Raw genomic sequence first — 54,486 nt, forward strand, 5'->3', positions numbered from 1 at the left:
GTGATGCCGCCGTCACCGAAGATGACGCCCTGCACGAGGAGCACCAGCGTCAGGACAAAGACGCCTGCATACGGTGACCCGAGGACGATTGCCGCGAGCGCTGCGCCGACCATGTGGCCGCTCGTTCCCCAGGGAATGGGGATGTTCAACGCCTGAATGGCGAAGATGCCTGCCGCAAGCACGGCAACCAGCGGCACCTTCTCCTCTCCCATCGAACGTCGCGCCCACCGGAGGGCGAGAGCAATGAAGATAAGGGCAATGACCCAGTAGACCAGGGCCTGTCCCATCGGTATAAGCGCGTCAGGAATATGCATGTCGCACCCTGACGAACTGTAATACGTTTTGATATAAAGTTATTACTAAACGTGACGGGGATATCAGCCGGTAAGAATCTGACGTACTCCTGATGCGAAAAGTATGCCCATTGCCCTGGCTAATGCGGGTTTCAGGGCGAGTTTGCGGAGCAATGCACCCGGCCGATCCATATCGCCGTGCTCCACAATCGTCGCGATGAGGTCTTCGTCATTAAGGGCCCGGCAGAGGCGGTCGATCTCTTCCGGCGTCATCCTCTGCCTCATCCTAAGCGCCTTCATCCCGATATCAAGCTCTCTTCCGAAATCCTTCTTCCAGCGTCGTTCATAATCCCGGAGGCTTTCGTCGTCGAACGTCATGCGGGCCACGCAGGCCGCTGCGACTGCGGCAGCGTGCTTTGCCGACCGGACGCCGGTATAGACCCCGCCTCCCGACGTGGGTTTCGCAAACCCCGCCGCATCGCCGACGAAGAGCGCACGGTGGCCATAGGTCTGTGGCATGACCCCGAGCGGGATGACTCCGCTTACGAGGTGGAGGATATTATCCCCGTATCGGGCGATGAACCGATCGAAGTGGTCCTTTGCCTGCTCCCGTGCGCAGAGCCCGACGCGTGCCCGGGTCTCCGACACCGGGATCACCCACCCGAAGAAGTCAGGGGAGGCGTTGGGGTGCAGTTCCACATAGCGCGGGTCCATCTCATGCGGCACCTCCGCCTGCACCCCGGCGAGGTAGGTCTCCGCTCGCTGCAGACCGAGCATTCGGGCGATGGAACTGCGCGGGCCGTCGGCGGCGATCAGGAGGCGGAAGGGAATCTCCTCGCGCCCGCAAACCCCGCGGGCGAGAAGCGTGGTGCCCCGGATGCCGCAGGCGCTGGTCTTCAAGCAAAACTCCGCTCCCGCGTTCGCTGCATTCTCCGCCATCTCCCGATCGAGGAGACACCGATCCACGACGTACGCCTTCGTGACCCCCGCGTCGAAGAGGAGTTCCCCGCCAAGACCGGAGAACATCCGGGCGCCGGTCACCTCGTTCAAGACCGACCTCTTCGAGACGTCGCACTCCGCAAACGCGGACGCGGAGAGGAGGCCCGCGCACTGAACGGGGTACCCGATCGTTCCATGCTCCTCGATGCAGAGCGTTGAAAGCCCCTCCTCAGCACAGGCCCGCGCGGCAGCACTCCCGGCGGGGCCTGCGCCAACCACAACTACATCCCAGATCAGATTACCATGCCTCGCAGACGTGGGTTTCCGGCGACCGGGTGCGTGTGTTCAGGCCGGCACCTGGTTCCTGACAATAATAGACCTATGGAGGCATAAAATGGGGTGGATGAGAGGTACTTATAGTCGTACGGCCGGTCTTCGGATTGGACAGATAAGGCATCCATTGGACTTCCAACAACAGCCATCTCATGAGGTTTTGTTCTTCAGAGTGTTGACTCACACTTGAGTTTGCTTGTTTTGTCTGTTCCTAATTGTGCAACCTGTCGGGTCTAGTTCAAAAATTTGAGGGATAGGTAGTTCCAGAGCATATTTGCTTTAAATCAGAACGGTGAATGCGCCCACAAAACCCCTTGCACTGGACCGTGGGGGAATCGCCATGGGGGGTGGGGCTGACGGGGAGTGCGACGGTCCGAAGGACCGGAGCTCGAGCACCGGTAGGTGCGAGGGGGGCACGCCCCCCTCCCCTGTCCCCACCCCCCAGATACGATGCCCCATGGAAAGCCGTGCACACACTCTTAAGAACAAAACCTCATGGATGGGCTCCGGTTTTTAGACCAGATCCAATATGCAACACACCCCGGGACAGAGCAGGAACACCCGAGTGTGAGTCACGCCGAATACCTAATTTTTCGTCCTATCGTGCCCCCCAGCATTCAGATCAACGATACCAGTAGCACCTGCCGCCCCCTGCCCCCATTAGCTGCATATTTGACGGATCATGCCCCAGGTAGTACCGAAATGCCGGAAGAACGGGAGTTTAAGTGGAAGCAGTGTCTGGTCGTGCGCGCCGACATCAAGATGAGTTGCGGCAAGAAGTGTGCGCAGATCGCCCACGCCGCCGTCAGCGCCTACGAGAAGGCCGATAAGATCGCAAAGAAGGCCTGGCTCGACGAAGGGCAGAAGAAAGTGGTGCTGAAGGTGCAAAATGAGCGGCAGCTCTTTGAACTCAAGACGATCGCAGAGCAGGCGGGCATCCCCGCCTCGATCATCCAGGACGCCGGGTTGACCGAGATCCCGCCGGGGACCGTGACGGCGCTCGGTCTTGGACCCGCTCGTTCCGAAGACCTCGACCGGATCACCGGCGACCTCTCCCTGCTATGATGCCCTCACCCTATCCCCTTGAGAAAGACCTCGGGATGCGCTATTACGCATCCGACTCCCCCGGTATCGGGGGGCGGCTCCGTTCAAGCCCCGAAGACTTCGTCGTCGAAGAACTTCCGCTTCCCATCAGCGACCCGAACGGACCATACCTCATCTGCCGGCTCACCAAGAAGAACTGGGAACTCCAGCAGGCGGTCAAAGAGATTGCTAAGCACCTCGGGATCAGCCACCGGCGGATCGCCTGGGCGGGGACCAAGGACAAGAACGCGGTGACCACCCAGTTCATATCGATCTACGATGTCACGCCCGAAGCGGTCGGGCTGGTGCGCATCAAAGATATCTTGCTTGAGGTCGTGGGCCGGTCGCAGCATCCGCTCAGCCTCGGAGATCTTGCGGGCAACCGGTTCGATATCGTTATCCGGGACTGTAACCCGGAGGAACTTGCTAAACGTGTCCAGGCGGCCACAGAGGCGGTATCCGCCGGGGTGCCAAACTACTACGGGCTCCAGCGATTCGGCGTCGTCCGGCCGGTCACTCATATCGTCGGTGAGGAGATCCTCAAGGGCAATTACGAGGGCGCCGTGGTCACGTACATCGGCCGGACGTATCCCCTCGAGACGGAGACGGCGCAACGGGCCAGGCGCAATTTTGCAGAGACCCGCGATGCACGGGCGGCGCTCGCCGACCTTCCCATCCAGATGACGTACGAGCGGGCGATGGCAAACCACCTCGTCGCGAACCCCGGCGACTACGCCGGCGCGCTCCGGGTTCTTCCGCCAAAACTCCTCTCGCTCCTCGTAAGCGCGTTCCAGTCGTATCTCTTCAACTGCGCGCTCTCCTCCCGCATCGATGCAGGCTTCTCGCTCACCGAGCCGGAGGTCGGCGACCGTCTCCTCTTTGCAAACGGCCGCGAGGATATCGTCTCGTCGCGGAACCGGCAGGCGGCTCTCATGCAGATCCGCCGCGGCCGGTGCCGGATTGCCCTATTCATTCCGGGTTCCGAACCGATGGCATCGCACGGTCCGATGGATGAGATCATGCAGGATCTGATGGAGAAGTCGGGGATCACTGCAGAAGACTTCGAGCGTGCCTCCCGGTTCGTGGAGACCAAGTTCGCCGGAACTCTCCGGGCGATCAGTCTCTCTGCGGATGTTCAGGCTGATATATCCGGTGAGAGTGTCCGGCTCCGGTTTACCCTCCCCCCCGGCCACTACGCGACGACGGTCTGCCGGGAGTTTATGAAGGCGGATCCCTACGTGATGATCTGAGACGCAAAGGCAGGTTCCGGATCAGATCATTCACTCCCCCGGCGATATGAAGGGGCACTCAAGAGGGCAAGTGAAAAATGGTTATTCTTCGGGACCGTCTCTGTAGAGTACGTCCCACTCGGTGACCAGGTTGCTCCCGCACATGAAGTGGCGCTTCAGGGCGAGCCGGATCATCTCTTTTTCAGTCTCGATGTGCATGCCGCCGACGAGCGACGGGGTATCGGCACCGCCGACGATGAACGGCAGGTGGATCAGGCGAATCTCGTCGACAAGGTGATGGTTCAGCATGGACCAGTTCAGCGTTGGTCCACCTTCGATCATCATCCGGCGGACACCGTAATCCCTCTTAAGGATCCGCATCAGTTCGGGCAGGTCGATCTCGTTTTCTCCGGCAACGACGAGATCGACTCCGGTCTCCCGGAGACGGGCAACATTTTCCGCCGGCGCGGCCTTGCTGACCGCGATGACCGTCCGCGCGTCCGGTCCGAGCACGTTTGCATTCGGTGGGAGATCGGCCCGGCTGCACGGAATAACGCGGAGCGGATTCTTCCCCTCCACCAGCCGAACTGTCAGGAAGGAGTTATCGATCCGGATAGTGTTTGCTCCGACCATGATGGCATCGCATGCTGCCCGGGTCTGGTGAAGAAGAATCTCGGTCTCGGGTGCCATGTATTTCATAAGGATCTTGCTGGAGGCCCCGCGCTTCAGGGTGAGCTTCCCGTCGACGGTGATCTCCGACATCATAAGAACGTGCGGCCTGTCGTATTCAGCCATTGGATCTCCTTCCCACAGATCTATCTAACGGGAGCATTTATGAATCTGGTGATTTTGGAGCGTATGCGCCATTCAGAGGGGATGTTGCCCCTCTGCCGGAGGCAGCAAAGGTTAAACTCTTACAGACTGATAAAAATATGCGATGAATATAACCTCTCTACGGCCGAAATTCATCAAATATACTGAGCCTATCGCGTCATTTTTTGCACGCCTGGGCGTTACCCCGAATCAGGTCTCGGCCCTCGCCCTGCTCTTTGGCTTTTTATGCGCACTTGCCTTCTCCCAACGCTATTTCCTTGCAGGCGGCCTGCTCCTGTTTGTCTCGGCGGTCCTTGACCTGGTGGACGGCAGCGTCGCCCGAAAGAACCATACCGAGAGCAAATTTGGGGCCGTCTTCGATTGGGTTGCAGACAAATACGTCGATGCAGCGGTCATCCTCGGTGTGGGACTCTCGGGCATCCCTATCGTCAGCCACCTCATGAATCTCCCGGAGATGGCCGATTTCGGCATCGTGGGGCTGGCGCTCATCGGGTCGTTGATCAATACATTCATCAAGCCGGTGACCTACGCAGAGATCGGCTATACCGAGAGGATTGCCGGCAAGATTGAGGACCCTCTCGAAGGCGTCGGCTTCTTCGGCAGGCCCGAGACGATCCTCGTTCTGGTGCTCGGAGGCGTCACCGGCTACATCTGGGTCTCGATACTCCTCATCGCAGTCTGCACAAACATCTCTGCGATTCAGCGGCTCTTCTACCTCTACCGGCAGTATTCCTGACGGTTGAAGAGACCTGCCCCCCTCTGGACTCAATTCATCCGAATTTTGCCGCGTACGCGGCAGATAAACCCCAAAACATGGGGGCTCATCCGGGCCTCCCGCCAACGAGACCCAGATGAACCCACACGAGGTTAGACTTCGGATTCTTTGATCTTCGGCCGGACAATCTGCACTACTTCATTGCGGTAGAGATGGTAGAGACCGTTGGCGAGGTCGCCGAGTTCGGGGAGGAGCCAGAAGAGCCCATACGCAAGGATCACAAGGAATACCAGCGCGCCCAGTTCAGCCATGACGTTGTGCGCCCAGAAGAAACTCTCGTAGCCGAACTCGCCGTTGCCGGCGATCTCAGGCAAGTAGGGGAACCACTGTTCGGCATACGCTGTAACCACGAAGACGTTGCGGAAGATGTTTAAGATGTAGATCGTCGGGAAGACCATGAGAAATCCAGCGATCTTCTGTCTTGTCGTCGACCGCACACCCCATGCGACCCCGAGCATGATCGCAATGCTCTGAATCCCGGTGCAGGCGAGGATGATCTCGGTCCGGAACCCGTTGCGCTCCATCAGGTTCCAGGCCTCAAAGTTTACAGGATATCCAACCGCTGAGAGCGCGACGGATGTCTGTTCCGCGACGACCGCGATCAGCCAGTTCCCGAGTGACGGTATGTAGCCGAAGGGAGCGTAAATAAGGAACGCAACAGCCGCTATCGTCGAGAGCTGCATTACCCGGGGGTCTGCACGAAGCAGGTATTTTGCGGTGATATAGAGGAAAGGAAGGGAGAGGATGGTTATTGTCGGGTACAGGAAGTTATTGATCGAGAAGTAGTAAGGGAGCTCAAGGAGGAGATATCCGACGATGCTTGCCCACCCGCCGATGGCGAGATACTTTCGGAACCTTCCCGGGATAAGGAAGGCGAGAAAGCAGATGCAGGAGATCAGCACCAGGTAATCCTTCATCCCTTACCTTTCGGTGTATCTGGCATTAAAGCATTTGTGCGCCCCATTCGAACGAGGCACCTGCTGTGTGGCCACGCTATTGCAGTGCGACTGGAAGGTAACAACCCCGCACTCACAGATGAGGTTGCCCCACCCCACAAATTAATTTCGATTGGGACCCCATCTCTTATAATGATGTTCTGTCCACAGTGCAAAGGCCTGATGATATCGTCCGGAGGCCAGTTAAAGTGCAAAAAGTGTGGTTATATCCGGGAGATAGAGGCCGGTGACCGGTTGAAAATGACAGATAAACGCATCGAAAAAGAGATCACCATCGTCGATGAAGAGGATAAAGTAGCAACGCTCCCGACTACGAACATCAAATGTCCGGAGTGCGAGTGTACGACAGCATACTGGTGGCTGCGGCAACTGCGGGCGGCGGATGAGAGCGAGGTCAGATTCTTCCGTTGCACCGCCTGCGGAAAGACGTGGCGCGAATACGATTAAGTTTGACTCGCTCTGCCATCCCGGGCACCATCCTCTTTTCCCGATTTAACACTGTTTTTTTGCAGCAGTAAACCCTACCCGTACGAGCCCGAACTCGCTCTCGATCTCATCACACCGCACCACCTCTTCTGATCCTGCAGATGTGAGGACCGTCCAAAACTATGGGCCGCGGCGTTCCCTTTGTCAGTATACCCGGCCCCGCGACCGGGACACTCCACCTGCGTGCCCCTCGGGAAACCCTCATCACCTTCTGCAACGCTCACCAGGAGCGAATCGAGAATATCACCCCGAATCTAGCGAGTCTTTAACCCTGATCCGTCCCACAGAATTCCCGACAACCGAACCCGGATCTGCCGCCTCCACCGGGTCGAGGTCCTCCTGACCAGAATGTTGATATACAATATACATTATTAATAATGTATAATACGGGGTAACCGGATGGCTGAGAAATTTGATGTCAAACTCGAGGAGGCAAAGTACTACACTCCCGAGGCCAGCTGTAGAGAGCACACCTGGGTAGGCAACTACAACCAGGCCTACCAGGAATTCCTTTCAGACCCCGACGGGTTCTGGGACCGCATTGCAAAGGAACTCGAATGGTTCCAACCCTGGAGCCAGGTTAAAGAGTGGAACTACCCATACGCCCGGTGGTTCTTGAATGCTAAACTCAACATCACCTACAACTGCCTGGACCGCCACGTATACAACCAGCGGCGCAACAAGGTCGCGATCATGTGGCGGGGAGAGACCGAAGACGAAGAGCGGATCCTTACCTACCGCCAGCTCTTCCAGGCAGTCTGCCGATTCGCGAACGGACTGAAACGCCTTGGCGTCAGGAAGGGCGACCGGGTCTGCATCTATATGCCGGTGGTCCCCGAGCAGATCATTGCGATGCTCGCCTGCGCCCGGATCGGAGCCATTCACTCGGTCGTCTTTGGCGGGTTCGGCGTCAGCGCGCTCAACCAGCGGATCACCGGGATCGACGCAAAGGTTGTGATCACTGCCGACGTCACCTACCGGCGCGGCAAAGCAATCCCGCTCAAGAATATCGTGGAGGAAGCGGTCGTCAACGCCCCGAGCGTAGAGCGAATCGTCATTCTCCGTCGGGACACCGATAAGCCCGTTGAACTCCACCCGGAGATGGAAGTGGACTACTACGACCTGATGGAGGGCGTAGAACGGGAGTGCCCGGCCGAGCCGATGGACGCCGAGGACCCGCTCTTCATTCTGTATACGAGCGGCACCACGGGCTCCCCGAAAGGGATCGTCCACACCTGCGGCGGATATATGGTCGGGACCTACTACACGACGAAGTACGTCTTCGACGTCAAAGACAACGACGTCTACTGGTGCACCGCCGATCCCGGCTGGATCACCGGCCACAGTTACGTGGTGTATGGTCCGCTCCTGAACGGCGCCACCTGCCTCATCGCGGAGGCAACCCCGGATTACCCGAACCCGGGTACCTACTGGGATCTCATCGATGAGTATGGTGTCACCATCTTCTACACCGCCCCGACGGCAATACGCATGTTCATGCGGGTGGGTGAAGAGTGGCCGAACCGCTACAACCTCTCATCGCTCAGGGTCCTCGGATCTGTCGGCGAACCTCTCAACCCCGAGGCGTTCGAATGGTTCTACCGTGTCATCGGGAAGGAGAGGTGCCCGATCGTGGACACATGGTGGCAGACCGAGACCGGGATGCACATGGTGACCACGATGATCGGTGAGCCCATGCGCCCGGGATTCGCCGGTAAGCCGATCCCCGGAGTCGTTGCGGATGTCGTTGATATGGCGGGCAACCCGGTCCCACCCGGGACAGGCGGCCTCCTGGTCATCAAGGAGCCCTGGCCATCCATGATGCGGACGATCTGGAACAACGACGAGCGCTACTGCAAGTACTGGAACACCATCCCCGGGTGCTACACTGCATCAGACCTCGCAGTGAAGGATGAAAACGGCTACATCATGGTCATCGGCCGGTCCGACGACCTGATCGTCGTCGCCGGGCACAACATCGGAACCGCAGAGGTCGAGAGCGCGCTTGTCTCTCATGAAGCCGTCGCGGAGGCCGCCGTTATCGGAAAACCAGATGCACTGAAGGGGAACACCATCAAGGCCTTCGTCATCCTCAAGAACGGTCGCGAGCCCAGTGAGAAACTGAAAAACGACCTTGTCTACCATGTCAGGATGACGCTCGGGCCCATCGCCATACCGTCCGAGATAGATTTCGTCGACGCGCTCCCTAAAACCCGGAGCGGCAAGATCATGCGGCGTGTCTTAAAAGCGCGAGAATTGGGGATGGATCCCGGAGACATCTCAACTCTAGAGGAATAAATAACCAACTCTTTATATACTCTTTTAAGCATGTTATAAATATGAATGAGCACAAGCCAGAGGAGTCTCTCAAGATAGAAAATATAGTTGCTTCAGCAAAAGTGACTGAATCCCTTGATCTCCCCTCTCTTGCCTCCCAGCTGAAGGATGCGGAATATAATAAAAAGAGGTTTCCCGGCGTCGTTCTCCGAATGCAAGACCCGAAGATTGCTGCGCTCATCTTTGGCTCCGGCAAGGTCGTTCTGACCGGTGCAAAGAGTATCGACAGCCTCTCACGCGGCCTGGAGATCCTTGGCGACCAGCTGCGAGCGCTCGGTATCGATATACCTGAAAACCTGACCTACAAGATCCAGAACATTGTCACGTCCGCAGACCTCGGGACGCCGATCAACCTGAATAAGATTGCAGTAGGGTTCAACCTGGACAAGATCGAGTATGAGCCAGAGCAGTTTCCCGGCCTGGTCTATCGGCTCGACGATCCAAAGGTTGTCGTCCTCCTCTTTGGGTCCGGCAAACTGATCATCACGGGCGGTAAAGTACCCGAGGATGCCCGGCGGGCAGTACAGAGAATCCTCTCTGAGTTATCCAACCTCGGGCTCATCTAACCTCTTTTTTTACTTCTACTCCCATACTTTGTGACTGCTGATTCGCCGGCAGCCCACCAGGATACCCTGAGGCGCCCGTCCAGGGTGAGAACACCGGAACTAATCCAAGCAACTGCGCCAGGGCGCATCCTGCCAGGATTTCTCCGCAAAGGAACCGAGGCTTCCAATCTATATCCGGAAATATCCTTTCACTATCGGGAAAGCATGATTCAGCAGAGAACAGGCTGATCAGATCAATGCGATGTTCGAATGAATCTCTCTAGACCACCACAATCGCCAGATCTCCTATTGAGATAATAATATTTTTATAGTTAGATTTAAAACAATAGATATCTGATGGTGAACGGATGAGGTCAGATAAGGTACGGTATTTTACACCGCGTGATGAAGAACTCGCCGAGCTTCTCATGGGTATCGGTATCAAGCGAAATGTCTCCAAAGTGCTGGTATATCTTGCAAATACCAAGGAGGCAACATCTCGGGACATTGAGCGGGGCACAGATCTCCGTCAACCCGAAGTCAGCATTGCCATGCGTTACCTCAAAGAGTGTGATTGGATCAATATCCGCGAGAGCAAGTCCGAGAGCAAAGGACGGCCAGTGAAGATATATGCACTCTCTCGCCCGATAACCGAGATCATGGATACGATTGAGAACGAAAAAAGGAAAGAAGCCCGGCACCAACTAGACCTTATCCAGAAGATGCGGGACTGTATCTCAACGCAATGATACTATGCGACAACCCTTTTCCTCACCAACAATGACCACAATTTTTTCTCCATAAGCGGTGAAAAGGCCGCACTCCAGTGCACCGGGTATCGAGGCCACCTCTGCCTCCAGGTGCCGCGGGTCTGCTATCGCCCCGAAGTCGCAATCGAGAATGAAGTTGCCGTTGTCGGTGATGACAGGGCCGTCCTTCTTTATCCCTTCCCGGAGGACCGGCCTGCCATCAAGGAGAGTGAGGCGCCGGGAAACAGATGCTGAGGCGAAAGGCAGTACTTCAACCGGTACAGGCGCGCTCAGGGTATCCACCATCTTAGTCTGGTCAACAACGATAAGCATCCTCCGGGTTGCGTCACAGACACACTTCTCCCGGAGGAGGGCCGCTCCCCGTCCCTTGATCAGGTTCAGGTCCGGATCAACCTGATCAGCCCCGTCAATGGCAATATCGATCTCAGGGTGCTCATCGAGGCTTGTGATCGGGATGCCGTACTGGCGTGCCCGCAGGGCCGCCTGGTATGATGTCGGAATACCGGCGATCGAAAGACCTTCACCGGCAATCCGCTCACCAAGCCGCTCCATCGCAAAAAAGACGGTCGATCCGGTACCGAGGCCAACGATCATTCCGTCTTCGACCATATCGGCCGCCCGGTAGCCTGCATTCCGCTTCGATCCAACCTGCTCTGCTGCATTCATGACGTACTCTTCACCTCGAACCCAGATAGCCGTGCCGTCAGGAGAAGATGCTCCGGAGGTCGTCCGTAGCATCGAAGGCCGTACAGTCCAGCGTGATGGGGGTTATGGAGATGTTGCCCTTCTGCACCGCATGTACATCGGTCCCCTCTTCCGCATCCTCATGCAGCGGTCCGTCGATCCAGTAGTAGGGGCGCCCGCGAGGATCGAGGCGCTCTTCGACGCCGGTGTAGAAGAGTTTCTTAGCAAGGCGGGTTACCTCGTAGCCGCCGCGAACCGGAGTTGGAATATTGACGTTGATGACGTGAGCCTTCGCGGGGAACCCGTTTGAGAGGATCTTCTCGCAGATCTCGCGGACAACCCGTTTTGCATCAGAGAACCGGTCCGTGATCCTTGATGGATCGTCAAACTTGTCGCCCTGATCCTCAACCTGAAGCGAGAAGGCAAGGGATGGAACTCCCTGGTTGGAAGCTTCTAGTGCGGCCCCGACAGTGCCCGATGTCATGATGGATTCGTATGAGAGGTTCTCACCGATGTTGATCCCGCTGACGACAAGGTCCGGGTTCAGGTGCAATGCAAAGAGCCCGATAATCACGGCGTCGGTAGGTTTTCCGCCGACCGAGTACGCCGGCACGCCGTTCATCGTCACTTGCGTCGCGCGAATAGGCTCAAAGATGGAGATCGAACGCCCTACGGCGCTCTGTTGGGTAGCAGGTGCGACCACAGTAACATCAGCGATGGGTGCAAGCGCATCGTAGGCAGCCCAGAGTCCCGCCGACGTGATACCATCATCATTGGTGAGCATAATCTTCGGCTTCATCCTTGCCTATAGGGATCGTCTCCGCGTGTCAAATACTTGCCCGATCGTCAGGGTCAAATGCCTGGCAGCCAATCAGTACTACGATGAAGGCATTTCTTGCCGAGTATTCCATATGCAACGACCCCGAGCTTGCGCCCGAGGGTGCGGCCATGCTCGCCGCAATAAGCGAGAGTTTTGCCCGGTGCGGCTATGATGTGGTGACGCCGGAGAAAGCCGACTTCGAGGGCGAGATCCGGAGGCTTGCCCCGGGATGCGACGTAGGTCTGGTCATTGCCCCCGACCATCTACTCTTTCGGTATACGTATCTTCTTGAGCAGTTCACCCACAACATCGGGTGTGGAAGCATGAATGCGGCTGTCTGCGCAAACAAGCAGCGGGCAGCAGCGATTCTCTCCAGGAACGGGATAGCGGTCCCCCCTGATGCCGGCGAAGGAAGAAGGGTTGTCAAACCGATAATGGGCTGCGGCACTCAGGGAGTAAGACTGACTGATGAGGAACCCGGCGACGGCGAATTTGCTCAGGCGTACATAGAGGGAGAAGCGCTGAGCGTAAGCCTTGTGGGGAGCCGGGTGACCGGTGACGTCTGCGAGTATTACTCAGGCAACCCACCGCTCCTGCTTGCCGTCAACAGGCAGGAGATTGCCATAACTGACGATGGGAGGTTTGAGTACCTCGGCGGCGAGACGCCCGTCCACCACGAACGTGAGAACGAGATCGTCGAGACCGCCATCCGGGCGATGAACGTCCTTGGGTGCCAGGGGTATACCGGGGTCGACGTCATCGTCGGTGATGATGACATCTACGTAGTGGACGTCAATCCCCGGCCCACGACCAGTCTAGTTGGCATCGCGGCCGTAATGGAGGAGGAGATCGCCGATATCCTCGTAAAAGCGTCTCATGGCGAAGCACCCGGAGAAGTTAACCTCTCCGGGAGAGTTCGGTTTGATAAAGGCGGGAGGATCAACCTGCTATGATCGGCATCGATGTCGGTGGCGCGAACCTCAAGGTCGTCGACGACGACGGCGTGCATATTCACTACTGCCCGCTCTGGCAGGGCGCACCACTCAGAGAGCTTCTCAAAGAGTACGAAGGGCCCGCTGCCGTGGTGATGAGCGGAGAACTCGCAGACTGCTTTCCAAGCAAAATCGAGGGTATTCGATGGATCGTTGGGGCCGTCCAGAGCACTGTCCCCAGCGCCATATTCTACGGCACCGATGCAGCCTTCCATACCCAGCCGGTCCCGAACCTTGCCGCCGCGAACTGGTTGGCTTCGGCTGATTATCTGCGCGAGGAGTATCCCGATGCGGTCCTCCTTGACGTCGGGAGCACCACCGCCGATATCATCCCTCTCAACGACTTCGAGAGCCTCAAAGGGCTGACCGACACCATGCGGCTACAGAAACAGTACCTCGTCTACACCGGCATGCTCCGTACGAATATCGCCACGATCCTCTCCACGGTCACGCTTGACGGGACCGCGACGCCGGTGAGTACCGAGTACTTTGCTTCAAGCGCCGACGCACACCTCGTTCTCGGCCATATCACCCCGGAGGAGTACACCTGCCCGACACCCGATAATGGTGCGAAGACCACAGAGGGTGCGCTCCGCAGGCTTGCCCGGGTTGTCTGCGCGGATCTCGATGAGATCGGGGAATCCGGGGCAATCCAGGTGGCACGGCAGTTCTGGGAAGCCCAGCGGACATTGATCGCTCGCGCAGTGGGGCGTGCGCTCTTCAAGAGTGGAGCCGAGCAGGTGATCACGGCGGGCATTGGGGCAGACCTTTTTGCCCGTGAACTGGGGGGTATCACACTGAACGGGGAGATTGGGGAAGTCGCGGATGCACTGCCGGCGTACGCAGTCAGGGAGGTGGCATCACGGCATCGCGCTGGAGACTGACCCTCGCTCTGTTGGCAGTCTCGATCGCCATCACGGCAGTCTCGCTGGCCCTAGGCTTTCCGTTCTTCCTGCTCTTTCTATTTATACCGCTGATCCCGCTCTTTGGAAGACCGCCAGCCATGAAGCGCTGCCCGACCTGCGGTTGGGAAACCGCAGGCAGCGAGCGCTTCTGCCCCTATGACGGGTCGCCGCTCAGAGTCGAGGATGAAAGTGGCTAGGTTCAGCAGGGAGAGCGGTAGAGGGATGCCGAAGAGTTCGGTTGCCGGAATTGGACCGAAGTCGCGGGAGGCGTAGTTCCGGATCGTCCCTCGATCAACGACGATCCCCATTGCCCGGAGGTACTGTGCCACGCGGTTGAAGGGCATCTGATGCGAGAGAACGAGGCAGAGGTCAACGATGGGTGATCCTAGACGGGTGTCGGGATAGAATGGCGCGTCGGCGTAGCAGAGGGCGCCGCATTTCAGGCAGTAGAATCGCTTCACATACACCTGGATTGTTCGCTCTTTTCCGTCCTCAAGCAGAACGGCAAATCGTTTTGCCCGCAGATCGTGTCCGCTCACCGGACCGCCGCACGATGGACAGGCATCAAGATCGACGAACTTGGCACCTTCCATCGACGAAAGGGCATTTCCCACCAGATCGACGAGCATCGGGGGAATTAAGAGTTTCTTCTTCACAACAACAGTCCTCTCGCTGTGGTATGTAAAAATAGGTGTCCACCAATAATAAACATCACTCCCAAAACATGAAAGACAACTAATTCATGGCGTAAAGGCCGTTTTCGGATACAATATTGCATCTTTTTACTCAGCCACATACTCACGTATCAATCAGGGCACCATATGGAACTTGAGGGTATGGGCGACCATCTCCTGCTTGGCGTCAATTACGGCAGTTTTGTTCTGAAGGGGCGCACCGTGATATGCACCCATCTCCGCCCTCCAAGACCGGATCGGACCCTTTACTCCTATGACCGTATCCGACCTAACCGGATGGGACCGGGTTTACCCACACATATTCATCAAAAACAGACCTGTTAATCACTACTGTTAAATATTCCCATAGTCCATATTTGTGTATCCGAGGTTTTACCATGGATCTCAAGTATGTACAGACAACGTGCCCGTACTGTGGTACCGGGTGCAGTTTCAACCTCGTCGTGAAGGACGGGAAGGTTGTCGGCACACAGCCTTACACCCGCTCTCCAGTCAACGAGGGAAGGGTCTGCCCCAAAGGGACTTATGCTCATGAGTTCGTAAACAGCCCGGACCGTCTCACAAAGCCGCTCATCAAGAAGGACGGCAAGTTCGTCGAGGCGACCTGGGACGAGGCATACGACCTGATCGTACAGAAGTTCAAGTCCTACAAGCCCGGTGAGACCGCCTGCCTCGCATCAGCCCGTGTCTCTAACGAAGAGAACTACCTGATGATGAAGTTCGCCCGGGCCGTCCTCAAGACTCCGCACATCGACCACTGCGCCCGGCTCTGCCACTCGTCCACCGTCGCCGGTCTTGCCGCCTCGTTCGGCTCCGGTGCGATGACCAACTCGATCAACGATATCGCCGAGTCGAAGTGCCTCTTCATCATCGGGTCCAACACCTTCGAGCAGCACCCGCTCATCGGCCGCAAGATTGTCCAGGCAAAGCAGAACGGCGCAAAGATCATCTACGCCGACCCGCGCTACACCCCGACCGCCCGGCAGGCCGATCTCTACATGCCGTTCATCTCCGGGACCGATGTCGCTATCCTGAACGGTCTCATGCAGGAGATCATCAAGAACGGCTGGGAAGACAAGGAATTCATCGAGAAGAGGACGAAAGACTTCGAGAAACTCAAGGAAGTCGTCATGAAGGAGGACTACAGCCTTGAGAACGTCTCGAAGATCTCCGGCATCCCCGTCGAGAGCCTCAAGCAGACCGCAGAGTGGCTCGGCACCTGTAAGCCCGGCGCAATCCTCTACTCGATGGGCATCACCCAGCACACCGTCGGCGTCGACAACGTCCGGTCGGTCGCGAACCTCCAGATGCTGCTCGGCAACCTGGGCAAGCCCGGCGCCGGCGTGAACGCACTCCGCGGCCAGAACAACGTCCAGGGCGCCTGCGACATGGGAGCCCTCCCGAACGTCTACACCGGCTACCAGAAGGTCACCGACGAAGCGACCCGCAAGAAGTTCATCGAGGCATGGGGCGTCGACGATATTGCCGAGGGCAAGGTCGGCTACACGGTCACCGAACTGATCAACGTCCTCGCCGACAAGCCCGGCGAGATCAAGGGGCTCTACATCATGGGCGAGAACCCGATGCTCTCCGACCCCGACCTTCATCACGTCGAGAAGGGCCTCAAGAACGCCGAGTTCATCGTCGTTCAGGATATCTTCATGACCGAGACCGCCGAACTCGCCGACGTCGTTCTCCCCGCCGCCTGCTTTGCTGAGCGCGACGGCACCCAGACCAGCACCGAGCGGCGCGTCCAGCGCTGGAGAAAGGCCCAGAACCCGCCCGGTGAGGCGAAGGAAGACTGGCAGATCATCTGCGAACTCGCCGCAAGGATGGGCTACGAGAAACAGTTCTCGTTCAAGAGCCCCGAGGAGATCTTCAACGAGATCGCCGCGGTCACGCCGTCCTATCACGGCATGTCCTACGCCCGCCTCGAGAAGCCTGAAGCTCTCCACTGGCCCTGCCCATCCGAGGACCACCCTGGAACGCCCATCCTGCACCGCGAGAAGTTCGCCACCCCCGACGGTCTCGGCATCTTCGCGCCAATCGAGTGGAAACCGCCGGCGGAGGTCCCCGACGAGGAGTACCCGTTCGTGCTCACAACCGGCCGTATCCTCTGGCACTGGCACACCGGCAGCATGACCCGCCGGTCTGTAACGCTCGATAACGAGGTCCCCACGGGCTGGATCGAGATCAACCCCGAAGACGCAAAGGCGCTCGGCATACAGAACAAAGAGATCGTTCGCGCAACGACCCGCCGTGGCTCGGTCGACGTCCCCGCAAAGGTGACCCCTGACATCATGAAGGGCGTCATGTTCATGCCGTTCCACTTCGCCGAGTGCGCAGCGAACGTCCTGACGAACAACGCTCTCGACCCGATCGCAAAGATCCCGGAGTTCAAGGCCTGTGCCGTGAAGGTCGAGAAGATCACAAAGGAGGCCTGAAAATGGCAGCAAAAGGCGACATGTTCTACGCATGGGCAGCCGACGCCGTCTGCCAGGAGAGGGGCGAGTGCGGTGGAGCGATCACCGCTCTGCTGACGCACGCCCTTAAATCCGGCATGGTGGACGCAGTCCTTGCAGTCAAGAAGGGACAGGATATTTATGACGCCGTCCCCACACTCATCACCGACCCCGCAGAGATCGCAGAGACGGCAGGATCCCTCCACTGTGGTACGCTCCTGCTCTCGAAACTTGTCAAGAAGTACCTCGACGGCGCCGAGAATATGAAGATCGCCGTCACGGTCAAGGGCTGCGACGCGATGGGTCTTTACGAACTTGCGAAGCGCAACCAGGTCAACCTGGACAACATCCTGATGATCGGCGTCAACTGTGGTGGTTCGGTCAGCCCCGTCGCCGCCCGGAAGATGATCGCCGAGAAGTTCGGCGTTAACCCCGACGACGTCGTCAAGGAAGAGATCGACAAGGGCCAGTTCATCATCGTCACGAAGGACGGTCAGCACAAGGGCATCTCGATCGACGAACTCGAGGAAGAAGGGTTCGGCCGCCGCAGCAACTGCCGCCGCTGCAAGATGAAGATCCCCCGCCAGGCCGATCTTGCCTGCGGAAACTGGGGTGTCATCGGTGACAAGGCCGGCAAGGCGACCTTCGTCGAGGTCTGCTCGGAGAAGGGGGCAAACCTCCTCGATGCAGCCGTGAAGGCCGGTGCGGTGAAGACCGAGGCGCCGAACCCGAAGGGTATCGAGATCCGCGGCAAAGTCGAGAGCGCGATGCTCAAACTCGGCGACAAGTGGCGGGCGCGCTACTTCGAGGAACTCGGCGAAGGCAAGGACCGCTTGAAGAAGATCATGGACGAGACGAGCCGGTGCATCAAGTGCTACCAGTGCATCGAGAACTGTCCGATCTGCTACTGCGTCGAGTGCAGCACGAAGAAGTCCTACCTGGTCGAGCCCGGTCAGGTCCCGCCGCCGTTCATGTTCCACCTGATCCGCTACGCGCACATCTCGGACTCGTGTATCAACTGCGGCCAGTGCGAGGAGCACTGCGCGATGGATATTCCAAACGCGCTCTTCATGCACGCCCTGCAGGTCGATCTCCAGGAGATGTTCGGCCACACCCCGGGTGTGGACATGGAACTCCCAGTGCTCGCGCTCGTCGAGGAGCAGGCGGAGCGCAAGCGGCTTGCCGACACCGGCAGCGACCAGATCTTCAACATCTTTGGGTAAGGGAGATATCTCCCTCTTTTTTTGAGACTTCATCGCTCCTCTCACGAGAGTACGGGGAGTCCATCTTTGCGGTCCAGTGCCTTCGCGTGACGTCGTATCGCACACTCTTCAACGCCTGTTCACGCAGAACCACAGGTTAACGTACGCCGTTGTATGGAAAAAGAAGAGATTGGTTCACTGAATGGTGATGGTATATGAGAGAGCCGGAATAGCGCTCTGATTGGCGAAGGTCTCCTCATGGCCATCGGGGAACCGAACCACCGTCAGATCAGGGGAGAAGTCGGCTTCAACAAGTGCGGCAAACCAGTAGCGGTCGAGCACTTCCTGCGCCCCGGTAAAGTCAAGTCCCGGCGTGGAGTAGATAGTCTCATTATCGGTGCTCTCGATTCTCGCAAAATTCAAGACCGAGAACCTGGCGGAATCGCCCTCGACCGAAGTCACCGTTACGGGCGACCCGGTTGCCATCTCAAGCGCGGATTTCAACTCTTGCTCCGGCTCGGCGATCTTGAGAAAGACTGCAATCCTCTCAATCCACGAGAGGGTGTAGTTAAAGGTGACGTCTGCACTCCCATCCTCGTCCACGGCGATCAGAAGGTTGTCTGCGCTGAAGGCCCCGGCCGGGGCAGTCATAAGCATCAGGACCAGGAAGGAGGCGACCAGGATTCCTCGTTTCATCCGCATACCTCTAAGAACCATACATCGTTCAAATGGATAAACATATGGTGAATGTCACCAGGCGTGTAAGCATTAGAGTCCTAAACCCTTGCAACTCACCCATAACGGCAGATCCCCCTGTGAGCAGGTTGAGCGCCTGTGCTCACTCATATCCTTCCGTCTCCTCAAACGTCCTCACATCGTAATTCTGTAATAAACCGGTCTCTGGATTCACATGGATCATCAGGAAGAGTTCGTACTCCGGGTTCTCCCAGAGAGCAAGAGCCGGCTTATCCTCTTTCGCCTGGAATCCAAGATCCCAAAGAGCCTCACGGATCCTCTCGTATGGTGCATCCACGGTGACGACCTCCCGGACCCTCTCCTTCATAGCCTCCTGCACATCCCGGTCAATCTTCATCAGTTTTGGCATACGAGGACCATACCGCCATACGCCCAGATAAACTTTGACCCGTTACGGCGGTTGAAAGGAGATGGGAGTGTAACAGTTATCATAAAGATCTTCACCGGGCATTATACACCGCAAGATCCTCAATCTCGTCATCCGGCTCATCATAAACACCCACGCGGTATCCGGCATACCCGCCTCCGAGATTCATTTTGAGCAGGACAAAGATTTTGAGGTCAGGCTGAACCCAGACCGTGACATCGGCGTCGTCTCGCTCAGGTATGAAATTCATTGCCAGGAGCGCTTCCCTGACACCGGTATATTCGGGCATTGACTGGATCATCTCCTCGATCTCCGCCATCACAGCCCGTTGCTGCGTTGCCTCGATCTCATCAAGCATGACCCCCACGATCGAACTTTGTGTATAAAAGATGATCCAGAGAGCCAAAGTACACCCGGGTACTGTCGCGGGGAACTACATGAGGCATTACGATGTGAGGATCACCCAAAAAGTCCGGCAAATTGCATAACCTTCATCATAAACCTCACAAAAACATACAGCAACCGAAGGCACAGCAGGGGGCACCATGGCTAGCAACGACGACTCAAGGACACTGATCCTCGATATGGAGACCGACGATCTGGAGGAGCTCTCCGAGTACCTGGATGTGTTGAGCAGCAGTACACGCTTGAAGATCCTCAAAATCATCGAACGGACGCCAAAGACCGTTCGGGAGATCTCGGCCGCGATCGAGACGAGCTATGAGAACACAAAGAAACATCTCGATAAACTCATGAGCATCGGGGTTATCCGGAAAGAGGCGGGTCTCTCCCGGCCGACCGCAAAAGGGGTTCATCCAGTCTGGAAATACTCGCTCGTGCCCGGGGGGCTTGAGGCGATCACACGAAGCCTCGGGCTGTTTGCGAACCTGAAATTGACACTCACTGATGCCATGCTTGCAAAGAAACTCGCCGGAGTGCGGGAGACCTTCGCGGGAGAGTTTGCCGGACTCTGCCCGGTCCTTATCCTTCTGGGAGGGGCAGAGGACGGCAAGGTCTTCCCGCTCGAAGATGAGAGTATCGCTGTAGGCCGGGCGGACCCGGCCGTACCCGACCCTGGGAGGCCGGGGATCGTTCTTGGTGAAGATTACGCAGCGGTCACCCGCATCTCAAGGCCGCACGCCCGGCTCACCCAGCGACAGGGTGTCTGGTTCATCGAGGATTGTGGCAGCACCGGGGGCACGTTCGTCAACGGCGCAACGCTTGACCAGGGCAGGCGACGCGAACTCAATAACGGGGACCTGATCGAGCTTGCAAAGGGAGCGATGGGGGCGACTCTGGTCTTTGTTGTTCCCGGGGGTACCGGCGCCGAATGAGGCCTGAACGGGCGGCCGTCTTGCTCCTCATGGCCACCCTCCTCATCGTCGCGACCGCCCCCGCAGTCTCGGGAGCGGGGGGGCGCCGGAGCACGCGAATGCCGACGCTACATCCATCAAGGCTGCCGACAAAAAACCGGTCGACGATGTCACCGCACCCAGGAAGAGTGCAAGCGCCCCCGGTCAGATCAAGAAGAACAACGGCAAAACGACGCCGCAGGTGACGCCGACCCCCGTCCCCTCCTCCGAGATCCTTGGAGAAGAGATGACCGAGACGCCAACCGGGAGACACATGGAGCCACAGGAGGAGAGCAGCCGGACAGCCGGCGCCCAATTACCGGGGCCGACCGGGATTGTTCTGGGCCTAACCCTTCTCGCCGGGGCAGCCGTGCTTGGTGCGCGGTACCTCAAGCAACCGGAGAAGAGAGGTCCCCACGGCGCTTCGTCGGCGAGCACAATCGTCCTGCAAGACCCAAACCGGACCGTACTCCCTCACCCGGCCGGGTTCCCGCGCGAACTGAGCGAACGTTACGACCGGATCACCTTCGTCGGGAGAGGCGGGCTCGGACAGGTCTTCTCCGCAGTCAGGCGTGACGACGGCAGGCCTGTAGCGGTGAAGGTTCCGGTCGCCTACGACGAAGCAACCGGAAAGACCTTCCTGAAGGAGATGCGATTCTGGGAGGAACTGGCGCATCCAAACATCGTGCAGGTCTACTCGGTCAACATCCTCCCTGTCCCGTACGTCGAGATGGAGTACCTGCCCCAAAGTCTCACAGACCTCGATAAACCCCTCCTGCCGAAGACCGCCGCCCGGATTGCCGCCGGCATTCTCGCCGGGCTGGCTTATGCCCACAAACGGGGGATCGTCCATCGAGACATCAAGCCCGGGAACATCCTTCTTGCGGAGGACCTGACGCCGAAGATCGCCGACTGGGGCATGAGCACGAGGCCTGAAGAGACACGGGAGAATGGCACCGCCGGATTCACCCTCGCCTACGCGGCCCCGGAGCAGATCGCCCCGGAGCAGTTCGGGAGGACCGGGCCCGCAACCGACATCTACCTGTTCGGTGTCGTCTTCTACGAGATGGTTACAGGAAAACTTCCTTACGCCTCCGAGGGCATCGCCGGGATTACCGGAGCGATCCTGAACGCGCAGCCCGCGCCACCGTCTGATCTTGACCCTGCCCTAGCCAGGTTTGATGAGATCATCCTCCGCTGCCTCGCAAAGACACCCACCGACCGTTACCAATCCGCCGGAGAGGCGCTCGATGCGATCGAGACCGTGGTGAGGGAGACTGGCTACGGACGGGCGTGAAGGGGGCCTGAACGCCAGGGTGATGCAGGATTTCACCAATTTGCCTCCGCCCATACTTCCTTTTGCAGTCGACCCATACGTGAGTGCAGGACCGCCCGGCCCGGTCGCAGACCGGGCCTGAACACTAGGCCCTGCTCGAGACCGTGAGTGGAGCCACCTGCATCGCCATCCAGATCGCTCGTCCGTCGTAGCAGTCGGGTGGGTCCAGGGTACGGTGCAGCGGTTGCTGCAGACGGAAATTCAAATTTAGAGGGCCAGATCAAGAATTGGACGATAGAAAACTACGAAAATTATCGTAGTTAAAGGAAGATATTTATTTTTACCCATTCAAGAGATGATTGACGCTTATGCGAGGAAAGATAGTACTTCTGGGGATCGCCCTGATGGTCCTCTGCGCAGCGGTGATCGGTAGTGTCACCGCACAGACGCCAGAGCCGGCGGAGTCAAAAGAAAAGTTAATCCATGTCTCCGGTACGGGCAAAGTGACGACAACACCCGACCAGGCCATCATATTGTTCTCAGTCGAGACCGAGCATGCCGACGTCAAGACTGCACAGCAGCAGAACGCAGAGAAGATGGACGCCGTGATCAAAGCCTTAAAGAAGGCAGGGATCCCGGAGAAAGATATCAGGACCGCGAGTTACAACATCATCCCGGTGACCGGGGAGAACAACAGGCCTCTTTCCTCCGAGACGGGGGCATCTGATCTGAAGATCCAGTTCTACCGCGTCATCAACACTCTTGAGGTCACGCTCAATGACGTAGACCGTGCCGGTGAGATCGTCGACCTTGCGGTCGAGAACGGTGCAAACCGGGTCGACCGGTTCGCGTTCACCCTGAGTGATGAAAAGCAGCAGCAGTTCAGGTCGCAGGCCCTGACCGCCGCTGTCGCGCAGGCGCGGAGCGACGCAGACGCGGTTGCCGCAGCCCTCGGCAAGAGGATCATCGATGTCAAAGAGGTCAACGTCGGGAGCAGTTACATCCCGCTGGCATACGACAGCCGCTTCATGAGCATGGAGAAGGCAGCCGGCGTAGCGGCCCCGACCCCGCTCGAGGCCGGTGAGATCGACGTGACCGCAACCGTCTCAATCTCCTACGTCATCTCCTGATCCCCCTCACAACTCCCCTTTTTGTCTGCAGGTCCGGGCGCTCTCTGGCCCCGGGCCAGCCTCCGATCTACCCCATCGGGAAAGCACGATCTATCCCGAGGAGAGATCGGGTATTGAGCCTATCCTAGCCCGCTTTCATCGTTATCCCGTGGATACCTGGCCACTCTATGATGCCGGGGAGCGAGAGGAGATGTCCTGTTTGAAAACGTGGAGGCGCTCGGGGCCAATTTTACCAAGAGCCAATACCCCGTCTTCTCCCATGACCGCATCGGCGGGGCCGCTACGGTTCTGGCCGGGAGTCCATCGATGGAAGCCTATGCCCACGATGCCGTCTCGGAAAAGACCCTCGGACTGATCTGGAGTCACACTGAGCCCCGGGACATACGTGAGTGGACGGAGATCGCAGACGGCATCGCTGTAACCGGGCCGCTCGTGGTGACCACGCCGAACGGTTATCCCGTCGTCACAGGCTGTGCGCATCCGCACATCAGCCGGATCGTCGAACGGGGATCATAGGTTGGACCGGTTCGGGGCGTCTGTCGTGGAGGAGGGTATTGAAACACTCGCCGGAGTTGCTTACCTCTCGCCATTCTCACTGCACCGATAAGATCGAAAAACTGCAGGCGCGGTGTCCGGAGTCGTTTCGATCAGGCGGGATCGGGATAGTGCATCAGGTCTAAAAAGATTAGGGGGTTGAAGACCTCACTCGATCTCATCCCTTCCAATAATCTCATACCCCTCGGCACTCGGGTTTTTAATCCCCAGGTCATCCGCAAACCAGAGTATGCGCTGTGGGAGGGGAACATCGATGCCATTCGCTTCGAGCGCCTGCCTGATCTTCAGGAGGAGGTCAATCCTCACATCCCACCACTTCCAGGCCGGTGTCCAGATCCGGACGTCCAGGTTGAGACCGCGATCACCGATACTGTCAAGGAAGACCATGGGGGCCGGGTTCTTCAGTGCAAAGGGGTGGGCCGCGATGACCTCTTTTGTGATTCGGATCGCCGCATCGACGTCATCCTTATACCGGATTGGGATCTGGTACGTAAACCTCCGGGCAGGGTTGTTGACGTAGTTTGTGATATTTGACGTAAAGGCCTTCTCGTTCGGGATCCGGACGTAGATCCCATCATACGTCTTGAGAACCGTCGAGAGGACGCGGATATCCTCAACAATGCCGTTTATGCCGGCGATATTTACATTATCCCCAAGTTTGATCGGCCGCTCAAACATCAAAAAGAGGCCGGAGATCAGGTTCGAGACGACGCTCTGGCTGGCAAAACCGATGACCAGACCGGCAACTCCCCCGGCCACCAGAAGGCCGGAGAGGTCGAAGCTGAGTTGCGGGAGAGCGATGACGAACGCCCAGAGGATAATGATGTAGTAGATCAGTTTTGTGAGCAGCTCAGACTCGTTCTTGGGCAGCCGCTCAGCAAGGAGTCTGCGGGCGTTTATCGAGACGACTTTCGCGACGATCACGCCGATGATGAGGGCGATGGCAAAGTACAGGACGTTCCCGAGGGTGATATTGCCAACCCCAATAGAACTATCCAGGATCTCAGTCACGTTAAATGCCATCAGTATCCCCACTCCATCAGGTAACCCCGGTCAATCATCGGGATCTTGCGGGCTACATGCAGTTCAATGGCCTTTGCCATGCCTGGCCGAAGTGGTTTATCGGCGAAGTTCGTCTCCGCAAGCGTCCTCGCGATGATCTTCATCGACGCAGAGATCGCAACAATCTCATCGTAGTAGATCTTCATATCGGTGGTGTCAAAGACCGCATATGAGACCTCTGCCCACTCGGTGTACGCGTTATGGATGGAGAGTTCCATCACCCCTTCACGAAGGGGCTCGACCGGTGGGATCTCCGGGTAAATCTCGCTCTTGTACCAGCGGGCAATGAGCCCATCCGTAGGCGAGCCGTAGAGCGTGAACTTCTGGCTGCCGAGACCGAAGATATCAAGCACCCTGATGTCCTTTGCAGATTCTAAGAAGACCCCCATCTCGATGGGGAACTTCAAGTAGACCGTCTGAGTGGCTCCTGGTTCGACGACAATCGGAGGGAACTCTATCTGCAGGAAGTTGGTGATATCCTCAGGGAGGTTGTGCGGCTCCACTGGATTGATGATAAACTCACCCGTCTTTGAGACCAGAACTCGCTCAAACGTCCGTCCTTCGCACCGGCGCCGGTAGGTCAGAAGACCGTTATTCATCTCGGTTTCCACCAGAATGTCCCCACATTCTCGGCGAAATGTACCATAATAGCGCCCGAACATCACTATTCCTATACAGATACTCAAATATTAAGTTGCTCGACTGAGCGTGAAATGCCGCCCTTTGCGTTGCCGGACGCTCCAAAAAATAACTGCTAAAATATTTATATTCAGTTTTTACCATCAAGTAAAAAGCGAATAATAAGAATGCCATCAGTTATGACAGGAAGAAATCTGATAATGCATAAATAGTAAACTACCAATCTAGCATATTCCAGAGTGAATAAACAGACACTCTTTTAAGTGGATCTTCCAGATACTCTTCTACGCATCTGCCACCAGACTGATGATACGCCGCACCTTCTTTGCCATCTTAGAGTGATCGAACACGAAGGCGCGCGAGCATCGTAGGGGATAGAAAGATAGTAATAAGCGTGAGGCACCATGCCTGCCGGCAGGTAGGAGGTCGCGCTCAAAGGGGGCATGCACAGGTAACTGGGCCGAGAACTGTTTCCAGGTGATGTATGTGAAGGCAAACCAGGAAGAAATCAAGGATACTATAAGTCACGGCCAGATACCCTTGAGCATCTTCAATCACCTCCAGCAACCGGCACTTGTTCTCGACTGCGAGGGTCGGGTAATCGTCTGGAACGAAGGAATGGTGCAATACACAGGGATTTCTGCTGAGGAAATGATTGGGAGGGGCAGTTACGCCCATGGGAAAGCATTGTTCGGCGAGCGCCGCCCCACACTGGCGGACTGTATTCTATCGCATGACGAACCCAGGAGCGACCACTACCCCCTGCTCCCGCACGAGGGAGAGGGGACGCTCGCCAAGTCACAGATCACTCTCGCATCCGGCAGAGAGATCGTCTGCATGGCTGCGCCCCTCTGCGACGCCGATGGCCAGCAGGTTGGAGCGATTGAGATCTTCCAGGATCTGCCCCACGCACCGTCGGCCGAAGACCCCTCCGAGATTTCGCAGGAACAGGTTCAGATCCTGGCAAATTCGCTGCCGGATATGATCTTCACGCTTAACCGGAAAGGTGTTTTCACCCAGTTCTTCTGGACCAGCGCTCGGAACGAGGGCATAAACCCGGATGATATCGTAGGAAAGACTCCTTACGATCTGTTTCCGCCCAGGGAGGCGGAATTCCTGATCGATGCAGCGCGCCGGGTTATCGAGGCGGGAGAGAGAGTATCAGAGACATGGTCATTTCCATGGCACGGAGATCAGCGGTCGTTTATGGTCACCATGAATCCCCTGCACAACTCGACAGGGAAGATTGTGGCGGCCACCGGGGTCAGCCGTGATATCACAAGAGACCTCCTCTGCGAACGAGTTCTCCAGGAGACCAGCCAGTTCTCCAACCTCTATCTCGATCTGCTTGGTACCGATATCTACAATACTCACATGGTTGCAGCGACGATCATTGAGATGCTCCGGGAACGACTCTCCGGCGAAGAAGCGGAACTCGCTCAAAGGGTCAAGATCACGATCGAGCAGGGAATAAACGTCATCAAGAATGTTGAACTCTTAAATACGCTCAACAAACATCAGATCCGCCTGGAGCCGATTGATCTCGACTGTGTTATCCGCGACCAGATACGGCGCTACGCAGGCATCGATATCCGGTATGAGGCGAAAAGTCATATGGTCTGGGCAAGCCCCCTCCTTGAGCACGTCATATCCAACCTGATCAGCAACTGCATCAAGTTTGGCGGCATGAAGGTGCGGATCGAGATATCCGTCATAGAGACCGCAGATATTGTGACGCTCTCGGTCGCAGATAACGGGATCGGTATCCCGGATCACTTAAAACCCAACATCTTCGACCGATTCAATCGTGAGGGGAAATCCACGCCCGGAAGTAGGGGACTGGGGCTCCATATCGTTAAAACCCTGGTTACCCGGTATGGGGGACGTGTCTGGGCATCGGACAGGGTTCCTGGCAAACCCGAGGAAGGGGCAGCAATAAAGATAATCCTGCAGAAATGCTAGCCGGTTGATTAAAGCAATTCGAGTACTCAGATATATATCCCTCAAGCGACTATATCATACCGCATCATTCCCATTGGGGACTGCTTCAATGATCCGAACCATAAGTTTCAAAGAACGACGATATATCGAAGAGTTGAGAATCCTCACCCGGGCGACCGCGCTGGACTGCATCATCGATGAACGCTTCGACCGCGTGGTCTACCTTATAAAAGAAGGAGATATGGGCCTCGCTATCGGCCGGAAAGGCAGCAATATCAAAAAGATGCAGAGGGTCCTCGGGAAACGTGTAGAAATGGTCGAATATTCTCCAGAGATTGAAAAGTTTGCGAAGAATGTATTTAAGCCGGCCGATGTCGTCGGGACCAACAAAGGCGACAACGGGAGGCTCACTGTCTATGTGAAACCGGGTGACCTTGGCATCGCCATCGGGAAAGGCGGATGCACCATCGAGAAAGCACGTATCCTCATCTCCCGGTACTTCAATACCGACCTAGGCGAGGTGCTCACAGCAGGAGATGCCCATGCGTGACTGGAACATCCTAGAAGAGCTCTGGCAGGTCATTCAGGATCGGGCCGAGCACCCGTCGGCCGAGAGTTACGTCAGTTCGATCCTGACCCACAGGAAAGGGGTCGATAAATCCCTGGAGAAGGTTGGTGAAGAGGCGGTCGAGTTCATCATTGCTGCAAAGAATCAGGTCCCGGAAAGGACGATATCGGAAGCTGCCGATCTCCTCTTCCACTTTTTGGTAGCACTTAAAGCATCCGGCACCGATGTGGCGGATGTACTCGACGAGCTTGCCGCACGTCGAAAGTAAGAGAGGGCCCTCCCGGTGGATTAGAGGTACTCCTTTAAGTCCACCATCCTCGGGAGGTCATCCTTCTTCACTGCTGCGGACTCCACAACAGTGTCCTCAATCATGATGGGAGCACGGTAGCGCAGAGCGATGGCTATCCCATCACTGGGCCGGCAATCCATGATCTCAGTGCGGGAGCCCTGCCGGAGGAGGAGTTTGGCATAGAAGACACCCTCCTCCAGGGAATCGATGTGCAGAGCATCCAGAGTTATGTCAAAATTTCGAAACAGCTCAACGATGAGGTCGTGGGTGATAGGCCGGGGCAGCATCTCACTATTGAGCGCGTTGTTGATCGAGATTGCCTCCCAGAGCCCGACATATATGGGTATCGTGCTGTCGCCCCCGGCATCCAGGACGACTGTCGGTGCTGCCCCCATCTCGCTCACCGACATGAACACGCCCTGAACCCTACAACTTTGAGCCGCCATGTGATCACCAGTTCATAAGTTTAATGAGGTTTAAATCTTGGGGTCTTCACTGCCGGTGATTTGTGCGGGCAAGGATCTCGCGTCGTACGATGACAAGACTCGAGAGCAGGCCGAGCAGGATGTTGAGGTAGTAGAGGATCAGCCTCCAGAGGAGGACGAAGACACCCACGATCGAAGACGGGACAAAGATGCTATAGAGCGACGTGGCGCCAAGCTCGGCAATCCCGGAACTGCCGGGGGTGAGGGGGATCATCATGATGATGGCGATGATTAGCTGGACAACGAACGACTCGATGAGGTACGGCGGCTGTCCGAGGCCGACAAGGAGCAGCGATGCGATGGCGAACTCCGAGAGCCAGAAGAGCAACGTGAAGAGAAAACCCCACACAAGGCCGCTTCTACCGTGATTCATGAACTTGACAAGGCCCGCATTGAAGTTGTCCACCTCCCGGTCGATCGTATCAAGCAGGCTCTCAAGCCGCTTCAAGCGCCAGCGCCGGTCGATCCAGCGTGATATCCACTTAAGGACCCGTTTGAGGCTATCAGGGTTCTTCACCGAGTAGACAAAGAACAGCACAAAGAGCGTGACGAGGATCCAGGCGGTGTACATCAGGAGGCTAAGACCACTGAACCCCGAGGTGAGGCTGCTCCAGTATCGGCCGAGGAAGAGCATAGAGAAGGCTCCAAGCAATCCAAGGACAATCCCGTCAAGTATCCGTTCCATCACGACGACGGCGGTCGCGTCCCCGACCGGGACGTTTGCCCGGTAGAGTTCATGAATCCGGACCGGCTCCCCGCCTGCTTGGGACGGGGTGACCGCCGCAACGAGCATGTTCGCGAGCACCAGGTTCAGACAGTGTTTGAAGTTCACCCGAAATCCTAGTGACGCCGACATTCCCTGGATACGGAGCGCCCAGAAGACAAGCGAGACGATGTGGAAGAGAACGGCGAGGGCAAGGTAGAGTGGGTTAATCCGGCTGAGGTACTCGACCGTCATCTCATCGACGGTGAAGTACAGGACACCGATCAGCACAAGGACACTAAAGCTGATCGAGACGAGCAGCCATTTCCACTGAGACCTATTCATCCTCAACCCCCCGGCATCAGGCCGGATCCACGATCTTTTCTGGATTTTCGAACAATTTCAGGAGAAAAATGCCTGAAATCGGATTAATAAAGTATTGTGTAGGAAGTATATAACGATGATTTTATGTTGAGACCGGGTCTAGACCCCTAGACGGTAAAGAGATCGCGCTCACCGGTTATTCTGAAAAGCCCCGCGCGGATGCCGGCGTCCAGCCAGGCATACCCATAACTATATCGGGCAAGGGCTCCGGGAAGATCCACGGCCTCGAGACGCTCCACGCCTTCTTTATACCAGAACGCTGCCCAGGAGTAAAGCACCTCCCCCCCCGCATAGAGCGGACTTGCCTCGTCCGCCCCCACTTCGACCGCAGACAGAGCAGCATTGAGCATCCTGCGATACCGATGGGTCTTTTCGTGCAGGTGGGCGCTCATGGCATCCGGGATCTGCGCATCCACTCCGACTGGCGGATGGCCTGACTGCGGCTCAAGCAATCCCAGGCTTGTGCCGCAGTCAAGCCACCCGAGCCCGTAGGCAAAGGCTGCAAGCGCGTTTACCGGATCGCCCGTTCGAAGAAACGTCCAACCATCACTTAAGTACGCTGCAGCCATCTCGAGCACCTCGTCCGCCGCCCGGCCAAGAGGCGTTCCTGCCGGAACGGCAGTCCTGGTCCGGGAGAGAGCCTCCGAGAAGAGTGCCCCGTACTCTTCGAGGGTCATAGATCGGCAAAGACCTCCAGATACTCACGCTCCATGGGATGGAGGTCCGCCGGGACGACGAGAACGTGGAGTGGAGGTCCAAAATCGGTCTCCTTGAGTTTCGCACCGGTCCCAGCCCGGACTACGGGGTTCTCGGACCCAGCCCGGGCGATGCCCACGTAGAGCGTGGGCGGCTCGATCCCGCACTTCTCCGCCATCTCCTCGAGGATGGTGATCGCCTCTGGTATGCGCATGTAGCGATCCTTCTGGATATCGAGGTAGACGAGCGTATGGAGGGAGAGTTCAAGGTTTTTGGCTATCGTCTCGATGGGAGTCGTCGGGAACCACCCCCTGGCCGGGAACGGAACCGAACAGGACTTTCCGAACCGGTAGTTCTGGAGACCCGAAAGACCCGAGACTGCGCTCGATATGGACGATGCGTGAATGATGGAGGTCGCAACCCCGGCAGCAGCCGCCCGTATCCGGAGATCGGCGTGTGTCGTCGAGATCATGGGGTCCCCTCCGGTCAGGAACGCCACCTGACCACTCGCCGCACGCTCGATGATCTCATGGGGGTCCTGTTCAACATCCTCGCGTGCAAGCACCCTGATCTCCTTCCCAAAGAACGCCTCCATCTCGGAGACGTCCGCACCCATCAGCCGCGACGTGTATGCCTCCAGATAGACTGCATCAGCATTCCTGACGTAATCAAGGCCTTTGACGGAGATATCACCGAGATCGTAGAGGCCGAGACCCACGAACGTTAACATGATCAAATCACTCCTCAACTGTCGGCGCTCCTGCATCGTAGAAGTAACGGATCACGGGGGGTGGGTCCTACCCCAGAAGATGGAAGAGAAGAGCCCCGACAAAGAGACCGAGGGCGACAGTATATGCCGTGATCGCAAGCGTGATCCGTGCCCCGACCTCACGCAGGAGGACCGTGATGGTCGCAAGGCAGGGGACGAAGAGGACGGTCACGATCGCAAAGATATAGAGTTGGAGGGACGAGAGCACCGAGCCGAGGTCTGCAGTGCCCGCGAGGATGGCAAGGGTCTCAAATGCCATCTCCTTTCGCAAGATCCCGAAGATGAGGGCTGTTGCAGAGTACCCGGGAAGACCGAGGAGGGCCATGGTGTAGGGCTCCACGATCTGCTCAAAGAGGGTCATGATGCCGAAGAACTCAAGCAGCCCAAGGACGACGCTTCCTGCAAGGAGGAGGGGCATCGCGATGAAGAGAAACTCGGAGAGGCGCGACCAGGCCTTTTTTAGCACCAACCGCGGGTCCGGCCGACGGAGCGGGACCATCTCCATGATCATCCCGAAGCGCTCCCCGGGTGTCACACGGGAGAGGAAGAGGCCCGTTATGAGGATCAGAACAAAGACAATGGCGTAGACGCTGAACGCCGCCCCGATCCCGACGAAGGCTGCCACAATCCCGGCGATGACGACGGTCCGCGCCGAACATGGGACCATCGTGGCCAGGAACGAGCCGATTATTCGCTCGCGCCGCGAGTGCAGGAGCCGTACGCTCATGATGGCCGGCACGTTGCACCCGAACGCCAGGGTGAGGGGGATGACCGCCCCACCGTGCATGCCGAGACGGTGCATCGCGTTGTCGGCGAGAAACGCCGCCCGGGTCATGTATCCGGAGTCCTCGAGGATGGAGATGAAGATATAGAAGAGGAGGACGTACGGGAACGCTATCCCAAAACCAGCCTGGAGCGCGAGCAGGATGGAGGCTCCCACTACATCGATGAGCGGCGGCAACCCGAGCATGTGGAACGGCTCCAGTGCAAATACATCGAAGAGTTCGACGATCATCTCCTCAAGAAACGTCCCGAGCGCAAAGACCAGGAGGAGCATCCCCACGAGAACCCCAAGGAGAATGGGGATGCCCGGGAAGGCCCGCGTCAGGAAGCCGTCGAGGTCGGACCGGGGGAGCATCACGTCTTCTTTGAGCATCAGATCGGCGATCTGGTGGGCGAAGTTATGCCGGTTGGCAGCAATGATCTGGGCGGCCGTCATCCGGTGCCGGGACTCGATCTCGTCGGCGATCGCTCGTGCCGCTTCGAGCAGTTCCGGGTTATCGCCGATGCCCTGAAGCGCCTGGATGCTCTCTACACGATCGGCTCCAAAGATCTTCCCGAGGCTTCGGACGGCAGCTTCGATATGATGGTCGTACGGGATCTCCACCGTCGCCGGCCGGGTTGCGGCAAGGGCCGCCGGGATGATCTGATCGATGTTCTTCCCCTGCGCTGCGGCCGCGAGAATCACATCGACACCGAGGAGGTCGCGGAGCGGGTTGGTGTCAATCTCAAGCCCCTGTTTTACGGCTTCGTCGACCATGTTCAGCACAACGACCATCGGGAGCCCGTACTCCGCAACCTGGAGGAGGAGGTAGAGGTTGCGCTCCAGACGGGTGACGTTGGTCACCACAATAACCGCATCGATCTCCCGCTGCCCCAGGAACTCGCGGACCAGGGCCTCCTCCTCGGATTCACCATCCAGTGAGTAGACACCGGGGAGATCCACGAGTTCGATCATCTCGCGCTGAAAACAGGTGTTGCCCCGCTGCAACTCGACGGTGGTCCCGGGATAGTTGCTCACCTCGACCCCGAGGCCGGTGAGCTGGTTGAAGATCAGGGACTTGCCCACACTGGGATTACCGACCAGCGCAAACCTCATGGACACGACTCCACAATGATCGACGCTGCGACCTCAGGGCTGATGCCGATGTCGCATCCTTTTGCTCTGACGACGACCGAGTTGTTCGGGAGTTTCCGCCGGATCTGTACGACCTCTCCAGGGAAGATGCCGAGATCAAGCAGCCTGCGGTTCCGCCGGGGACTTCGTATCATCGCCACCCGGACGGTGTCGCCCTCCTTGCAGTCGAGCAGCGTACAGGCATCCCGCCCACGGCAGCGCCCCATACGTCCCGGCGCGGGCTGGTTGCCCCCCATGTAGGTGGAGAGCCGATCGATGGTCTCGTCGGAGATACCGTGTTCAAGCGCGCAGGCCTCTTTGCTCGCTCTATCCGCATCGACGCCGAGCATCTCTGTCAGGAAGCACTGGAGAACGCGGTGTTTCCGCGCCACCCGCGATGCCAATGTGAATCCTCTCTCGGTCAGTCTGACGGCACCGCCGGGAGCTTGCTCAAGATATCCTTCCTCGATCAGGGAGGTTAGCGTATCCTCGACGACCGTCCTTTCGGTATCGAGTGCGTCCGCTATCTCCTGCAACGCCACAGGACGCTTGCCGTCTCCCGTGATCGTGAGGATGGCCTCAAGGTAATCCTCGAATGCGGAGGGAAGCATGCTACATTCTTTTTAACTTATGGCAGTTTATGGGTTTGGATGACGTCATAGAGATCGGGGTGATGCACCCGATCTAGGGAGATCGGTTTCTCTATGGTTTCACCAGGATGAGACAGATGATGGGCCAGAAGAAGGAGATCACAAACAGGGAGATTGCCGATCGGCTTTCAACCATGGCCCGCCTGCTCGAGATCGCAGGAGAGGACCGACACAAGGTCCAGGCCTATGAGCGGGCGGCACGCCGGATCGAGCACCTCTCCTTCCCGGCCGCCGGATGCAGCGAGGAGGAACTCACTCGCATCCCGGGCATCGGGGTCCGGATAGCCGGCCAGATCCGCGAGATTGCGGTGACCGGAACATTTGCGGAACTCGAGACCTTGCGGACCGCCATCCCGGGTTCGCTCATCGAACTCCTTGGCGTTGCCGGCGTTGGACCACGAACCCTGCATCTCCTCTGGAAGAGGCTTGGCATCGAGACGATCGACGACCTGGAGCGGGCGGCAAAGGCGCGCCGGCTCCGTACGCTTCCCGGGTTTGGGGCAAAGAAGGAGGAAACAATTGCAAAAGGGGCTCGGCAATTCCGCCGGAGACCTGATACGATGACCCGCCCGCAGGTCGAGGCAGTTCTTGCAAACCTCAGAGCGTTCCTCCCGGAGGGAGAGTATACGGTTACCGGGAGTTACCGGCGGGGCGCCGCCACGATCGACGAGATCGAGGTCGTCACCATCGCCGATAAGGCAGCAGTTGCGGAAAGCCTTGCTACCATCGATGGGGCGCATCTGAATCTTCGGTTCACCGATCCGGCGAGATACGGCACCGCGCTCCTCTGCTCCACCGGGTCGGCCAACTTCCTGGAGAAACTTGCGGATGTGGCGCGCAAGAAGGGATACCGGCTCACTCCCGACGGTCTTTCGAGCATATCGGACGGGCGGGTGCATACGTTTGCGAGCGAAGAAGAGGTCTTCTCGTTTCTCGGGATGGCGCCCATCCCGCCCGAACTGCGTGAGGACCGCGGCGAGATAGAACTTGCCCAGAGACTCACCCTCCCAGATCTGGTTGATATCCATGATGTGCGGGGTGATCTCCATGCCCACACCGTCGCGAGCGACGGTCGCCAGTCGCTTGAGGAGGTAGCCGAGGCAGGGGATACCCGGGGCTACGAGTATATTGTGATCACCGACCACTCATCGAGAGTGAGACCAGAGACTCTTCTCAAGCAGCGGGACGCGATCGATAAGATCAACCAGCGGCACACCTGCCAGCTCCTTCTCGGGAGTGAAGTAGATATCAGGAGCGACGGCACGCTTGGGTATCCGAATAGAATTCTTGCGGACCTCGACCTGGTTATTGCAAGTATTCACTCAGGGTTCGGCCAGAACCAGGACATTGTGACCCGCCGGGTTCTTTCCGCAATGGAGAACGAGCACGTGGATATCATAGGACATCCGACGGGCCGCCTTCTCGGAAAGAGACCGGCCTATGCGGTCGATCTCTTCCGGGTGATAGACCATGCAGCGGAAACAGGGACGGCACTCGAGATCAATGCATCCCCTCACCGGCTCGATCTTGAGGATATTTATATCTGGCACGCGAAGAAGAAGGGAGTGAAGTTGGCAGTAGGGACCGACGCTCACCGTACCGGTGAGTTTGAAAATATGCGCTACGGGATTGCACTGGCACGCCGGGGCTGGTGCGCCCCGAACGATATTCTGAATACTCTACCCCTATCCAGTCTACAGGAGTGGCTCTCGTGATCTATCGGCTCTACGAGAAGATCCTCCTTCGCGATCTCCAAAAACTCCCGGAACAGATCTGTTTCATGATCACCGGGCAGGATATGCTCGATGCCCCCGAGAATATCTTCCGTGCCACCGAATGGTCCCGCGAACTCGGAATTAGGAGCGTCATGTTCCACATCAGTACCGACGCTCCGGCCAGCCTTGAGCGGTGCCTACCACGTATTCGCGCAATTTCCTCGATTGCGCGACTGACCCTCTATTACCTGGACAAAAAGGAGGTCAGCGGTGAGGGAATGGACGTGACGGTAGCGATCGGGAAGAGCGGACGGGAGGAGATCGCCGACTGTATCAGGAGGATGGCCAAGGACGGTATCGATCCTGAGGCGGTCGACGAAGACCTGCTTGAGTCCTACCTCACGTACAAGTATGAGCCGGACCTCGTCATCAAGACCGGCGGGGACCACCTGACCGATTTTCTCATCTGGCAGTCGGTCTACTCCGAACTCTTCTTCCTCGACGTCAACTGGGCCCTGCTTCGAAAGGTGGACTTCCTCAGGGCGCTTAGGGATTTTCAGTCACGTGCACGCCGGTTTGGACGATAAAAGAGGAGGCGCAACTGTATCAACATAAACTCCTGCTGATTCAGTTTCAACCCCGCTGGCCCGAGCTCTCCTTCAATCTCATCCGCTGATCGTAGACCCTCACTGCCCGCAAGAGATCGATCTTTCGGAATGCCGGCCAGTAGGGAGCGCAGAAGTAGACGGCAGACTCGTGACCATTCGCGAGCCAGGGGAGGAAGTTGGATGTCCGGCAGTCGTTGCCGGTCCGGATGATCAGGTCGACTGGAGGTATGGATTCTCCCCGATTGAGGTGGCTCTCAACGGTATCGGGATTGATGGTCGCAGGATCGAGGATACCCCGCTTGACCTCGTCGAGGATCGACCGGGCAGCATGCACGATCTCGTTCCGGCCGCCGTAGGCAAGCGCAACGTTGATGAAGTATTCTGAGTAGTGCTGCGTCGCCTTCTCCGCCGCATCGATGGTCTCAAGGAGGTCATCGGGGAGGAGAGAGCGGTCCCCTATCATCTGGACCCGGATATGGTTTTTGTGCACCCGTTTATCGGTCAGGATTGCGAGGAACTTCTCCCGGAAAAGTGCAAAAAGCTCGGCGAGTTCACGCTTATCTCTCCGGAAGTTCTCGGTAGAGAACGTATATAGCGTGATGTGCCGCACGCCAAGTTCACACGCCCAGTCGAGGACATGTTCCGTGGTATCTGCCCCTAGCCGATGCCCAAACGACGAATCAAGGCCTTGTTCTCTCGCGTACCGGCGGTTTCCATCCTGGATCACGGCAATGTGCCGGGGTATGTGTTTTACCTGCCACCGCAGGTAACGCTCATACAGAGGCTCAATCCTTGATCGCAGCATCGAGGGGCGTCACCTCCACTACCATGCCACCGTTAGGGTAGCGCTCGATGACATATTTCTTGCCTGGCAGCTCGGCACGGAGATCGGCAAGCACCCACCATGCCATCTCAACCCTCCCGTCGCAGATTGCATACTCATCCTCATCGAGAATCTCCAGGATCGCATCGAGATCGCCAGCCGGCTCGAGCACCCCATATACGACGGTCCCGTCGTCCGTCACCTCATCAAACGGGCGTGCAGTGTTCGCTGCGATTCGCTTTAAGCGTTCCCGCAACTGGACCGAGTCTTTGAAGCTCGACGAGCAGAAATGCACCTTTGGATCATCCGGAAGCTCCTTCACCCAATCGGCAGCCCCCTTCACCGCATTATGCAGCCCGTCAGCAAGTTCAAGCCCGCGTTCCCGCATGGCAGCAGCGCAGGTCTCCCCCCACTCCAGTTCATTGATGTTGAGAAAGTCAAGGAGCGGCAAGGCAACGGCAAGGGCACCAATGCCTGGAAGCGCCGGCACCTCGATGCCGATTACAAAGCCCATCTGACGAGCGAGAATGGCGGAACGGGCGAAGTCTGTCTCCAGAATACGAGGCCAGGACTCATGAGGCGGGTGCAGCCGGATCTCATCAACCAGCCCCTGCAAGCGCCGAAGCGCAGGTTCGTCCGGCGCGATCCCGGTATATAAATGAATCTGGTGCTCGGGACCAAAATGCTCCTTAAGGCGCTTCGCGTACTCCACCACCCGGTCGAGGACAAGCAACGGCTCGCCGCCGGTGATCCCGGTGCCAAGAGCACTCATGCTCTCCGCCACCTCGATCGCCTCGGACGGCGACGTGATCTTTTGCTCGTTCGCGAAGATCGCGTCTTGACCTTTTCGCTCACGCGAGAGTGGGCAGTACCAGCAGGTGCGGTGACACCGACCGGTCACGAAGAGTACCATCTTTGCACCCTGGTAACAGAGGATGCACCCTGGGCTCAGGTGTTGCCCGCCGGATACTGTTGCTCCCGACATATGTATCACAGGTGCTTAACCTATGGGAAGGCGAAGAAGAAAAGACTTGGCAGTTCACGAGAGAGCGCTCTCCCGGGCGCCGGATCCAGGTACAGGCATCTTATCTCTCCATCTGGCCGGAAAGACTCAAGAAAGCAAATGGCGGGGGAGGCAGTTGGCATTCAGGGCCGACCGCCCGTTCCTTCCCGGGGAGGAGGGGGTCTACATCGCTCCACTGGGCCCTCTCACTCTCCCTTCGTCGACCAGTTCGGTGTAATCATCGAACCAATAGGCATTCGGGTTGCTCTTGTAGATCATGAACCGTCCGCGATCATCAGGGTTTGCCGCCTGGTTGTACTTGAAGAACGTGTATTCATCAGTCTTCCCCACGACCTCAATCTTGCCGGTAGCGTGGGATATCACAAACCTGGCCCGCTTCGCAAGTCCCGAGCAGACTGCCCGTGCCTGCTCGAATATCCTGTAGGACTCCTCTACCGGAACCGCAAACGGCTTGTTCCCGACTGTAGGGCGGCACTGGAAGACATAGTACGGGTGGATACCGATCGATGCCAATTTGTTAAACAATCCAGCAAGCACTCCAGGATGATCGTTGATGCCGCGGAGCAGTGGCGTCTGGTTCATGACGATCGCTCCGGCGTCCTGAAGAAGGGAGACTGCCTGGCGTGCGGCCTCGGTCAGTTCACGCGGGTGGTTAAACTGAGCAATGATGTAGATGCGTTTATCATCCAGGCTGTATTGTCGGACCATATCGAGCAATGCAGGGTCGTTGATGATCCGGTAGGGATTATATGCAAGCATCTTTGTGCCAATTCGGATGATCCCGATATGATTAATATCACGTAGTTGCCGGATGATCTCGGTCAGCCGGCCAGTCTCAAGGGTCAGGGGGTCGCCCCCGGTCAGCAGGACGTTATTGATCTCCGGGTGGTCGCGAATATAGTCAAGCCCTTTGGAGACGTCTTTATTCACTTCACGTGCATCCTTGATGAAGAGGCGTTTGCGGAAACAGTAGCGGCAGAGACCTCCACAGGCATCGCTCACCAGCATGAGGGCAGTCTCCCGGTACTTGTGCTGCAACCCCGGCGCACGGGTATACCGGTGTTCCGATGAGGGATCGAGATGCCCCCAGGGCTCAAGTTCACCCGGGTTAGGGATGATCAATCTCCGGATGGGATCCTTGAGATCTTCCCAGTTAATCAGGGAGAGGTAGTAATCGTTCGATCGGAATGCAAAGAGATCTGTAACGCGTTTAAGTTCGGCACGCTCTTTTGCATCGATATTGGCAACCTGTTCCAATGATACAAGGTACTTCGGCTTCATAATCCTCCTTTTTCGTTGACACTCTCCTCTACGCGATACAGCCAGCAGTAATCGGGCCGCATAAGAGCGAGATCAAGAATGGCGATCCATATACGCAAACGGTTTATGGGAGTTCCATGCTCTCATGCAGGAAACCATTGCCCGGGATATGTGACTTTAGAGTGTCAGACCTATTATTACCTGAAAAATAGCTTTGAGAATACTTAAGATTTTGGCCCGAACCCGCAAAAACGGTCAAAGTCAGGCCAGTCTTTAAGAGGCCTTAAATTTTTGATTACTTTTTTTTACGAGCCATAGAGAGAATATCGACCACATACTTCCCCTCTTTTTCAAGACCAACGACAAATTCGTCAGATTTTGCCAATTTCTCAATATTCAACTCGTATGATCCGGGGCCAAGGATCCGGATGCTCTCAATCCGGTCAAAGACCTCGATCTCCTTCCTCTGTCGATCCGGCCGGACCTCAAGTACATCGCGCCCGGTCTCCCTCACGATCTCACTGACGGTTTTTTCTTTCAGCACATCGTCGTGTCGTTCAGCCTCACGAATGTAGAGAAATTTCTTCCCACCGCAACTAGGGCATCCTTTCAAGATCTTCGTCGAACCGTCTTCAAACTCCCTACCGCATTGCGTACACTTGTGAGGCATCTCAATCACCTGTGATCACTGTTCACCTTGAGGAAGAGATCCATGCGCTGATGAGATCTTTCTCCTTCTTTATAGTCTTGAGCTGGTTTGCAGGCCCAATAACCGTTAGCCGGGCTTCAGAACGTTTCCCGCCAAGGAGCCTTGAGAGAAAACCTTCCTGGACGTCTTTGACAGGGTAGGTCTCCATCTCGATACCGCTAAACCCGTCAGGCGTGATCTCCCGCATCGTAATCTCAATAAGTTTGCTCTGCTCATCCGGCGCGAGGCCCTTTTCCAGGATAACGATGTTGCCCTCCATAACATCGTCGAGGATCAGACGAATCTTCTCCATGCCTGTAAGCCGGTCAAGGCGTTCTGCCGAGATAAGGTCTATCTGTACACCCTGTATCATCTCCATCACCCAAAATAGGATGCCATCGTTTCATATAGTTCGTCTACATTGCTCCCCTCTAGACCCGATATGGCGACCACGGGGTGCTGGGGAAACGCACTCTTGATCCGCGCAGGTGACGCATCGGGAAGATCAATCTTGTTTGCGACAATCAAAACCGGGAGATTTCTGCTCTCAATAATCCCCACCATCATGATGTTCACCTGCTGGAACGGGTCCTGTGTGGAATCAAGCATATAGATGACACCATCAATGTCCTCCCGGAGCCAGTGCATCGCCTCGGCAACTCCTTCGGTTGCCTCCCGCGCCCGCTTGATCGCCTCCTCTTTCTCGAAACCGTACTCGAGAAACTCATTGTAGTCGATCTTGGTTGTCACACCCGGCGTATCGACGATATCAAAGGTGATCGCGTGACCGTTGCTGCCCGTGATGGTTATATTCTCCTTACGGCGCACACGACGGGTTTCGTGAGGCACCTCGCTGACAGGCCCGACTGCGTCCCCAATCCAATCCCGGACGATCCTGTTGGCAAGCGTCGTTTTGCCGGCATTGGGCGGGCCATAGATCCCAATGCGACGGGTCCGCTTCCCAAAGAACGCCTGAAGGATTCGGGAGATCCTTTGTTTTGTACGAACTAATATGCTCATCTGGCACCTTCTGATTGTCCATTTCGCGTATACTTACGTATGCTATGACACTCCCAGATAAATATAATTATATGTTCCATTCTGCATATGCCATCGGATATGGAGGAGAAACAGCAATTCGCTGGTGAGAGAATTCTTTTATATTGTCAAAACCTAGATACACCTGAACCTGGATAATCGGCTCTCAAAACGACCGAATTAGGAGAATCCTATGATGAATAATAGCGATACCATCCACTTCGAGACACGTGTTCCAGTCAGGGAGGTCATGCGGAGCCATCCTACGACCATCGATGTGGGGGAAACAGTCGCCCGAGCGGCGCAGTCGATGTGCCGTGATGAGGTCGGTAGCTGTATCGTGCTGCAGAATAACCTACCCATCGGGATTGTTACGGAGGAGGATATTAATTGTAAAGTCGTCGCAAAAGACCTAAAGCCAAGTGAGGTTTATGTCAGCGAGATCATGAGCACCCCCCTGATCACGATCGGGGCAGAGAAGTTAGTCGGTGATGCGGCGGCGATGATGGTGAAAAACCGTGTCCGAAGGCTCCCTGTCGTCGAGAACCAGATGGTCATCGGGATCGTGACCGTCAGGGATATCCTCACCGTAGCGGCCGAAGTGAACGAGTTGCTGGCGGACCTTATCGAGATCAACCGAGAGGAGGAATACGCCATGGGCGTCTGTGATCGGTGCGGGAAGATGTCCGACGACCTCTCACGAGTCGATAGCCTTATGCTCTGTCCCACCTGTCGGGAAGAGGAGCAGTTGCTATGAAAGTGACCTCAAACCTGATGGTGGATATACCCACTCTACGGTGTGATGATTACATCACCAAAGCACGGAGCGTGCTCCGCGACGACGTCTTCCGTGAACTCTACGTTGTTGATGAGAAGGATCGCCTGATGGGCTACCTTGATATAACCGACGTCCTGCGAGTGACGGACACCAAATCGAACGTTACCGTTGGGGGGTTTGTCAGGGAGGCTGCACAGGTCACCCCCGAGACACCCCTCGTTGAGGTTGCCCGCGCAATAATGAGTGCCAATACAAATAGTGCCGCTGTTGTTGATGAAAACGGTTCATTCTTGGCCGGAGTACTCTTTTCCGAACTCTTTCCGGTCCTGATCTCGCGCTACAATATACCCGGGCGGGTTGATGATGTCATGTCACGCAAACCCGTCACCTGCACGTCCCAGGACCCCATACATCGGATTTATAACCTGATTGTAACAAGTGGCTTTATTGCGTTCCCGGTAATGCAGAAGAACGAAGTCATCGGCATCGTCTCCCGGAGAGACCTCCTGCGTGCAGGAAGCATCCGTGCATCGGTGAAGAACCAGGCGGAAACCACAGTGGACCGGGTGATGACGACACCCGTCATCAGTGTAGCGCCCGATGATCAGATCGCAACGGCGAGCCGACTGATGGTCGACCACGACATCAGCCTCCTCCCGGTCATCGATGAGAGGAAGAGGCTCGTCGGCGTTATCGACCGTCATGATGTCCTGAGCTGTCTCGCCCGGTAAGGGCGCCTCCGGACATTAACCTTCCAGAGGAGTGATACCATGCAACCACACTCGAATAATTCTGATAAGAAACCGGCTGACAGGCTCCTGAAGATGCCGGGCAAGTTCGATCGCGGACCGGTCGATTTCAAGTCACGCCCCGCAGACTACGAAGGCGAGATCATGACAATCGCCACAAGGAATGTCGTGACAGCCCAACGAACCACCCCAATCATCCAGGCTGTCGAGATCATGACTCGTGAAGGGTTCCGCCGACTGCCGATCATTGATGCGGGAACGCGCCATCTCCGCGGGATCGTGACCGTCACCGATATCATCGACTTCATGGGCGGCGGCGACAAGTTCAATCTGGTGCAGGTCAAGCACGGAGGGAACTTCCTTGCGGCCATCAACGAAGGGCTACGCGAGATCATGACCTCGAATACTATTACGATGCCAGTTGCCGGGAGCATTGGCGATGCAGTCGATATCATCGTCAACCGGAATATCGGCGGGATCCCCATCACCGACCCAGAAGGAACCTTAAAAGGCATCGTAACGGAGCGCGATGTGATGAAGGTGCTCACCACCGAGCATTCCAATCGCAAGGCAGAAGATATCATGAAACCCTCGGTGCGTGTCACAAGCCCCGATACCCCAATCGGCAAGGTCTGTGAAGAGATGATTAAATGCAGGTTCCGGCGGCTCCCGGTCGTCGTGGATGATGTTCTCTGCGGTATCGTTACCGCCACCGATATCATGAATTATCTTGGGAAGGGCAAGGCCTTTGAGCAGTTGACGACCGGAGATGCTGCCGAGGTGATGGGAGCACCGGTGCGGTCGCTCCTCTCTGGAGAACTCCACACCATCACGCCGGATCGGAATATTCACGATATTGCCGTCGAGATGATTCAGCGTCGTGTCGGGGCGCTTCCCGTGATAGAGGACTCCCACCTCGTGGGGCTCGTGACGGAGTATGACCTTGTAAAAGCATTTGCAGAGGAGTGAAGAAGTATGCGTGCCGTTGATGTGATGTCCGCTCCGGTGCACGTCGTTGCACCAACCGATAACGTCGCCTATGCGCGAAACCTGATGCTCAAGCACCGCGTGTCAAGGCTCCCGGTCATGGAAGAGGAGACGCTCCAGGGCATCCTCACCAAGAAAGATATCGCGTATCGACTCAGGCAGACGGAACCAATGTGGCGTCGGCGACCCATCGACCGGATACCGGTCAGCATACTGATGGCACCTAACCCGATTACTGTAACTCAGGAGACCGGTATCCGGGATATCGCGATCAGAATGCTCGACCGGGACATCTCGGGACTACCCGTAGTCGACGATGATGGCAAGGTGGTCGGCATCGTCACCAAACTTGACGTTATGCGTTCTGCCTACGTACGCGGGCTGCAAGCCCGGGTCGACGAGATTATGGAAGAGGCAGTCACGGTCAACCGGTATCACTCACTTGACCATGTCATCAACACGATTCAGGGAAAAAACGATAAACTTATCGTTGTCAATGACAATGGAAGCCTTGCCGGCATTATTACGGAGAGTAATCTCGCGTTCTATGAGTACCTGGATGAACGGATGAATCTGCCCAGAAAGGACGTCAAACATCTCCGAAAGGAAGAGCCGGCGGGGCAGAAACGGTTCAGGTACGTCGTAGAGGTATCGGCAGTTGCAGAGGACATCATGAGCCGTCCTGTCATCACCATCGCTCCGAACGCATCCCTGCAGGACGCCGTCGGGCTGATGCTGGAGCACCAGATCAACAGTCTCGTCGTAGTGGAGGATGATGATATTCAGGGTGTGCTCAAGAGAGATGATATCATCAAGGAAGTGGCAAAATGAGCGACAGATTACAGGTACTTATCAAAGACGTGATGGCAAAACCGATCACCATCGCCAAGTCTGCCTATGTCAGCGAAGCGCTCGAGAAGATGCTTGATGAGGGCGTCGATCCCCTTATCGTGACCAACAACGGCACGGTCATCGGCACAACATCCCGTGCGGCAATCGCCGAGTCACTCGGGAGCAGAAAGACCCATACACTGAAAGCCACATCCATACATGTCGCAAACACCGTCGAAGAGAACTTCACCTCCGCGTACCCGGATCAGAGCATCGACATTCTGGTGCCGCTGCTCCAGCGCTACAAACTCGTCGTGGTACTTGATTCCGATCACCGTCTCATAGGACAGGTGACGGCAGGTGACCTCCTCAAAGTGCTCCGGCCGGCCGGCAACCTCCTGGAAACAATGGAACCGGCGCATTTCATTCAGGCCGAGGAGCGGGCTGTCCACCTCCGCAGGAGGATGCTGGACAACAACATCAACCGGTTCATCGTCGAGGACGGAGATACGGTCCTTGGGATCGTCACGGAGACCGACGTCGCAAAAGCGCTCCATGCTTTCAAGGACATCGTGGAAGGAACCCGCCAGGACTACCGGATCAGAAACCTGCTCGTGCGCGATATCATGAGTTCGCCCCTGATCTCGGTGGACGCGGATACGGACGTCTCGGATGTCATCGATCTCATGCTCAAGAAGAACATCAGTTCCGTCCCGGTCATGCAGGACGGCAAGATTGCCGGAATCGTAACCAGGAATTCGCTTGTTCAGGCCCTGTGAGAGGGGCTCTGAAAAATCTTTTTTGCGGCCGGCGAGGTTCGGTCAGTGGTATTCAATCAGAGATCAGGTCTTATTACCGGTATCTGCAACTCCGCCCGTTGAGTTCCTGGCGGCGGGTCTCACCCGACCCGGCACCAACCATTAATACCCCATAACCAGAAACGATATCACGATATTTCCATGAAACCAACGCAGCCTGTCAAACCAAACAGTAATATAACGGCCCTCCTTGAGGCTATGAGCAAGACCGGCTTTCAAGGGCGAAAACTCGGGGAGTCGCTCGGGGTCTGGACAAGGATGGTCAGGGATCCGGACTGCACGATATTCATGGGGCTGTCGGGGGCAATGATCCCGGCAGGGATGCAGAACGTGCTGATCGAGCTTGTCAGGCACCGCTACGTCGATGTCATCGTCTCGACAGGTGCAAACATCTTCCATGATACCTGCGAGCACCTCGGCGTGCGCCACTATCTCGGCCACCACCACGCAGACGATACCGCACTCTTCAAAGAGGGCATCGACCGGATCTACGATGTCTTTGCATACGAGGAAGAGTTCCGGAGCGTCGACGCGGAGATTGCCCGGTTCGCCGACGAGATTGCCCCGTTCAACGGATCGTCACGCGCATTTATCCGGCGTCTCGGAGAATGGCTCCGCGAGCGGCGGCCACAGGGTCAGTCGCTCGTCGCCACCTGCGCCGAGTATGACGTCCCGATATTCATCCCCGCACTCGGCGATTCGTCCATTGGCATCGGTCTCGTGATGGCCCGCCGGCGCGGGGTCGACGTGAATATCGACCAACTCGCCGACACCGACGAGATCACCCGCATGGTCGAGGAGGCGAAAAAGACCGGCGTCATCTATATCGGCGGTGGTGTGCCGAAGAACTTCATCCAGCAGACGCAGGTCATCGCCTCAATTCACGAGCAGGACCTCGGCGGGCATGCCTACGCAATTCAGTACACTACGGATGCCCCCCACTGGGGCGGTCTCTCCGGGTGCACATTCGAAGAGGCGATCAGCTGGGGCAAGGAAGCACCCGAGTCACCGCGGGTCCAGTGCTTCTGTGATGCGACGATTGCTCTCCCCATCGTCGCTTCAGGCCTGATTGGGAGCGGGGTTGAGCGTGCTCGCCGCCCCTCCCAATCACCACAATAATTATTAACATAACACGCCAAAGTCTATAGGCACAAGTCATAGAATGCTGTGTCTGGAGCAATACCTCAGGTGTTGCGAGTATCGAAAGATGCGAAATTCTATGTTGAGGTAGCCAAGCCTGGTATGGCGCAGGTTTGCTAAACCTGTGTCCCCCTGGGACTCGAGGGTTCAAATCCCTCCCTCAGCGCTTTCACCGACAACGTCGATGATGAGGCGATTACATGGATGAAGAAGAGATAAAGTACTTTGTTCGGATCAGAAATACTGATCTCGACGGCACGAAGGCAGTGCATATCGCACTGACCGGGATCAAGGGCATTGGTCCACGCACTTCACGCACCATCACCGCCCTTGCCAATGTGGATCCCCGTGCAGTGCTCGGCAAGCTGGATGATGCATCTATCGAGCGAATTGCAACCGCCGTCGACACCTACATCGAGCAGGTCCCGGACTGGATGGTAAACCGTCCCAAGGATGTCTACACCGGAGAATCCCGCCACCTCCTCGGCACCGATCTGACCCTGGTGAACGACGAGGACGTCAACCGGATGAGAAAGATGCGGTGTTACCGCGGTATCCGGCACGAGACCGGACAGAAGGTCCGTGGTCAGCGCACCAAGTCCACTGGAAGAACGGGTATGACCGTCGGCGTCAAGAGAAAGAAAGAGTAACGCGGTGATTAAATGGGATACCCAGGTAAAAACCACAAGCAGTACGCGACGCCCAAGCGGCGGTTCGAGAAGACAAGGATCGAGGATGAAAAACAACTCGTCATCGACTATGGGCTCCGGAACAAGCGTGAACTCTGGAAGGCTCAGAGCGTGCTGCGGAAATACCGCGCCGCAGCCAGGGAACTGGTGGCACTGCGGTCGGCAGGTACCAGTCCTGAGGAGTACCAGAAGAAGAGGGACCAGCTCCTCAACCACCTCTACCGCTACGGGCTTGTTGGTGAGAACGCCGATGTCAGTGACGTTCTTGCGCTCAAAGTCGAGCAGCAGCTCGACCGTCGCCTTCAGACACTGGTCCTCCGCAAGGGACTTGCTCGCTCTCCCAAGCAGGCACGCCAGTTCATCACCCACGGCCACATTGCAATCGCCGGCCGCAGAGTGACCATTCCGGGCTACCGGGTCGAGAGATCTGAAGAGGCAGAGATTACTTACTACGGCTCCTCCCCATTCACGAACGACGTCCACCCCGAGAGAAGCCGCATCGCCCGCGCAGGAGTGAGGTAAAACCATGGCAGAAGAGAAATGGGGCATTGCCCACATCTTTGCGTCCTTCAATAACACCATCATCACGATCACGGATCTCTCCGGCGCCGAGACTGTTACCAAGAGCAGCGGCGGTATGGTCGTGAAGCAGGACCGGAACGAGAGCTCGCCATATGCTGCCATGCAGATGGCAATCCAGGTTGCGCAGAACGCGCGAGACAAGGGGATTACCGGCGTCCACGTGAAGGTGCGTGCACCCGGCCGCGGCAAGCAGCGGAGCCCCGGGCCTGGAGCTCAGGCAGCAATCCGCGCTCTTGCCCGTGCCGGGATGAAGATCGGCCGCATCGAAGATGTCACCCCGGTGCCCCACGACAGCATCCGCAGCAAGGGCGGCCGGAGAGGAAGGAGAGTGTAATGGAGATAGCGTTTTCTCGACTGGATGAGAGAGTCGCCAAATTCACCATCAGTGGTGTTTCCATATCGTTCGCCAATATGTTCCGGCGTGCGATGATCAGCGAAGTGCCGACGCTCGCTATAGAAGATGTCCGTATTTACGACAACACGAGTGTCCTCTTCGACGAGATGCTGGCCCACCGACTGGGACTCATACCGCTCCGGACGGATCTGGAACGCTACAGACCACGTAGCGAATGCACCTGCGGCGGCGCCGGATGTCCGGCCTGCACCGCAACCTATACCCTCTCCGTTGAGGGACCAAAGACCGTCTACTCGAGCGACCTGATACCTCAGGATCCCGACGCCGCTCCAACGGAGGATAAGATCCCCATTATCACCCTTGCCGAGGAGCAGAAGGTCGTGCTCGAAGCGCAGGCTGTTATTGGCTTTGGAAAAGAGCACGCCAAGTGGCAGGCAACAACCGCCTGCGGGTACAAAACGTATCCTGAAATCGCCATCGATGAGCGGTGCGATGGATGCGGCATGTGTATCGACGAGTGCCCGCGCGGGGTGCTAGAGTCCAGACAGGGGAAAGTTCAGGTCATCGAAGGACGGCTGGAGTACTGTTCCTTATGTAAACTCTGCGAGCGGGCATGCCTTTCCGGCGGCATAGGCAGTGAGCCAGCCATCCATATTGGCAGCGACACGAACCGATTCATCTTTGTGGTGGAGAGCGACGGATCGTTGCCCGTCCGGGAGATCATCGAGAGAGCGCTTCAATACATTCAGAAATCATCAAATGACCTGATAGGTGTGATGAACGAGATAACGGGAGAGGGGACTGCATGAAGAAGACAACCGAGAACAAATCAAACCCCCGGCTGACCGCCCTCATCATGACGCTCAAAGATGCGTCGCGCGTACATGAGGTAAGCATCTGGCGTGAGATTGCAAGAAGACTGGATGCACCCCGGAAGAACTACGCTGAAGTAAACCTCAGCAAGATCAACCGCTACGCAAACGGGGATGAGACGATCCTGGTGCCGGGTAAGGTGCTTGGCAGTGGCGTACTCAATCTGCCGGTAAAGATTGCTGCACTGGACTTCTCCGAGACCGCGGTGAGCAAGATCACCAGCGCCAACGGGACGTGCATGACTATCGAGGACCTTGTTCGGGACAACCCGAAAGGGAGCAAGGTACGGATTCTCAGGTGAGACGGATGGTTACAGTTATCGATGCAGATGGACTACTGCTCGGAAGGATGGCCAGCATCGTCGCGCAGCGTGCTCTTGCCGGCGAGGAGATCGCCATCGTGAACGCGGAGAAGGCGATCGTCTCCGGAAGCAAGGCACAGGTGCTTGAGAACTACAATACAAAGCGCATGCGAGGCTCCCGTGAGGGCGGTCCGTTCTTCCCGCGTAGACCCGACCAGATCGTCAAGCGCACCATCCGCGGCATGCTCCCGTATAAGCGCGAGCGTGGCGTTGCTGCATTCAAGCGGATCAAGGCATATGTCGGCGTTCCGGCAGAGTTCAGCGGAGCGGAGGCCGAGTCGATTCCAGAGGCTCACATCGACCGGTTGAGCAGCCCGAGGTATGTGACCATCGGAACAATCAGTTCCAACCTCGGAGCAAAATACTAAATAGGGTGATGGAATGGCAAAGATCATCAACACAAGCGGTAAGAGAAAGACGGCAATCGCCCGGGCAACCCTGAAGCCCGGCAACGGCCGGGTCCGGATCAACTCCATTCCCCTGGAGATCTACGGAACCGAGTTGATTCGCATGAAGATCTCTGAGCCCCTGCTGCTGATTCCGAACGCGCTCGATGGCATCGATGCAGCGATCGACGTCTCAGGCGGCGGTACGATGGGGCAGGCAGAAGCAGTTCGAACAGCGCTTGCGCGCGGAATTGTGGAGTGGCATAACGATCCCCAGATTAAAGATGCATTCCTTGCGTATGACCGAACACTGCTCGTAAACGACTCCAGGCAGAAGGAAACCAAGAAACCGCACGGCCGCGGTGCACGGGCAAAGTTCCAGAAGTCCTACAGGTGAGGAAAGAAATATAAGGGATGGAGGACCATTATTATGATACCCGTACGATGTTTTACATGCGGTAAGGTCATCTCTACAGCCTGGGAGGAGTTCAAGGAGCGACGAGATGCAGGCGAGGATCCGGGACGGATCCTCGACAGTCTCGGTCTGGAGCGGTACTGCTGCAGACGAATGCTGCTGACACACAAGGAAATAGTGGAGGACCTGTATCCGTATCAGTGAGGGGTCGTGGGGTAGCCTGGACTATCCTATGGCGTTCGGGATGCTGTGACCTGAGTTCAAATCTCAGCGACCCCATTTTAGTATTAATTGATTCTGAGGCTACACGATGGAATCGTATACCCGGTATGAACGGGCGCGAATTATAGGGGCTCGTGCTCTGCAGATATCAATGGGTGCACCTGTTTTGATCAAAACAGCGAAGACAGAGCCGCTTGAGATCGCACTTGAAGAGTTCGATCGAGGCGTGATCCCTATAACAGTGAAGAGATAGTAGTGATCTGATGGCGACCATTGAACAGATTATCCTAAGAACGATCCTGGATAGCCGCGGAAACGAGACTGTCGAGGCTGAGATCTACACAGATTGTGGCTTTGGCCGGGCTGCAGCACCAAGCGGGGCGAGCACCGGGACCTATGAAGCAAAGGTGAGACCTCCGCGTGAGGCTATCGAGGATGCGCAGAAGAACCTGATTCCATCGCTCATTGGTGAAGACGCTCTCGATCAGATCACATTCGACGCGCTGCTTCGAGAACACGACGGTACGACCGACTTCAGTTCAATCGGCGCAAATGTCGCTGTAGCACTATCTCTCGCATGCGCAAAGGCAGCTGCATCCTCTCTTGACCTGGACCTCTTCCGGTACCTGGGCGGCGCATTTGCCAATGCGACACCCCTGCCGCTCGGCAACGTCATCGGTGGAGGCGCTCACGCCCCGAATGCCACATCTATCCAGGAGTTCCTGGTAGTACCCACCGGGGCATCCGGCGCAACGCAGGGGGTCTTTGTGAACGCTGCCGTTCATAAGACTGTAAAGAAGATCCTGCAGGAACGGGGCAAACTCTCCGGCAAAGGGGATGAAGGTGCTTGGGCACCCGCAATATCCGACGCCGAGGCGTTCGAGATCATGAGTGAGGCGATCAACACCGTCTCTGATGAGATGAACGTTGAGGTTCGGATGGGAATCGACGTAGCGTCTAGCGAACTCTGGGACGGCAAGCAGTATCGCTACAAAGATGCCTCACGGAGCCGCGAAGACCAGATCGCCTACATAGCAGAACTTGTCGACCGCTACAACCTCATCTACATCGAGGATCCCCTCTACGAGGAGGACTTCGAGGCATTCGCCGACCTGACCGCACAGGTTGGAGACCGCTGTCTGATCTGCGGTGACGACCTCTTTGTGACCAACGTCGAACGGATCACGAAGGGCATCGAGACGTGCGCGGCAAACTGCGTCCTGATCAAACCAAACCAGATCGGAACACTCACCGATACCTTTGAGGCGATAAACCTCGCCCAGGAGAACGGTATGGAGACGGTCATGAGCCACCGTTCCGGTGAGACCACCGACGCAACGATTGCACACCTTGCAACCGCATTTGGATGCATCTTCCTCAAGTCCGGCGTGGTCGGCGGGGAACGGATAGCCAAACTGAACGAACTGATTCGCATAGAGGAGCTGATCTAACTTGACTGGAAACGAACTTGAGATCGAACTGAAAGAACCACTGGTGCCCGTTGAAGACTACCTCGCAGCAGGTGTGCACATCGGCACGCAGCAGAAGAGCAAAGACATGATGAAGTTCATCTACCGTGTCCGCGGGGATGGGCTCTACATCCTGGATATCCAGGCGACTGACGAGCGGATTAAGACCGCTGCGAAGTTCCTCTCGCAGTATGAACCCGCTAAGATCCTGGTTGTCACCTCCCGGCAGTACGGCCAGTATCCGGCAAAGATGTTTGCCGATTCAATCGGCGCCATGGCTGTCATCGGGCGCTTCATCCCAGGGATGCTCACTAATCAGCGCTTAAACAAGTACATCGAGCCTGATGTGATCGTGGTGACCGACCCCATCGGCGACTCCCAGGCAGTCACCGAGGCAGTCCAGGCGGGCATCCCGATCGTCGCCCTCTGCGACACCAACAACATGACGAAGTACGTCGACGTGGTGATCCCGACGAACAACAAGGGCAGGAAAGCGCTCTCGATGATCTACTACCTCCTGACAAAGGAAATGCTCCGCCTGCGCGGTGTCGCCACATCACTCACTCCTGAAGACTTTGAGACAGAGTTATAAGACTCGAAGGCACAGAGCTCAATCTTGATGGATATGCGCCCATGCAGTGTAGCGGGAATGTTCTACCCTGCCGAGCCCAGGCATCTGGAGCAACTGCTGGAATCATTCTTCCAGAAACGGGCCCCGGAGATCGATGCCCGGGGCATCGTCTCCCCTCACGCCGGGTACGTATACTCCGGGGAGACTGCAGCCTGTGCCTTCTCCACCATACCGCCTGATTTTGATGGCACATTCGTTGTCATCGGTCCGAGCCACAGGGGGTACATGACCTGTGCCTCTGCCGTGCCGTGGGAGACCCCCCTCGGGATCGTCGATATTGATGAAGAGTTTATCGATGCGCTGGAGATCGAGGTTGATGAAGTATCACACCTGGACGAGCACTCGCTCGAGGTGCAGATGCCCATCATTAAATACCGCTTCCCGAGAGCAAGGGCTGTACCCATAATGATGGGAGACCAGCGTCATGAGGCTGCTGAGAATCTTGCAGAGCGTCTACTCTTGGCGACAGAACGCACCGGAAGAGACGTGCGCTTTGTAGCCTCAAGCGACTTCTCACACTACGTCCCGGACGAGGTGGCCCGCCGACAGGACCTCTACGCTATCGATGCACTCAAAAACCTGGATACGCATGAATTTTACCGCCGGCTCCAGGAGACCGGAGCCACGGCATGCGGCTACGGTCCGATAGCGACCATGTGCATCGTCTGCCGGTCGCTAGGCGCAAAGACCGGGGAACTCCTGCGGTATACAACCAGCGGCAACGTGACAGGGGACTTTAACCAGGTAGTGGGGTATGCAGCAATAGCGGTGGTATAATTGGCAACATGGAGCGCACCGGGCAAGGTCTTCCTGTTCGGTGAGCATGCAGTGGTCTACGGAAAACCAGGCGTAGCTATGGCAATTAAGCCCCGGGTCTTTGTCACAGTGCGGAAGTCCCGCAACCCAACACGTGCGAAATCGCCCTACATTAATGAATGTTTCAATATGTTGGGCGTCCGGGGCAGTGTCTATGTCCACTCGCAACTCCAGAGCTCGTCAGGGCTCGGATCATCGGCCGCGGTCACGGTGGCAACACTCTCTGCGATCAACGATGAGTTCGATATCGGGCACACCCGTGAGGAGATCGCTGAGATGGCATTTGCCGTCGAGAAAAAAGTTCAGAACGGGCGGGCAAGCCCAACCGACACCTATGTCTCGACGAACGGAGGAATGGTGCTCATCACAGGGAACTCCAAACGGAGACTCCCGCCACAGAGCCTTCATATCGTCGTAGGAAACACCATGGTGCCGCACAGCACCTCAAAGATGGTGGAACTGGTCGGAGACCTGCAGAAAAAGCATCCGGAGATCGCAAACCCAATACTCGATGCCATCGGGGCCGTGACGCTCAGCGCCCTCCACAACATCAACAACCCAAAAGAACTGGGGCGGTGTATGGACATGAATAACGCCCTCCTTGAGGCGCTCGGTGTGGGGCATCCAACAAGCAGTAAACTCATCCTCGCTGCAAGGGCAAGCGGCGCGTACGGTGCAAAGATCACTGGAGCCGGAGGCGGCGGTTGCATCATTGCCCTCTGCCCCAGGCGTGCAAAGAACCGGGTCGCCGGTGCCATCGAAGCCTGTGAAGGAAGAGCAATCATCACGACCATCGATACGGATGGTGTACGAAAAGAGAAGCATGACTGATACCGTGATACTGAAACTGGGCGGGAGCGTGATCACCGATAAGTCGGGCGAATGCAGTATCGATCACGCTCGCCTGCACGAGATCGCGGACGAACTTGCCGCACGAAGAGCTTCCGCGCTCGTGCTTGTTCACGGTGCGGGATCATGCGGGCACCCGGAGGCCCGGCGTTACCGAATCAACGACGGCCTCACGAAAGAGAACGTGCCCGGCGTCTACTACACGCATGCAGCCGCTTCAAGACTGAACGATGCGGTCGTCGCTGCCCTGCGGGATGCCGGAGTCGAGGCAGTCGGCATCCATCCGCTCGATCTCGCTCTCGCCGAAGACGGCCGTCTGGTCTCGTTTGAGACCCGCCATATTGCCGAGATGACAGAACACGGAATTGTACCAGTGCTGCACGGCGATGTGGTGATGGACCGCCTGAAGGGATCGTGCATCGTATCGGGCGATCAACTGGTGACCCGGCTTGCCATCGCGCTCTCGAGCAGGCGGGTGGGTCTTGCAACGGACGTCCCCGGCGTACTGCAGAATGGATCG

General features: G+C 57.0%; 64 protein-coding genes and 2 tRNA genes (2 of these 66 running past the window's edge). 42 read left to right on the forward strand and 24 right to left on the reverse strand.

Going from position 1 to position 54,486, the window contains the following annotated elements:
* Together cbiM and MCUTH_RS09100 are read right to left on the reverse strand one after the other, a co-directional pair.
* Nucleotides 1-314 carry the 5' portion of a cobalt transporter CbiM gene (gene cbiM, locus MCUTH_RS09095; protein ID WP_066958271.1) on the reverse strand. 325 nt of this gene lie to the left of the window's left edge, so only the first 314 of its 639 coding nucleotides appear in the window; its start codon is at nt 312-314; the stop codon falls past the left edge of the window.
* 63 nt (nt 315-377) lie between these two features.
* Entirely contained in the window at nt 378-1,511 is a 1,134-nt protein-coding gene (locus MCUTH_RS09100; RefSeq protein WP_236707448.1) for a geranylgeranyl reductase family protein, read from the reverse strand.
* 756 nt (nt 1,512-2,267) lie between these two features.
* Here MCUTH_RS09100 and pth2 point away from each other — a divergent pair.
* Nucleotides 2,268-2,630 carry a peptidyl-tRNA hydrolase Pth2 gene (gene pth2 / locus MCUTH_RS09105; protein WP_066958274.1) on the forward strand — a complete coding sequence of 121 codons (363 nt, stop codon included), beginning with the start codon at nt 2,268-2,270 and terminating at the stop codon, nt 2,628-2,630.
* Complete coding sequence (gene truD, locus MCUTH_RS09110; RefSeq protein WP_066958276.1) at nt 2,627-3,898, forward strand: tRNA pseudouridine(13) synthase TruD; 1,272 nt, start codon at nt 2,627-2,629, stop codon at nt 3,896-3,898. Before pth2 ends, truD begins: the two co-directional genes overlap by 4 nt.
* Before the next feature lie 81 nt (nt 3,899-3,979).
* Here truD and MCUTH_RS09115 read toward each other — a convergent pair whose 3' ends face one another.
* Nucleotides 3,980-4,672: a RibD family protein gene (locus MCUTH_RS09115; protein ID WP_066958278.1), complete on the reverse strand. Its 693-nt coding sequence runs from the start codon at nt 4,670-4,672 to the stop codon at nt 3,980-3,982.
* Between the two features lie 142 nt (nt 4,673-4,814).
* Between MCUTH_RS09115 and MCUTH_RS09120 the strand changes: the two genes are divergently transcribed.
* The gene (locus tag MCUTH_RS09120; protein WP_066958280.1) at nt 4,815-5,447 is read left to right on the forward strand and encodes a CDP-alcohol phosphatidyltransferase family protein; all 633 of its coding nucleotides are present in this window, start codon (nt 4,815-4,817) and stop codon (nt 5,445-5,447) included.
* A gap of 131 nt (nt 5,448-5,578) precedes the next feature.
* Here MCUTH_RS09120 and artA read toward each other — a convergent pair whose 3' ends face one another.
* Complete coding sequence (gene artA / locus MCUTH_RS09125; protein ID WP_066958282.1) at nt 5,579-6,403, reverse strand: archaeosortase A; 825 nt, start codon at nt 6,401-6,403, stop codon at nt 5,579-5,581.
* Between the two features lie 171 nt (nt 6,404-6,574).
* On the opposite strand from artA, the gene MCUTH_RS09130 reads away from it, so the two are divergent.
* The 4 genes from MCUTH_RS09130 to MCUTH_RS09145 all read left to right on the forward strand — a co-directional run bounded on the left by MCUTH_RS09130 (nt 6,575) and on the right by MCUTH_RS09145 (nt 10,559).
* Entirely contained in the window at nt 6,575-6,889 is a 315-nt protein-coding gene (locus MCUTH_RS09130) for a transcription factor S (protein WP_066958284.1), read from the forward strand.
* A gap of 438 nt (nt 6,890-7,327) precedes the next feature.
* Complete coding sequence (gene acs / locus MCUTH_RS09135; protein ID WP_066958285.1) at nt 7,328-9,226, forward strand: acetate--CoA ligase; 1,899 nt, start codon at nt 7,328-7,330, stop codon at nt 9,224-9,226.
* A 41-nt stretch (nt 9,227-9,267) separates the two neighbouring features.
* Nucleotides 9,268-9,831, forward strand: a complete 564-nt coding sequence (locus tag MCUTH_RS09140) for a TATA-box-binding protein (RefSeq protein ID WP_066958287.1) — start codon at nt 9,268-9,270, stop codon at nt 9,829-9,831.
* Between the two features lie 347 nt (nt 9,832-10,178).
* On the forward strand, nt 10,179-10,559 hold the full coding sequence (locus MCUTH_RS09145) for an ArsR family transcriptional regulator (protein WP_066958289.1): 381 nt from the start codon (nt 10,179-10,181) through the stop codon (nt 10,557-10,559).
* Here the strand turns inward: MCUTH_RS09145 and rpiA are convergent.
* Both rpiA and surE read right to left on the reverse strand, forming a co-directional pair.
* Nucleotides 10,548-11,246, reverse strand: a complete 699-nt coding sequence (rpiA, locus tag MCUTH_RS09150) for a ribose-5-phosphate isomerase RpiA (RefSeq protein WP_066958291.1) — start codon at nt 11,244-11,246, stop codon at nt 10,548-10,550. The genes MCUTH_RS09145 and rpiA overlap by 12 nt on opposite strands.
* 37 nt (nt 11,247-11,283) lie before the next feature.
* Nucleotides 11,284-12,063, reverse strand: a complete 780-nt coding sequence (surE, locus tag MCUTH_RS09155) for a 5'/3'-nucleotidase SurE (protein WP_066958293.1) — start codon at nt 12,061-12,063, stop codon at nt 11,284-11,286.
* 83 nt (nt 12,064-12,146) lie between these two features.
* Between surE and MCUTH_RS09160 the strand changes: the two genes are divergently transcribed.
* Both MCUTH_RS09160 and MCUTH_RS09165 read left to right on the forward strand, forming a co-directional pair.
* Nucleotides 12,147-13,037: an ATP-grasp domain-containing protein gene (locus tag MCUTH_RS09160; RefSeq protein ID WP_066958295.1), complete on the forward strand. Its 891-nt coding sequence runs from the start codon at nt 12,147-12,149 to the stop codon at nt 13,035-13,037.
* Entirely contained in the window at nt 13,034-13,960 is a 927-nt protein-coding gene (locus MCUTH_RS09165) for a hydantoinase/oxoprolinase family protein (RefSeq protein ID WP_066958297.1), read from the forward strand. Before MCUTH_RS09160 ends, MCUTH_RS09165 begins: the two co-directional genes overlap by 4 nt.
* Before the next feature lie 77 nt (nt 13,961-14,037).
* Here the strand turns inward: MCUTH_RS09165 and MCUTH_RS09170 are convergent, their stop codons facing one another.
* The gene (locus MCUTH_RS09170) at nt 14,038-14,637 is read right to left on the reverse strand and encodes a hypothetical protein (RefSeq protein WP_066958299.1); all 600 of its coding nucleotides are present in this window, start codon (nt 14,635-14,637) and stop codon (nt 14,038-14,040) included.
* 416 nt (nt 14,638-15,053) lie between these two features.
* Between MCUTH_RS09170 and fdhF the strand changes: the two genes are divergently transcribed.
* Together fdhF and MCUTH_RS09180 are read left to right on the forward strand one after the other, a co-directional pair.
* Nucleotides 15,054-17,120 (forward strand): formate dehydrogenase subunit alpha, encoded by a 2,067-nt coding sequence (gene fdhF, locus MCUTH_RS09175; protein ID WP_066958300.1) that lies wholly within the window; start codon nt 15,054-15,056, stop codon nt 17,118-17,120.
* 2 nt (nt 17,121-17,122) lie between these two features.
* Nucleotides 17,123-18,361, forward strand: coding sequence for a Coenzyme F420 hydrogenase/dehydrogenase, beta subunit C-terminal domain (locus tag MCUTH_RS09180; RefSeq protein ID WP_066958302.1), 1,239 nt, complete (start codon nt 17,123-17,125; stop codon nt 18,359-18,361).
* A 174-nt stretch (nt 18,362-18,535) separates the two neighbouring features.
* Here MCUTH_RS09180 and MCUTH_RS09185 read toward each other — a convergent pair whose 3' ends face one another.
* The 3 genes from MCUTH_RS09185 to MCUTH_RS09195 form a co-directional block, all read right to left on the reverse strand.
* Nucleotides 18,536-19,036 (reverse strand): hypothetical protein, encoded by a 501-nt coding sequence (locus tag MCUTH_RS09185; RefSeq protein WP_066958397.1) that lies wholly within the window; start codon nt 19,034-19,036, stop codon nt 18,536-18,538.
* Between the two features lie 142 nt (nt 19,037-19,178).
* Complete coding sequence (locus MCUTH_RS09190) at nt 19,179-19,445, reverse strand: hypothetical protein (protein ID WP_066958304.1); 267 nt, start codon at nt 19,443-19,445, stop codon at nt 19,179-19,181.
* Between the two features lie 91 nt (nt 19,446-19,536).
* Nucleotides 19,537-19,869: a hypothetical protein gene (locus MCUTH_RS09195; protein WP_236707449.1), complete on the reverse strand. Its 333-nt coding sequence runs from the start codon at nt 19,867-19,869 to the stop codon at nt 19,537-19,539.
* 139 nt (nt 19,870-20,008) lie between these two features.
* On the opposite strand from MCUTH_RS09195, the gene MCUTH_RS09200 reads away from it, so the two are divergent.
* The 4 genes from MCUTH_RS09200 (at nt 20,009) to MCUTH_RS09215 (ending at nt 23,737) form a co-directional block, all read left to right on the forward strand.
* Nucleotides 20,009-20,797 carry an FHA domain-containing protein gene (locus MCUTH_RS09200; protein WP_066958305.1) on the forward strand — a complete coding sequence of 263 codons (789 nt, stop codon included), beginning with the start codon at nt 20,009-20,011 and terminating at the stop codon, nt 20,795-20,797.
* A gap of 220 nt (nt 20,798-21,017) precedes the next feature.
* Nucleotides 21,018-22,112 carry a serine/threonine-protein kinase gene (locus tag MCUTH_RS09205; protein WP_236707450.1) on the forward strand — a complete coding sequence of 365 codons (1,095 nt, stop codon included), beginning with the start codon at nt 21,018-21,020 and terminating at the stop codon, nt 22,110-22,112.
* Between the two features lie 347 nt (nt 22,113-22,459).
* Nucleotides 22,460-23,221, forward strand: coding sequence for an SIMPL domain-containing protein (locus MCUTH_RS09210; protein WP_066958307.1), 762 nt, complete (start codon nt 22,460-22,462; stop codon nt 23,219-23,221).
* Between the two features lie 207 nt (nt 23,222-23,428).
* Nucleotides 23,429-23,737: an MBL fold metallo-hydrolase gene (locus MCUTH_RS09215; protein WP_066958309.1), complete on the forward strand. Its 309-nt coding sequence runs from the start codon at nt 23,429-23,431 to the stop codon at nt 23,735-23,737.
* 186 nt (nt 23,738-23,923) lie between these two features.
* On the opposite strand, the gene MCUTH_RS09220 is transcribed toward MCUTH_RS09215, so the two are convergent.
* Entirely contained in the window at nt 23,924-24,799 is an 876-nt protein-coding gene (locus tag MCUTH_RS09220) for a mechanosensitive ion channel family protein (RefSeq protein WP_066958311.1), read from the reverse strand.
* Nucleotides 24,799-25,437, reverse strand: a complete 639-nt coding sequence (locus MCUTH_RS09225) for a DUF432 domain-containing protein (RefSeq protein ID WP_224732842.1) — start codon at nt 25,435-25,437, stop codon at nt 24,799-24,801. Before MCUTH_RS09225 ends, MCUTH_RS09220 begins: the two co-directional genes overlap by 1 nt.
* 520 nt (nt 25,438-25,957) lie before the next feature.
* Between MCUTH_RS09225 and MCUTH_RS09230 the strand changes: the two genes are divergently transcribed.
* The 3 genes from MCUTH_RS09230 to hisE all read left to right on the forward strand — a co-directional run bounded on the left by MCUTH_RS09230 (nt 25,958) and on the right by hisE (nt 28,254).
* Entirely contained in the window at nt 25,958-27,439 is a 1,482-nt protein-coding gene (locus MCUTH_RS09230; RefSeq protein ID WP_224732845.1) for a sensor histidine kinase, read from the forward strand.
* Nucleotides 27,440-27,527: 88 nt separating this feature from the next.
* The gene (locus MCUTH_RS09235; RefSeq protein WP_066958314.1) at nt 27,528-27,968 is read left to right on the forward strand and encodes a NusA-like transcription termination signal-binding factor; all 441 of its coding nucleotides are present in this window, start codon (nt 27,528-27,530) and stop codon (nt 27,966-27,968) included.
* A complete protein-coding gene (hisE, locus tag MCUTH_RS09240; protein WP_066958316.1) occupies nt 27,961-28,254 on the forward strand; it encodes a phosphoribosyl-ATP diphosphatase in 294 nt (97 codons plus the stop codon). The genes MCUTH_RS09235 and hisE overlap by 8 nt, the downstream gene beginning before the upstream one ends.
* A gap of 20 nt (nt 28,255-28,274) precedes the next feature.
* Here hisE and MCUTH_RS09245 read toward each other — a convergent pair whose 3' ends face one another.
* The 6 genes from MCUTH_RS09245 to MCUTH_RS09270 all read right to left on the reverse strand — a co-directional run bounded on the left by MCUTH_RS09245 (nt 28,275) and on the right by MCUTH_RS09270 (nt 33,820).
* Nucleotides 28,275-28,685 (reverse strand): bifunctional nuclease family protein, encoded by a 411-nt coding sequence (locus MCUTH_RS09245; RefSeq protein ID WP_224732841.1) that lies wholly within the window; start codon nt 28,683-28,685, stop codon nt 28,275-28,277.
* A gap of 82 nt (nt 28,686-28,767) precedes the next feature.
* Complete coding sequence (locus tag MCUTH_RS09250) at nt 28,768-29,808, reverse strand: lysylphosphatidylglycerol synthase transmembrane domain-containing protein (protein ID WP_066958319.1); 1,041 nt, start codon at nt 29,806-29,808, stop codon at nt 28,768-28,770.
* Between the two features lie 146 nt (nt 29,809-29,954).
* Nucleotides 29,955-30,524: a DUF357 domain-containing protein gene (locus MCUTH_RS09255; RefSeq protein ID WP_066958321.1), complete on the reverse strand. Its 570-nt coding sequence runs from the start codon at nt 30,522-30,524 to the stop codon at nt 29,955-29,957.
* Nucleotides 30,521-31,273: a diphthine synthase gene (dph5, locus tag MCUTH_RS09260; protein WP_066958322.1), complete on the reverse strand. Its 753-nt coding sequence runs from the start codon at nt 31,271-31,273 to the stop codon at nt 30,521-30,523. The genes MCUTH_RS09255 and dph5 overlap by 4 nt, the downstream gene beginning before the upstream one ends.
* A 67-nt stretch (nt 31,274-31,340) precedes the next feature.
* Entirely contained in the window at nt 31,341-33,191 is a 1,851-nt protein-coding gene (feoB, locus tag MCUTH_RS09265; RefSeq protein WP_066958324.1) for a ferrous iron transport protein B, read from the reverse strand.
* Nucleotides 33,188-33,820 carry a metal-dependent transcriptional regulator gene (locus MCUTH_RS09270; protein WP_066958325.1) on the reverse strand — a complete coding sequence of 211 codons (633 nt, stop codon included), beginning with the start codon at nt 33,818-33,820 and terminating at the stop codon, nt 33,188-33,190. Before MCUTH_RS09270 ends, feoB begins: the two co-directional genes overlap by 4 nt.
* A 107-nt stretch (nt 33,821-33,927) precedes the next feature.
* Here MCUTH_RS09270 and MCUTH_RS09275 point away from each other — a divergent pair, with 107 nt between their 5' ends.
* Together MCUTH_RS09275 and MCUTH_RS09280 are read left to right on the forward strand one after the other, a co-directional pair.
* On the forward strand, nt 33,928-35,574 hold the full coding sequence (locus MCUTH_RS09275; protein ID WP_224732840.1) for a helix-hairpin-helix domain-containing protein: 1,647 nt from the start codon (nt 33,928-33,930) through the stop codon (nt 35,572-35,574).
* Nucleotides 35,571-36,161 carry an undecaprenyl diphosphate synthase family protein gene (locus MCUTH_RS09280; protein WP_066958403.1) on the forward strand — a complete coding sequence of 197 codons (591 nt, stop codon included), beginning with the start codon at nt 35,571-35,573 and terminating at the stop codon, nt 36,159-36,161. The genes MCUTH_RS09275 and MCUTH_RS09280 overlap by 4 nt, the downstream gene beginning before the upstream one ends.
* Nucleotides 36,162-36,207: 46 nt before the next feature.
* On the opposite strand, the gene uppS is transcribed toward MCUTH_RS09280, so the two are convergent.
* From uppS to MCUTH_RS09310, 6 genes are all read right to left on the reverse strand, one after another.
* Nucleotides 36,208-36,987, reverse strand: coding sequence for a polyprenyl diphosphate synthase (uppS, locus tag MCUTH_RS09285; protein WP_066958328.1), 780 nt, complete (start codon nt 36,985-36,987; stop codon nt 36,208-36,210).
* Nucleotides 36,968-37,918 carry a radical SAM protein gene (locus MCUTH_RS09290; RefSeq protein ID WP_394326386.1) on the reverse strand — a complete coding sequence of 317 codons (951 nt, stop codon included), beginning with the start codon at nt 37,916-37,918 and terminating at the stop codon, nt 36,968-36,970. The genes uppS and MCUTH_RS09290 overlap by 20 nt, the downstream gene beginning before the upstream one ends.
* A gap of 273 nt (nt 37,919-38,191) precedes the next feature.
* The gene (locus MCUTH_RS09295; RefSeq protein WP_066958331.1) at nt 38,192-39,310 is read right to left on the reverse strand and encodes a KamA family radical SAM protein; all 1,119 of its coding nucleotides are present in this window, start codon (nt 39,308-39,310) and stop codon (nt 38,192-38,194) included.
* Between the two features lie 274 nt (nt 39,311-39,584).
* Complete coding sequence (locus MCUTH_RS09300; RefSeq protein ID WP_066958333.1) at nt 39,585-39,959, reverse strand: Zn-ribbon domain-containing protein; 375 nt, start codon at nt 39,957-39,959, stop codon at nt 39,585-39,587.
* Nucleotides 39,960-39,981: 22 nt separating this feature from the next.
* Nucleotides 39,982-40,350 (reverse strand): DUF2073 domain-containing protein, encoded by a 369-nt coding sequence (locus tag MCUTH_RS09305; protein WP_066958405.1) that lies wholly within the window; start codon nt 40,348-40,350, stop codon nt 39,982-39,984.
* Nucleotides 40,351-40,355: 5 nt separating this feature from the next.
* Nucleotides 40,356-40,997, reverse strand: a complete 642-nt coding sequence (locus MCUTH_RS09310) for an Era-like GTP-binding protein (protein ID WP_066958335.1) — start codon at nt 40,995-40,997, stop codon at nt 40,356-40,358.
* Between the two features lie 211 nt (nt 40,998-41,208).
* Here MCUTH_RS09310 and MCUTH_RS09315 point away from each other — a divergent pair, with 211 nt between their 5' ends.
* The 22 genes from MCUTH_RS09315 to MCUTH_RS09415 form a co-directional block, all read left to right on the forward strand.
* Complete coding sequence (locus MCUTH_RS09315) at nt 41,209-41,772, forward strand: CBS domain-containing protein (protein ID WP_066958336.1); 564 nt, start codon at nt 41,209-41,211, stop codon at nt 41,770-41,772.
* The gene (locus MCUTH_RS09320) at nt 41,769-42,524 is read left to right on the forward strand and encodes a CBS domain-containing protein (RefSeq protein WP_066958338.1); all 756 of its coding nucleotides are present in this window, start codon (nt 41,769-41,771) and stop codon (nt 42,522-42,524) included. The genes MCUTH_RS09315 and MCUTH_RS09320 overlap by 4 nt, the downstream gene beginning before the upstream one ends.
* 39 nt (nt 42,525-42,563) lie before the next feature.
* Nucleotides 42,564-43,511, forward strand: coding sequence for a CBS domain-containing protein (locus MCUTH_RS09325; RefSeq protein ID WP_066958340.1), 948 nt, complete (start codon nt 42,564-42,566; stop codon nt 43,509-43,511).
* Between the two features lie 6 nt (nt 43,512-43,517).
* A complete protein-coding gene (locus MCUTH_RS09330; RefSeq protein WP_066958342.1) occupies nt 43,518-44,360 on the forward strand; it encodes a CBS domain-containing protein in 843 nt (280 codons plus the stop codon).
* Nucleotides 44,357-45,139, forward strand: a complete 783-nt coding sequence (locus MCUTH_RS09335; RefSeq protein WP_066958344.1) for a CBS domain-containing protein — start codon at nt 44,357-44,359, stop codon at nt 45,137-45,139. The genes MCUTH_RS09330 and MCUTH_RS09335 overlap by 4 nt, the downstream gene beginning before the upstream one ends.
* 180 nt (nt 45,140-45,319) lie before the next feature.
* Nucleotides 45,320-46,297, forward strand: a complete 978-nt coding sequence (locus MCUTH_RS09340; RefSeq protein ID WP_066958345.1) for a deoxyhypusine synthase — start codon at nt 45,320-45,322, stop codon at nt 46,295-46,297.
* A gap of 102 nt (nt 46,298-46,399) precedes the next feature.
* Nucleotides 46,400-46,484: transfer RNA gene (locus MCUTH_RS09345), tRNA-Ser, on the forward strand.
* Between the two features lie 34 nt (nt 46,485-46,518).
* Complete coding sequence (locus MCUTH_RS09350) at nt 46,519-46,968, forward strand: 30S ribosomal protein S13 (RefSeq protein WP_066958347.1); 450 nt, start codon at nt 46,519-46,521, stop codon at nt 46,966-46,968.
* A gap of 12 nt (nt 46,969-46,980) precedes the next feature.
* A complete protein-coding gene (locus MCUTH_RS09355; protein ID WP_066958349.1) occupies nt 46,981-47,529 on the forward strand; it encodes a 30S ribosomal protein S4 in 549 nt (182 codons plus the stop codon).
* A 4-nt stretch (nt 47,530-47,533) separates the two neighbouring features.
* On the forward strand, nt 47,534-47,923 hold the full coding sequence (locus MCUTH_RS09360) for a 30S ribosomal protein S11 (protein WP_066958350.1): 390 nt from the start codon (nt 47,534-47,536) through the stop codon (nt 47,921-47,923).
* On the forward strand, nt 47,923-48,753 hold the full coding sequence (locus MCUTH_RS09365) for a DNA-directed RNA polymerase subunit D (protein ID WP_066958352.1): 831 nt from the start codon (nt 47,923-47,925) through the stop codon (nt 48,751-48,753). Before MCUTH_RS09360 ends, MCUTH_RS09365 begins: the two co-directional genes overlap by 1 nt.
* Entirely contained in the window at nt 48,750-49,118 is a 369-nt protein-coding gene (locus tag MCUTH_RS09370) for a 50S ribosomal protein L18e (protein ID WP_066958354.1), read from the forward strand. Before MCUTH_RS09365 ends, MCUTH_RS09370 begins: the two co-directional genes overlap by 4 nt.
* 5 nt (nt 49,119-49,123) lie before the next feature.
* Entirely contained in the window at nt 49,124-49,546 is a 423-nt protein-coding gene (locus MCUTH_RS09375) for a 50S ribosomal protein L13 (RefSeq protein ID WP_066958355.1), read from the forward strand.
* A 13-nt stretch (nt 49,547-49,559) separates the two neighbouring features.
* Nucleotides 49,560-49,961, forward strand: coding sequence for a 30S ribosomal protein S9 (locus MCUTH_RS09380; RefSeq protein WP_066958357.1), 402 nt, complete (start codon nt 49,560-49,562; stop codon nt 49,959-49,961).
* Nucleotides 49,962-49,994: 33 nt separating this feature from the next.
* Nucleotides 49,995-50,183, forward strand: coding sequence for a DNA-directed RNA polymerase subunit N (locus MCUTH_RS09385; protein ID WP_066958358.1), 189 nt, complete (start codon nt 49,995-49,997; stop codon nt 50,181-50,183).
* Nucleotides 50,184-50,258 (forward strand) — tRNA-Pro (locus MCUTH_RS09390).
* A gap of 31 nt (nt 50,259-50,289) precedes the next feature.
* Nucleotides 50,290-50,454 carry a DNA-directed RNA polymerase subunit K gene (locus MCUTH_RS11425; protein WP_083524846.1) on the forward strand — a complete coding sequence of 55 codons (165 nt, stop codon included), beginning with the start codon at nt 50,290-50,292 and terminating at the stop codon, nt 50,452-50,454.
* Nucleotides 50,455-50,464: 10 nt separating this feature from the next.
* Nucleotides 50,465-51,652 carry a phosphopyruvate hydratase gene (gene eno / locus MCUTH_RS09395; protein WP_066958360.1) on the forward strand — a complete coding sequence of 396 codons (1,188 nt, stop codon included), beginning with the start codon at nt 50,465-50,467 and terminating at the stop codon, nt 51,650-51,652.
* 1 nt (nt 51,653) lies between these two features.
* Complete coding sequence (gene rpsB / locus MCUTH_RS09400) at nt 51,654-52,262, forward strand: 30S ribosomal protein S2 (protein WP_083524847.1); 609 nt, start codon at nt 51,654-51,656, stop codon at nt 52,260-52,262.
* Between the two features lie 27 nt (nt 52,263-52,289).
* The gene (amrB, locus tag MCUTH_RS09405) at nt 52,290-53,078 is read left to right on the forward strand and encodes an AmmeMemoRadiSam system protein B (protein WP_066958362.1); all 789 of its coding nucleotides are present in this window, start codon (nt 52,290-52,292) and stop codon (nt 53,076-53,078) included.
* Nucleotides 53,079-53,948, forward strand: a complete 870-nt coding sequence (mvk, locus tag MCUTH_RS09410; protein ID WP_066958364.1) for a mevalonate kinase — start codon at nt 53,079-53,081, stop codon at nt 53,946-53,948.
* A protein-coding gene (locus MCUTH_RS09415) for an isopentenyl phosphate kinase (protein ID WP_066958366.1) crosses the window boundary here: on the forward strand, nt 53,941-54,486 show its 5' portion. The gene runs 219 nt beyond the window's last position; the window shows 546 of its 765 coding nt (coding positions 1-546); the start codon lies at nt 53,941-53,943; its stop codon lies beyond the right edge, outside the window. Before mvk ends, MCUTH_RS09415 begins: the two co-directional genes overlap by 8 nt.

Source organism: Methanoculleus thermophilus (assembly GCF_001571405.1).
Lineage (GTDB): Archaea > Halobacteriota > Methanomicrobia > Methanomicrobiales > Methanoculleaceae > Methanoculleus > Methanoculleus thermophilus.

Excerpts from the sequence above, each read along its gene's own strand:
- MCUTH_RS09245 (WP_224732841.1), bottom strand. The coding sequence starts at position 28,685 with ATGTCGGTGAGCGAGATGGGGGCAGCACCGACAGTCGTCCTGGATGCC.
- amrB (WP_066958362.1), top strand. The coding sequence starts at position 52,290 with ATGGATATGCGCCCATGCAGTGTAGCGGGAATGTTCTACCCTGCCGAG.
- MCUTH_RS09185 (WP_066958397.1), bottom strand. The coding sequence starts at position 19,036 with ATGAAACGAGGAATCCTGGTCGCCTCCTTCCTGGTCCTGATGCTTATG.
- MCUTH_RS09380 (WP_066958357.1), top strand. The coding sequence starts at position 49,560 with ATGGCAAAGATCATCAACACAAGCGGTAAGAGAAAGACGGCAATCGCC.
- MCUTH_RS09355 (WP_066958349.1), top strand. The coding sequence starts at position 46,981 with ATGGGATACCCAGGTAAAAACCACAAGCAGTACGCGACGCCCAAGCGG.
- MCUTH_RS09365 (WP_066958352.1), top strand. The coding sequence starts at position 47,923 with ATGGAGATAGCGTTTTCTCGACTGGATGAGAGAGTCGCCAAATTCACC.
- artA (WP_066958282.1), bottom strand. The coding sequence starts at position 6,403 with ATGAAGGATTACCTGGTGCTGATCTCCTGCATCTGCTTTCTCGCCTTC.
- MCUTH_RS09180 (WP_066958302.1), top strand. The coding sequence starts at position 17,123 with ATGGCAGCAAAAGGCGACATGTTCTACGCATGGGCAGCCGACGCCGTC.
- MCUTH_RS09145 (WP_066958289.1), top strand. The coding sequence starts at position 10,179 with ATGAGGTCAGATAAGGTACGGTATTTTACACCGCGTGATGAAGAACTC.
- MCUTH_RS09375 (WP_066958355.1), top strand. The coding sequence starts at position 49,124 with ATGGTTACAGTTATCGATGCAGATGGACTACTGCTCGGAAGGATGGCC.
- truD (WP_066958276.1), top strand. The coding sequence starts at position 2,627 with ATGATGCCCTCACCCTATCCCCTTGAGAAAGACCTCGGGATGCGCTAT.
- MCUTH_RS09225 (WP_224732842.1), bottom strand. The coding sequence starts at position 25,437 with ATGAATAACGGTCTTCTGACCTACCGGCGCCGGTGCGAAGGACGGACG.
- MCUTH_RS09310 (WP_066958335.1), bottom strand. The coding sequence starts at position 40,997 with ATGAGCATATTAGTTCGTACAAAACAAAGGATCTCCCGAATCCTTCAG.
- MCUTH_RS09385 (WP_066958358.1), top strand. The coding sequence starts at position 49,995 with ATGATACCCGTACGATGTTTTACATGCGGTAAGGTCATCTCTACAGCC.
- MCUTH_RS09290 (WP_394326386.1), bottom strand. The coding sequence starts at position 37,918 with ATGGTACTCTTCGTGACCGGTCGGTGTCACCGCACCTGCTGGTACTGC.
- MCUTH_RS09255 (WP_066958321.1), bottom strand. The coding sequence starts at position 30,524 with ATGACCCTCGAAGAGTACGGGGCACTCTTCTCGGAGGCTCTCTCCCGG.
- surE (WP_066958293.1), bottom strand. The coding sequence starts at position 12,063 with ATGAAGCCGAAGATTATGCTCACCAATGATGATGGTATCACGTCGGCG.
- MCUTH_RS09270 (WP_066958325.1), bottom strand. The coding sequence starts at position 33,820 with ATGCTTCCCTCCGCATTCGAGGATTACCTTGAGGCCATCCTCACGATC.
- MCUTH_RS09305 (WP_066958405.1), bottom strand. The coding sequence starts at position 40,350 with ATGATACAGGGTGTACAGATAGACCTTATCTCGGCAGAACGCCTTGAC.
- uppS (WP_066958328.1), bottom strand. The coding sequence starts at position 36,987 with ATGCTGCGATCAAGGATTGAGCCTCTGTATGAGCGTTACCTGCGGTGG.
- MCUTH_RS09275 (WP_224732840.1), top strand. The coding sequence starts at position 33,928 with ATGAGACAGATGATGGGCCAGAAGAAGGAGATCACAAACAGGGAGATT.
- MCUTH_RS09130 (WP_066958284.1), top strand. The coding sequence starts at position 6,575 with ATGATGTTCTGTCCACAGTGCAAAGGCCTGATGATATCGTCCGGAGGC.
- MCUTH_RS09320 (WP_066958338.1), top strand. The coding sequence starts at position 41,769 with ATGAAAGTGACCTCAAACCTGATGGTGGATATACCCACTCTACGGTGT.
- MCUTH_RS09190 (WP_066958304.1), bottom strand. The coding sequence starts at position 19,445 with ATGCCAAAACTGATGAAGATTGACCGGGATGTGCAGGAGGCTATGAAG.
- MCUTH_RS09335 (WP_066958344.1), top strand. The coding sequence starts at position 44,357 with ATGAGCGACAGATTACAGGTACTTATCAAAGACGTGATGGCAAAACCG.
- hisE (WP_066958316.1), top strand. The coding sequence starts at position 27,961 with ATGCGTGACTGGAACATCCTAGAAGAGCTCTGGCAGGTCATTCAGGAT.
- MCUTH_RS09250 (WP_066958319.1), bottom strand. The coding sequence starts at position 29,808 with ATGAATAGGTCTCAGTGGAAATGGCTGCTCGTCTCGATCAGCTTTAGT.
- MCUTH_RS09200 (WP_066958305.1), top strand. The coding sequence starts at position 20,009 with ATGGCTAGCAACGACGACTCAAGGACACTGATCCTCGATATGGAGACC.
- dph5 (WP_066958322.1), bottom strand. The coding sequence starts at position 31,273 with ATGTTAACGTTCGTGGGTCTCGGCCTCTACGATCTCGGTGATATCTCC.
- MCUTH_RS09300 (WP_066958333.1), bottom strand. The coding sequence starts at position 39,959 with ATGCCTCACAAGTGTACGCAATGCGGTAGGGAGTTTGAAGACGGTTCG.
- MCUTH_RS09370 (WP_066958354.1), top strand. The coding sequence starts at position 48,750 with ATGAAGAAGACAACCGAGAACAAATCAAACCCCCGGCTGACCGCCCTC.
- MCUTH_RS09230 (WP_224732845.1), top strand. The coding sequence starts at position 25,958 with ATGTATGTGAAGGCAAACCAGGAAGAAATCAAGGATACTATAAGTCAC.
- MCUTH_RS09160 (WP_066958295.1), top strand. The coding sequence starts at position 12,147 with ATGAAGGCATTTCTTGCCGAGTATTCCATATGCAACGACCCCGAGCTT.
- MCUTH_RS11425 (WP_083524846.1), top strand. The coding sequence starts at position 50,290 with ATGGAATCGTATACCCGGTATGAACGGGCGCGAATTATAGGGGCTCGT.
- eno (WP_066958360.1), top strand. The coding sequence starts at position 50,465 with ATGGCGACCATTGAACAGATTATCCTAAGAACGATCCTGGATAGCCGC.
- rpiA (WP_066958291.1), bottom strand. The coding sequence starts at position 11,246 with ATGAATGCAGCAGAGCAGGTTGGATCGAAGCGGAATGCAGGCTACCGG.
- pth2 (WP_066958274.1), top strand. The coding sequence starts at position 2,268 with ATGCCGGAAGAACGGGAGTTTAAGTGGAAGCAGTGTCTGGTCGTGCGC.
- feoB (WP_066958324.1), bottom strand. The coding sequence starts at position 33,191 with ATGAGGTTTGCGCTGGTCGGTAATCCCAGTGTGGGCAAGTCCCTGATC.
- acs (WP_066958285.1), top strand. The coding sequence starts at position 7,328 with ATGGCTGAGAAATTTGATGTCAAACTCGAGGAGGCAAAGTACTACACT.
- MCUTH_RS09140 (WP_066958287.1), top strand. The coding sequence starts at position 9,268 with ATGAATGAGCACAAGCCAGAGGAGTCTCTCAAGATAGAAAATATAGTT.
- MCUTH_RS09235 (WP_066958314.1), top strand. The coding sequence starts at position 27,528 with ATGATCCGAACCATAAGTTTCAAAGAACGACGATATATCGAAGAGTTG.
- MCUTH_RS09165 (WP_066958297.1), top strand. The coding sequence starts at position 13,034 with ATGATCGGCATCGATGTCGGTGGCGCGAACCTCAAGGTCGTCGACGAC.
- MCUTH_RS09220 (WP_066958311.1), bottom strand. The coding sequence starts at position 24,799 with ATGGCATTTAACGTGACTGAGATCCTGGATAGTTCTATTGGGGTTGGC.
- MCUTH_RS09330 (WP_066958342.1), top strand. The coding sequence starts at position 43,518 with ATGCGTGCCGTTGATGTGATGTCCGCTCCGGTGCACGTCGTTGCACCA.
- MCUTH_RS09120 (WP_066958280.1), top strand. The coding sequence starts at position 4,815 with ATGAATATAACCTCTCTACGGCCGAAATTCATCAAATATACTGAGCCT.
- MCUTH_RS09350 (WP_066958347.1), top strand. The coding sequence starts at position 46,519 with ATGGATGAAGAAGAGATAAAGTACTTTGTTCGGATCAGAAATACTGAT.
- MCUTH_RS09295 (WP_066958331.1), bottom strand. The coding sequence starts at position 39,310 with ATGAAGCCGAAGTACCTTGTATCATTGGAACAGGTTGCCAATATCGAT.
- fdhF (WP_066958300.1), top strand. The coding sequence starts at position 15,054 with ATGGATCTCAAGTATGTACAGACAACGTGCCCGTACTGTGGTACCGGG.
- MCUTH_RS09360 (WP_066958350.1), top strand. The coding sequence starts at position 47,534 with ATGGCAGAAGAGAAATGGGGCATTGCCCACATCTTTGCGTCCTTCAAT.
- MCUTH_RS09325 (WP_066958340.1), top strand. The coding sequence starts at position 42,564 with ATGCAACCACACTCGAATAATTCTGATAAGAAACCGGCTGACAGGCTC.
- MCUTH_RS09210 (WP_066958307.1), top strand. The coding sequence starts at position 22,460 with ATGCGAGGAAAGATAGTACTTCTGGGGATCGCCCTGATGGTCCTCTGC.
- MCUTH_RS09115 (WP_066958278.1), bottom strand. The coding sequence starts at position 4,672 with ATGGCTGAATACGACAGGCCGCACGTTCTTATGATGTCGGAGATCACC.
- MCUTH_RS09340 (WP_066958345.1), top strand. The coding sequence starts at position 45,320 with ATGAAACCAACGCAGCCTGTCAAACCAAACAGTAATATAACGGCCCTC.
- MCUTH_RS09315 (WP_066958336.1), top strand. The coding sequence starts at position 41,209 with ATGATGAATAATAGCGATACCATCCACTTCGAGACACGTGTTCCAGTC.